General features: G+C 68.7%; 53 protein-coding genes (2 of these 53 only partly in view). 24 read left to right on the top strand and 29 right to left on the bottom strand.

Annotated elements, in window-relative coordinates:
* The 3 genes in view from ACFQS9_RS24885 to ACFQS9_RS24875 are tightly spaced (at most 25 nt apart) and all read right to left on the bottom strand, a layout consistent with a single transcriptional unit that may run on beyond the window.
* Positions 1–464, bottom strand: partial view of an alpha/beta fold hydrolase gene (locus ACFQS9_RS24885; protein WP_378409228.1) — the 5' portion only. The gene continues 382 nt to the left of window position 1, outside the view; 464 of the gene's 846 nt are visible here — the first part of the coding sequence; it begins with the start codon at positions 462–464; its stop codon lies off the left edge, out of view.
* Positions 465–489: 25 nt separating this feature from the next.
* The gene (locus tag ACFQS9_RS24880; protein ID WP_378409227.1) at positions 490–1,140 is read right to left on the bottom strand and encodes a pyroglutamyl-peptidase I; all 651 of its coding nucleotides are present in this window, start codon (positions 1,138–1,140) and stop codon (positions 490–492) included.
* The gene (locus tag ACFQS9_RS24875) at positions 1,137–1,898 is read right to left on the bottom strand and encodes an alpha/beta fold hydrolase (RefSeq protein ID WP_378409226.1); all 762 of its coding nucleotides are present in this window, start codon (positions 1,896–1,898) and stop codon (positions 1,137–1,139) included. Before ACFQS9_RS24875 ends, ACFQS9_RS24880 begins: the two co-directional genes overlap by 4 nt.
* A 220-nt stretch (positions 1,899–2,118) precedes the next feature.
* On the opposite strand from ACFQS9_RS24875, the gene ACFQS9_RS24870 reads away from it, so the two are divergent.
* From ACFQS9_RS24870 to ACFQS9_RS24845, 6 genes are all read left to right on the top strand, one after another.
* The gene (locus tag ACFQS9_RS24870; protein ID WP_378409225.1) at positions 2,119–2,934 is read left to right on the top strand and encodes a 2-keto-4-pentenoate hydratase; all 816 of its coding nucleotides are present in this window, start codon (positions 2,119–2,121) and stop codon (positions 2,932–2,934) included.
* 339 nt (positions 2,935–3,273) lie between these two features.
* Positions 3,274–4,134, top strand: coding sequence for an IclR family transcriptional regulator (locus ACFQS9_RS24865; protein ID WP_378409224.1), 861 nt, complete (start codon positions 3,274–3,276; stop codon positions 4,132–4,134).
* An 81-nt stretch (positions 4,135–4,215) separates the two neighbouring features.
* Positions 4,216–4,908, top strand: a complete 693-nt coding sequence (locus tag ACFQS9_RS24860) for a DUF2848 domain-containing protein (RefSeq protein ID WP_378409223.1) — start codon at positions 4,216–4,218, stop codon at positions 4,906–4,908.
* 54 nt (positions 4,909–4,962) lie between these two features.
* On the top strand, positions 4,963–6,120 hold the full coding sequence (locus ACFQS9_RS24855; RefSeq protein WP_378409222.1) for an oxidoreductase: 1,158 nt from the start codon (positions 4,963–4,965) through the stop codon (positions 6,118–6,120).
* Positions 6,121–6,122: 2 nt separating this feature from the next.
* Positions 6,123–6,935, top strand: coding sequence for a carbon-nitrogen hydrolase family protein (locus ACFQS9_RS24850; protein WP_378409221.1), 813 nt, complete (start codon positions 6,123–6,125; stop codon positions 6,933–6,935).
* Positions 6,936–7,023: 88 nt separating this feature from the next.
* Entirely contained in the window at positions 7,024–7,815 is a 792-nt protein-coding gene (locus tag ACFQS9_RS24845; RefSeq protein ID WP_378409220.1) for a 2-keto-4-pentenoate hydratase, read from the top strand.
* 26 nt (positions 7,816–7,841) lie between these two features.
* Here the strand turns inward: ACFQS9_RS24845 and ACFQS9_RS24840 are convergent, their stop codons facing one another.
* Positions 7,842–10,160 (bottom strand): LuxR C-terminal-related transcriptional regulator, encoded by a 2,319-nt coding sequence (locus tag ACFQS9_RS24840; RefSeq protein WP_378409219.1) that lies wholly within the window; start codon positions 10,158–10,160, stop codon positions 7,842–7,844.
* Between the two features lie 458 nt (positions 10,161–10,618).
* Complete coding sequence (locus ACFQS9_RS24835; RefSeq protein WP_378409218.1) at positions 10,619–10,819, bottom strand: hypothetical protein; 201 nt, start codon at positions 10,817–10,819, stop codon at positions 10,619–10,621.
* A gap of 183 nt (positions 10,820–11,002) precedes the next feature.
* On the opposite strand from ACFQS9_RS24835, the gene ACFQS9_RS24830 reads away from it, so the two are divergent.
* Together ACFQS9_RS24830 and ACFQS9_RS24825 are read left to right on the top strand one after the other, a co-directional pair.
* On the top strand, positions 11,003–12,454 hold the full coding sequence (locus ACFQS9_RS24830; protein WP_378409217.1) for an aldehyde dehydrogenase: 1,452 nt from the start codon (positions 11,003–11,005) through the stop codon (positions 12,452–12,454).
* Positions 12,455–12,838: 384 nt separating this feature from the next.
* On the top strand, positions 12,839–13,465 hold the full coding sequence (locus ACFQS9_RS24825) for a maleylpyruvate isomerase family mycothiol-dependent enzyme (RefSeq protein WP_378409216.1): 627 nt from the start codon (positions 12,839–12,841) through the stop codon (positions 13,463–13,465).
* A 23-nt stretch (positions 13,466–13,488) separates the two neighbouring features.
* On the opposite strand, the gene ACFQS9_RS24820 is transcribed toward ACFQS9_RS24825, so the two are convergent.
* The 4 genes from ACFQS9_RS24820 to ACFQS9_RS24805 all read right to left on the bottom strand — a co-directional run bounded on the left by ACFQS9_RS24820 (position 13,489) and on the right by ACFQS9_RS24805 (position 16,761).
* On the bottom strand, positions 13,489–14,268 hold the full coding sequence (locus ACFQS9_RS24820; RefSeq protein WP_378409215.1) for a VOC family protein: 780 nt from the start codon (positions 14,266–14,268) through the stop codon (positions 13,489–13,491).
* Between the two features lie 79 nt (positions 14,269–14,347).
* On the bottom strand, positions 14,348–15,778 hold the full coding sequence (locus tag ACFQS9_RS24815) for a lipase family protein (RefSeq protein ID WP_378409214.1): 1,431 nt from the start codon (positions 15,776–15,778) through the stop codon (positions 14,348–14,350).
* Positions 15,779–15,844: 66 nt separating this feature from the next.
* On the bottom strand, positions 15,845–16,453 hold the full coding sequence (gene recR / locus ACFQS9_RS24810) for a recombination mediator RecR (RefSeq protein ID WP_378409213.1): 609 nt from the start codon (positions 16,451–16,453) through the stop codon (positions 15,845–15,847).
* Positions 16,454–16,461: 8 nt separating this feature from the next.
* The gene (locus ACFQS9_RS24805; RefSeq protein ID WP_378409212.1) at positions 16,462–16,761 is read right to left on the bottom strand and encodes a YbaB/EbfC family nucleoid-associated protein; all 300 of its coding nucleotides are present in this window, start codon (positions 16,759–16,761) and stop codon (positions 16,462–16,464) included.
* 84 nt (positions 16,762–16,845) lie between these two features.
* Between ACFQS9_RS24805 and ACFQS9_RS24800 the strand changes: the two genes are divergently transcribed.
* Complete coding sequence (locus tag ACFQS9_RS24800) at positions 16,846–17,646, top strand: Rv3717 family N-acetylmuramoyl-L-alanine amidase (RefSeq protein WP_378409211.1); 801 nt, start codon at positions 16,846–16,848, stop codon at positions 17,644–17,646.
* 35 nt (positions 17,647–17,681) lie between these two features.
* Here ACFQS9_RS24800 and ACFQS9_RS24795 read toward each other — a convergent pair whose 3' ends face one another.
* Positions 17,682–18,116 carry an SRPBCC family protein gene (locus tag ACFQS9_RS24795; RefSeq protein WP_378409210.1) on the bottom strand — a complete coding sequence of 145 codons (435 nt, stop codon included), beginning with the start codon at positions 18,114–18,116 and terminating at the stop codon, positions 17,682–17,684.
* Positions 18,117–18,370: 254 nt separating this feature from the next.
* Here ACFQS9_RS24795 and ACFQS9_RS24790 point away from each other — a divergent pair, with 254 nt between their 5' ends.
* Entirely contained in the window at positions 18,371–19,783 is a 1,413-nt protein-coding gene (locus ACFQS9_RS24790) for an FAD-binding oxidoreductase (RefSeq protein ID WP_378409489.1), read from the top strand.
* A complete protein-coding gene (locus ACFQS9_RS24785; protein WP_378409209.1) occupies positions 19,780–21,096 on the top strand; it encodes a class I SAM-dependent methyltransferase in 1,317 nt (438 codons plus the stop codon). Before ACFQS9_RS24790 ends, ACFQS9_RS24785 begins: the two co-directional genes overlap by 4 nt.
* Positions 21,097–21,176: 80 nt before the next feature.
* Here the strand turns inward: ACFQS9_RS24785 and ACFQS9_RS24780 are convergent, their stop codons facing one another.
* Both ACFQS9_RS24780 and ACFQS9_RS24775 read right to left on the bottom strand, forming a co-directional pair.
* On the bottom strand, positions 21,177–21,941 hold the full coding sequence (locus ACFQS9_RS24780; protein ID WP_378409208.1) for an IclR family transcriptional regulator: 765 nt from the start codon (positions 21,939–21,941) through the stop codon (positions 21,177–21,179).
* Between the two features lie 29 nt (positions 21,942–21,970).
* Positions 21,971–22,744, bottom strand: coding sequence for an SDR family NAD(P)-dependent oxidoreductase (locus ACFQS9_RS24775; RefSeq protein WP_378409207.1), 774 nt, complete (start codon positions 22,742–22,744; stop codon positions 21,971–21,973).
* Between the two features lie 221 nt (positions 22,745–22,965).
* On the opposite strand from ACFQS9_RS24775, the gene ACFQS9_RS24770 reads away from it, so the two are divergent.
* Positions 22,966–24,324 (top strand): flavin-containing monooxygenase, encoded by a 1,359-nt coding sequence (locus ACFQS9_RS24770; protein WP_378409206.1) that lies wholly within the window; start codon positions 22,966–22,968, stop codon positions 24,322–24,324.
* Positions 24,325–24,378: 54 nt separating this feature from the next.
* On the opposite strand, the gene ACFQS9_RS24765 is transcribed toward ACFQS9_RS24770, so the two are convergent.
* The 8 genes from ACFQS9_RS24765 to ACFQS9_RS24730 all read right to left on the bottom strand — a co-directional run bounded on the left by ACFQS9_RS24765 (position 24,379) and on the right by ACFQS9_RS24730 (position 34,276).
* Positions 24,379–26,520 (bottom strand): 3-hydroxyacyl-CoA dehydrogenase NAD-binding domain-containing protein, encoded by a 2,142-nt coding sequence (locus ACFQS9_RS24765; RefSeq protein ID WP_378409205.1) that lies wholly within the window; start codon positions 26,518–26,520, stop codon positions 24,379–24,381.
* Between the two features lie 31 nt (positions 26,521–26,551).
* Positions 26,552–27,766 carry an acetyl-CoA C-acetyltransferase gene (locus ACFQS9_RS24760; protein WP_378409204.1) on the bottom strand — a complete coding sequence of 405 codons (1,215 nt, stop codon included), beginning with the start codon at positions 27,764–27,766 and terminating at the stop codon, positions 26,552–26,554.
* Between the two features lie 256 nt (positions 27,767–28,022).
* Positions 28,023–28,661, bottom strand: a complete 639-nt coding sequence (locus ACFQS9_RS24755) for a response regulator transcription factor (protein WP_378409203.1) — start codon at positions 28,659–28,661, stop codon at positions 28,023–28,025.
* The gene (locus ACFQS9_RS24750) at positions 28,658–30,631 is read right to left on the bottom strand and encodes a sensor histidine kinase (RefSeq protein WP_378409202.1); all 1,974 of its coding nucleotides are present in this window, start codon (positions 30,629–30,631) and stop codon (positions 28,658–28,660) included. Before ACFQS9_RS24750 ends, ACFQS9_RS24755 begins: the two co-directional genes overlap by 4 nt.
* Before the next feature lie 83 nt (positions 30,632–30,714).
* Positions 30,715–31,410: a hypothetical protein gene (locus ACFQS9_RS24745; RefSeq protein ID WP_378409201.1), complete on the bottom strand. Its 696-nt coding sequence runs from the start codon at positions 31,408–31,410 to the stop codon at positions 30,715–30,717.
* A gap of 117 nt (positions 31,411–31,527) precedes the next feature.
* On the bottom strand, positions 31,528–32,022 hold the full coding sequence (locus tag ACFQS9_RS24740; protein WP_378409200.1) for a dioxygenase family protein: 495 nt from the start codon (positions 32,020–32,022) through the stop codon (positions 31,528–31,530).
* 58 nt (positions 32,023–32,080) lie between these two features.
* Entirely contained in the window at positions 32,081–33,682 is a 1,602-nt protein-coding gene (locus tag ACFQS9_RS24735) for a 4-hydroxyphenylacetate 3-hydroxylase family protein (RefSeq protein WP_378409199.1), read from the bottom strand.
* 33 nt (positions 33,683–33,715) lie between these two features.
* Entirely contained in the window at positions 33,716–34,276 is a 561-nt protein-coding gene (locus tag ACFQS9_RS24730; RefSeq protein ID WP_378409198.1) for a flavin reductase family protein, read from the bottom strand.
* Between the two features lie 227 nt (positions 34,277–34,503).
* Here ACFQS9_RS24730 and ACFQS9_RS24725 point away from each other — a divergent pair, with 227 nt between their 5' ends.
* The 3 genes from ACFQS9_RS24725 (at position 34,504) to ACFQS9_RS24715 (ending at position 37,484) form a co-directional block, all read left to right on the top strand.
* Positions 34,504–35,445: an AraC family transcriptional regulator gene (locus ACFQS9_RS24725; protein WP_378409197.1), complete on the top strand. Its 942-nt coding sequence runs from the start codon at positions 34,504–34,506 to the stop codon at positions 35,443–35,445.
* 34 nt (positions 35,446–35,479) lie between these two features.
* Entirely contained in the window at positions 35,480–36,418 is a 939-nt protein-coding gene (locus ACFQS9_RS24720) for an acyl-ACP desaturase (protein WP_378409196.1), read from the top strand.
* Positions 36,419–36,518: 100 nt separating this feature from the next.
* Positions 36,519–37,484 (top strand): alpha/beta hydrolase, encoded by a 966-nt coding sequence (locus ACFQS9_RS24715; RefSeq protein WP_378409195.1) that lies wholly within the window; start codon positions 36,519–36,521, stop codon positions 37,482–37,484.
* An 86-nt stretch (positions 37,485–37,570) separates the two neighbouring features.
* On the opposite strand, the gene ACFQS9_RS24710 is transcribed toward ACFQS9_RS24715, so the two are convergent.
* Positions 37,571–38,251, bottom strand: a complete 681-nt coding sequence (locus ACFQS9_RS24710; RefSeq protein ID WP_378409194.1) for an alkylmercury lyase family protein — start codon at positions 38,249–38,251, stop codon at positions 37,571–37,573.
* Positions 38,252–38,289: 38 nt separating this feature from the next.
* Positions 38,290–40,605 (bottom strand): DNA polymerase III subunit gamma and tau, encoded by a 2,316-nt coding sequence (locus tag ACFQS9_RS24705; protein WP_378409193.1) that lies wholly within the window; start codon positions 40,603–40,605, stop codon positions 38,290–38,292.
* Between the two features lie 207 nt (positions 40,606–40,812).
* On the opposite strand from ACFQS9_RS24705, the gene ACFQS9_RS24700 reads away from it, so the two are divergent.
* The gene (locus ACFQS9_RS24700) at positions 40,813–42,150 is read left to right on the top strand and encodes an ammonium transporter (protein WP_378409192.1); all 1,338 of its coding nucleotides are present in this window, start codon (positions 40,813–40,815) and stop codon (positions 42,148–42,150) included.
* Positions 42,151–42,278: 128 nt separating this feature from the next.
* Positions 42,279–43,976, top strand: a complete 1,698-nt coding sequence (locus tag ACFQS9_RS24695; RefSeq protein WP_378409191.1) for an alpha/beta hydrolase — start codon at positions 42,279–42,281, stop codon at positions 43,974–43,976.
* A 19-nt stretch (positions 43,977–43,995) separates the two neighbouring features.
* On the opposite strand, the gene ACFQS9_RS24690 is transcribed toward ACFQS9_RS24695, so the two are convergent.
* The 4 genes from ACFQS9_RS24690 to ACFQS9_RS24675 form a co-directional block, all read right to left on the bottom strand.
* Complete coding sequence (locus tag ACFQS9_RS24690) at positions 43,996–44,337, bottom strand: YciI family protein (protein WP_378409190.1); 342 nt, start codon at positions 44,335–44,337, stop codon at positions 43,996–43,998.
* A gap of 78 nt (positions 44,338–44,415) precedes the next feature.
* Positions 44,416–44,901 (bottom strand): hypothetical protein, encoded by a 486-nt coding sequence (locus ACFQS9_RS24685; protein ID WP_378409189.1) that lies wholly within the window; start codon positions 44,899–44,901, stop codon positions 44,416–44,418.
* 171 nt (positions 44,902–45,072) lie between these two features.
* Entirely contained in the window at positions 45,073–46,014 is a 942-nt protein-coding gene (locus tag ACFQS9_RS24680; RefSeq protein ID WP_378409188.1) for a tyrosine-protein phosphatase, read from the bottom strand.
* Positions 46,015–46,190: 176 nt separating this feature from the next.
* A complete protein-coding gene (locus tag ACFQS9_RS24675; RefSeq protein ID WP_378409488.1) occupies positions 46,191–46,835 on the bottom strand; it encodes a TetR/AcrR family transcriptional regulator in 645 nt (214 codons plus the stop codon).
* Positions 46,836–47,022: 187 nt separating this feature from the next.
* Here ACFQS9_RS24675 and ACFQS9_RS24670 point away from each other — a divergent pair, with 187 nt between their 5' ends.
* The 6 genes from ACFQS9_RS24670 to ACFQS9_RS24645 are packed head-to-tail and all read left to right on the top strand — an operon-like array spanning position 47,023 to position 54,906.
* Positions 47,023–48,390, top strand: a complete 1,368-nt coding sequence (locus ACFQS9_RS24670; protein WP_378409187.1) for a flavin-containing monooxygenase — start codon at positions 47,023–47,025, stop codon at positions 48,388–48,390.
* A 14-nt stretch (positions 48,391–48,404) separates the two neighbouring features.
* The gene (locus tag ACFQS9_RS24665) at positions 48,405–49,568 is read left to right on the top strand and encodes a serine hydrolase domain-containing protein (protein WP_378409186.1); all 1,164 of its coding nucleotides are present in this window, start codon (positions 48,405–48,407) and stop codon (positions 49,566–49,568) included.
* A complete protein-coding gene (locus ACFQS9_RS24660; protein ID WP_378409185.1) occupies positions 49,565–50,605 on the top strand; it encodes an NAD(P)-dependent alcohol dehydrogenase in 1,041 nt (346 codons plus the stop codon). Before ACFQS9_RS24665 ends, ACFQS9_RS24660 begins: the two co-directional genes overlap by 4 nt.
* A 31-nt stretch (positions 50,606–50,636) precedes the next feature.
* Positions 50,637–52,298, top strand: a complete 1,662-nt coding sequence (casG, locus tag ACFQS9_RS24655; RefSeq protein WP_378409184.1) for a steroid-24-oyl-CoA synthetase — start codon at positions 50,637–50,639, stop codon at positions 52,296–52,298.
* A gap of 46 nt (positions 52,299–52,344) precedes the next feature.
* Positions 52,345–54,093 (top strand): N-acyl-D-amino-acid deacylase family protein, encoded by a 1,749-nt coding sequence (locus tag ACFQS9_RS24650; protein WP_378409183.1) that lies wholly within the window; start codon positions 52,345–52,347, stop codon positions 54,091–54,093.
* Positions 54,094–54,123: 30 nt separating this feature from the next.
* A complete protein-coding gene (locus ACFQS9_RS24645) occupies positions 54,124–54,906 on the top strand; it encodes an SDR family NAD(P)-dependent oxidoreductase (RefSeq protein WP_378409182.1) in 783 nt (260 codons plus the stop codon).
* 43 nt (positions 54,907–54,949) lie between these two features.
* On the opposite strand, the gene ACFQS9_RS24640 is transcribed toward ACFQS9_RS24645, so the two are convergent.
* Positions 54,950–55,525, bottom strand: a complete 576-nt coding sequence (locus ACFQS9_RS24640; protein ID WP_378409181.1) for a DUF732 domain-containing protein — start codon at positions 55,523–55,525, stop codon at positions 54,950–54,952.
* A gap of 205 nt (positions 55,526–55,730) precedes the next feature.
* On the opposite strand from ACFQS9_RS24640, the gene ACFQS9_RS24635 reads away from it, so the two are divergent.
* A complete protein-coding gene (locus tag ACFQS9_RS24635) occupies positions 55,731–56,567 on the top strand; it encodes a hypothetical protein (protein WP_378409180.1) in 837 nt (278 codons plus the stop codon).
* Positions 56,568–56,712: 145 nt separating this feature from the next.
* On the opposite strand, the gene ACFQS9_RS24630 is transcribed toward ACFQS9_RS24635, so the two are convergent.
* Both ACFQS9_RS24630 and ACFQS9_RS24625 read right to left on the bottom strand, forming a co-directional pair.
* On the bottom strand, positions 56,713–57,267 hold the full coding sequence (locus ACFQS9_RS24630; protein ID WP_378409179.1) for a hypothetical protein: 555 nt from the start codon (positions 57,265–57,267) through the stop codon (positions 56,713–56,715).
* Positions 57,268–57,429: 162 nt separating this feature from the next.
* A protein-coding gene (locus ACFQS9_RS24625; protein WP_378409178.1) for an HhH-GPD-type base excision DNA repair protein crosses the window boundary here: on the bottom strand, positions 57,430–57,447 show its end. The gene runs 567 nt beyond the window's last position; only the last 18 of its 585 coding nucleotides appear in the window; the start codon falls outside the window, past its right edge; its stop codon occupies positions 57,430–57,432.

The following is a 57,447-nucleotide window of genomic DNA, read 5'->3' as shown; positions in this document are numbered from 1 at the left end:
AACAGCCGCCCCACCTCGGTGGGTGCCGGCGTGAGCAGGTACGGGTCACCGCCGGTGGACGCGCTGCAGCCGCCCACGATGAGGCGGTCGACGCGTTCTGGAACGGTCATCGCCATGTCGAGCGCGACCGTGCCGCCGGTCGACACCCCGAGCACCGTCACGGTGTCGAGCCCGAGTTCATCGAGCACCGCCACGGTGTTCCGTACATACAGGTCGTGTACCGGCTCATGGAACTCGCGGGGACTGCTGCGCCCGAAATTGGGGTAGTCCACCACGATGCAGCGATGATCGGCGGCCAGGTCCGCGAGAATCCGGTGATAGGTCAACCATGCCGTCGTGCCGGGCAGCGGCCCGAATGCCTGTTGGATGACCAACGGTTCGCCCGAGCCGACGTCGTGGTAGTGAACCGCGGTCCCGTCGACCTCCAGGGTTCGACTACTCGATTGCTCCGACATCTCGATCATTGCAGCTCCTCTGAGCGGTCGCAGGTCAACTGATCGCTCCGCCACCGATGTGTAGGTCCGCTCCGTCGTGCTGGACCGCGATCGAAACGGCAAGCGACACAGCACGCTCGAGGACATCCAGCGACATCGACGGAGGTGGCGGAGTGCCGATTTCGAACGCGCGGGTGGGAATGACCGGTATGTGCACCATCCCAACGCGCGCTGACGTCTCATGCGACAGGTGCCGGGCGAGGTAGAACGTCTGGTTACACAAGTAGGTGCCGGCTGTGTTCGAGACGTAGCCCGGAATGCCCGCGCGACGCCAACCCGCCACGATCGCCTTGACCGGCAACGTGCTCAGGTAGGCGGCGGGTGCACCCGGCTCGACGAACTCGTCGATCGGCGTGCGTCCATCCGTGTCCGGAATCGGGAAGTCCCGCACATTGATTGCGACACGCTCCAACGCCGGCGCGGTGCGCCCTGGTGCCACCCCGGTGATGACGATGACGTCCGGGCGCGAGCACTCGATGGCGTCGGCCAGCGCGCCCCGCACCGTCTCGGTGTCCACCGGCAGAACGCGACCGAAGACGTCGCACCCGGCGATCCGCTGCCCGTCGATCCGGCGCGCGATCACCCCGCTGGGGTTGTCGGCCTCCTCGGCGTATGCCCCGAATCCCGTGACGAGTACCCGCTTCATGCCGCCGACGCCAGCGCACACCGCGCCTGAAACGAGGCGAACTCGACGACGAATTGCTCTGTGCGCTCGAGCATCACCGACGACTGGGTCAGACCCGGCGCGATGAAGAGTTGGGTGTTCGGTGCTTGCTTGTGCCAGATGAATGCGTCGTCCACCGGGTGGATCGGGTCGTCGAGATCGCCGCGGCACACCAGGGTGGGCACTGCGAGGTCGGCGAGATGCGGCCGCAGCGTGAAGTAGTCCTGGAAATCGGAGGTGCTGCGGGTCCTCGCATAGAATTCGACGGCGTCGCGCCAGTCGTCGCCGTGCAGGCTCTGCCATTCGCGGGCCTGCTCGCCGTCAGGATCGACTTTGGTGAAAACCGTGTTGAGCGAGGCGTTTCCGCTGTTGCTCAAGCCGATGATGGGTGCGTCGACCGTCAGCGTGCGCACCCGAGCGGCGTCGTCGAGCACCAGGCGGCCGGCGATCCGCGAGCCGAGCGACACCCCTGCCACATGGACCTGGTCGAGCCCGAGTTCGTCCAACAGCCGCCAGAGGTCCTCCACCCACACCTGCGGTCGGGTCAGTGGCGCGACCCGCTGGCTTCGCCCGAGCCCCCGAAGGTCGGGCACGATCACCCGGTACTCGCGGGCAAGCTGCGGAACGAGGTCACCGAACCACCGTCCGGATGCCGCTGCGCCGTGCACCAGCAGCAGCGGCTCCCCCTGCCCGTGATCCTCGTAGTAAACCTCGACACCGTCGACCGCCATTCTGGCCATGGGTGAATGTCCTTTCGCTCCAACTCGGAATGTCGAGGCACCAGGATCGTGACGGGCGCACCGTCCGGCAACACCCGCGTTCCACAGGACGGCAAGCGCATGCACCGAGGCGGCGGTTCCCCGGTGATGTTCCGGGGGGCGGACCGCGGAGATTCTCACGTTCGGCCGGTCAGGTCAGGGTGAGCGTTCACCATGCACGACAACGACGTGAGGATCAGGCATGAACGTAGAACCCGGCGGAACGGTCCAGACACTGGAGCCGCTGCGATCGGTCGACTCGATCGCGAGTCAGCTGTTGCGCGCCGAGGCGGATCGCACAGCGCGCGCGCCGCTCACCGACGCCTACCCCGAGCTGGATATCGCCCTGGCCTATCGCATCCAGGACGAGGCGTTGAGTCAACGGATCGAGCGCGGAGAGAACATCGTCGGTGTGAAGCTCGGGCTGACCTCGCCCGCCAAGCAGCGCCAGATGGGTGTGTCCGCACCGCTGACCGCCTGGCTCACCGACGCGATGACGCTGCCGGCCGGTGCCCCGCTTCCCCAGGATCTGCTCATCCATCCGCGAATCGAGCCCGAGATCACTTTCGTCATGGGGCGGCGATTGGCCGGGCCTGGCGTCACGGCCGCCACGGCGCTGGCCGCAGTCGACCGGGTGTACGCAAGCCTCGAGATCATCGACAGCCGCTACCTCGACTTCCGGTTCACGCTGCCGGACGTGATCGCCGACAACGCGTCGTCCGCCTACTACGTGACCGGGCCGGTCGGCGCGGATCCCGCGGTCCTGAACCTCCCGCTCGAGGCGTGCCTGCTCGAGGTCGACGGACAGCTCGCGGCGACCGGGGTCGGCGCGGCGGTGCAGGGGCATCCCGCAGAGGCCCTGGCCATGGCCGCCAACTCGCTGGCCGAGCGTGGCCACGCGATCGAGGCGGGTTGGATCGTGATGACCGGCGGAATGACCGACGCCGTCGCCGCGCCCCGTGGAACGACGATCACCGCACAGTTCACCCATCTCGGGTCGATCGGCGTGACGTGCTGAGCACCGAGCTGGTGCACCGCTCGGCTGCCCGGCATTCACCGAGCTGTAAATGGGTAGTCCCTCGGTAGTTCCCCCGATGTGACGGAGACCACTGCTGGCATAACGTCGAGGAACAGGTCAACCACCCAGCAACCCGCCCAGGTGACACACCCATTGCCAGAGCTGTCAGCCCACTTCAGCCCTGGTGACGGACACCCTGCGCACGCTCGGTGGACGTCCGTCGAGGGAGGTCTTGCCGCCCTCGACGAACCCGACCTGAATGCGACAGCCCGCGTCGCGACTTCGTGACAGCCCCAGCCCGCCGACCCCGCGGTCGGCCCTGGCGACCGAGAGGCAACCATGACGATTCCCAGCACCGCCACTTCGGCCCGGCCCACCGGCACCGCCCGCAGCGGCACGAGCATCCAGTTGATCACTGGCCGAGACCATCCCGACCCCGACTCGTCCACCTCAGTGGCCAAGGCGCTGGCGCTGCTGAGCAGCTTCACTCCGCATCACCCCAGCATGGGCGTTTCCGAGATCGCCCGCCGCGCGCAACTCCCGAAGTCGACCGCGCACCGGCTGCTCGCCGTCCTCGTCGACTGGGAGATGGTCACCAAGCGCGGCACGGAGTACTCGCCAGGCGCCCGGCTCAACGAGCTGGGCGCGCTCACCACGAACCCCGACACACAGGAGCTGCGGCGCGTCGCGCTGCCTCACCTACTCGACCTCTACGAAATGACCCACGAGACGGTGAACCTCTGTGTGCTCGCCGGAGAGGACGCGCTGTACGTGGACAAGATTCACGGTCACAACGGCGTCAACTCGCCTGCGTGTATCGGCGCCCGGCTACCGGCCGCCAACACGGCTGTCGGCAAGGCGTTGCTCGCATTCAGCAGCACCGACGTACTCGGGCGTGTCTCAAACAATCTGCGTCCGGCGACGTCGTCGAGCATCGCTTCGCCGACTCAGCTCGCTCGCGAACTCACCATGATCCAGCAGTCCGGCATCGCCTACGACCGGCAGGAGATCCAACCGGGCCTGACCTGTATCGCGGCACCGGTGCGGAGTTGGTCCGGCGCAGTGATCGCCGCGGTCTCGATCTCCGGTCCCGTGCACCGGTTCCGGCCGGCGAACGCGGTGCCTGCCATCCGCGCCGTGGCTGCCGGGATCGCCAAGCTCGCCCAGGAGATGAGCTGGCAGCAGCACATCTCCGTCTGACCCTTCATTCGAAAGCCCTGTGGCTCAGCCACGCAGACTCAACAACTCGTGGCGTCGCCACGCCGACAGTGAGGAAAACTGATGACCCGCCTGACCTTCGAGCTACCCGACAACGAGCAGGTCGCGGTTGAGGTCCACACCCTGCTCAACGCCGGATATGCCGGCCGAAGCCAGGCCGACGTCGCCGCGCACGTCGCCGAGCTTGCCGAGTTGGGGGTACCCGCACCCACCAGGATCCCCTGCATCTACCCGATCGCGCCGTACCTTGCCATGCAGGTCGACGAGGTGCCCGTCCAGCACGAACGCACCTCAGGTGAGGCAGAGTGGGCGCTGGTCGTCGCCGGCGACGATCCGAGCGAGCTGCTGCTGACCGCTGCCTGCGACCACACCGACCGGCGGCTCGAACAGCACGGCGTGGCATGGAGCAAGCAGGCCGCACCCGACGTGCTGGCGCGTCAGGCGTGGCGGCTGGCCGACGTCGCCGACCGCATCGACGAGCTCACCCTCATCGGGAGTGTGATGACCGAGGCCGGACCGCGGGTGATCCAGCACGGCACACTCGCCGAGTTGCTGACCCCGATGTACTGGGCTGAGGAGCTGCGCGCGCGCGGCATGCTGAACCCCGGCACCGTGCTCATGTCCGGAACGATCCCGATGCGCGCCGAGGTCGACCAGTTCAGCACGGGATGGAGCGTCGAGCTGGGCGATCCGCGCACGGGCCGGTCGATCGAATTGTCCTACGCGGTGCGCCAAACTCCGCCACCGGTCGACTGACCTCTGACTCCGTTGCTCGATTCCGTCTACGTTCCCTTCTCTTCAGGAGCTGCTGTGCACGACCCTTCCGATCCCTGGTCCCCACTACGCCTCAATTCGGGTGCGACGCTGAGAAATCGGTTCGTCCTCGCGCCAATGACGACCGACGCCTCCGATCCGAACGGGTCGGCGACCGAGGCCGAGTTGAACTATCTGGCTCGGCGTGGTGCCGCCGAGTTCGGCGCGGCCATCACCTCCTGCGCCTTTGTGCACCCCGACGGGCGGGCCTGGCAGGGCATCGGTGCGACCGACGACTCACATCTGGCTAGCCTGGGAGCGGTGGCCGGGGCGGTCCGAGGCGACGGCGGGCTCGGTGTTCTGCAGATCTACGACGGTGGCCGCATCGCGCTACCGGAACTGGTCGGGCCCAGTGGCATTCGCGGACCCTCGCCCATCCCCTCGGCACGTCCAGATGCCCGCATACCGCGAGAACTGACCGAACACGAGATCCAGGGACTGCTCACCGCGTTCGGACGGGCGGCCGCCCTCGGCGTGCAGGCGGGATTCGACGGGATCGAGATCCATGGCGCAAACCACTACCTGATCCACCAGTTCTTCTCCCCACGGGCCAACCAGCGCACGGACCGATGGGGCGGTGACGTCGCCGAACGAATGCGCTTCCCGCTCGCGGTCGCCCAGGTCGTACGCGAGGCGGTTGGACCGGAGGTCACCGTGGGATTTCGGGTCACGCCGTTCGAGTCGGAGGCAGGCGGCTACACCCTCGACGATTCGGCACGCCTGGCCGACCGCCTGGCCGCCGACGGCGTCGACTACGTGCACATCTCGATGGACAACTTCCGCCGGAACTCCCCCCAACCGGAGGACCGAGACTGGACCAAGACCCGAGCACGCGTGGAGTCGCGCAATCCGATCGAGGCGATCGCCGCGGCTGTGGCCGGGCGCAGCGCGGTCGTCGCGAGCGGCGGCATCCGCACGCTGAACGACGCCCGCGATGCCCTGGGCGCGGGCGCGGATCTGGTTGCGGTCGGACGTGCGGCGCTCATCGACCCCGAGTGGATCGACAAGCTGAAGGCCGGCGCGCACACCCAGGTTCGGACTCAGCTGCCGGAGGAGGCCGCCGACATCGAGTCGGTGCTGACCATCCCGCCGCGCATGGTGCGCTACCTGCTGAGCCGGCCCGGATGGATTCCGCGCGCGGGACAGGACGCCTAGAGATGGCGGGCGCCAGCGTGCGAATCGGGCTCTGCCAGCTGACCTCCACCGCCGATCCAAGCCACAACCTGTCGCTCGTACGCAGCTGGGTCGAGCGCGCCGCCGAGGCCGGCGCGCGGGTCGTGGTGTTCCCGGAGGCCATGATGGCCCATTTCGGCGTCCCACTTGCCGCGGTCGCCGAACCGATCGACGGTCCGTGGGCATCCGCGGTCAGCGAGATCGCCGACGACCATGGTGTGCTGATCGCTGCTGGAATGTTCACCCCAGACGGTGACCGGGTGCGCAACACCGTGCTGCTGACCGGGCTTGGCCAGCACCTCGAATATCACAAGATCCACCTCTACGACGCCTTCGGGTATCGCGAATCCGACACCGTGACGCCCGGCACTGACTGTGTCACGGTCACGGTCGACGGCCTCATGATCGGCGTCGCGACCTGCTATGACGTCCGGTTCCCGGCACTGTTCCAGCGTCTCGCCGAGGCCGGGGCGAGCGCGGTGCTGCTGCCGACCTCGTGGGGTGCTGGGGAAGGCAAGGCGCAGCAGTGGGAGGTGCTCGTCCGCGCCCGGGCGCTGGACTCCGGCTCGTGGGTACTCGGCTGCGACCAGGCGGACCCGAGGACCACAGGTGTCCAGGTGAATCCGGACGCGCCGACGGGGATTGGCCGGTCCCTGGTCGCCGACCCGTTCGGCGCAGTCGCGGGCCGGCTAGGCGCCGAGCCGGGCCTGCTGATCGTCGACGTCGAGACAGCCCCGGCGATCCGCTCTCGAGAGCGGACGGGTGCGCTTGCCAACCGTGCGCCCGCGACGTTCTGAGCTTCGGACCCTCGACGTTGACGGACCGAAAAACCTGAACATACCGTCGAATCGGTGGTCAATCACCCCGAGAACAGGTAGCAACCGAATGATCAGAGACATCCAGCAACGCGCAACCGAGGCGCTCCTGACCGCATACAAGGGCTGGTCGATCGAGCCACTCACGCAACAGTTTCCGGGACTCACCGTGACCGATGCCTACGCGATCCAGCTGGCGCAGGTGAAACACTGGACCGACAACGGTGCGACGGTGAAGGGCCACAAGGTCGGGCTCACCTCCTCGGTGATGCAACGCCAGCTCGGCGTCGATCAGCCCGACTACGGCCACCTCCTCGACAGCATGTTCCACCTCGAGGACCAGCCTGTCGACGTGTCGACGTTCAAGCAGCCAAAGATCGAACCGGAGATCGCGTTCGTGCTCGGCGCACCGCTGCGCGGGCCCGGCGTCACCGCGGCCGAGGCCGCCGCCGCCGTCCGGTACGTCGTCCCGGCACTGGAGATCATCGATTCCCGGATCAGCGACTGGAAGATCACGCTTGCCGACACCGTGGCCGACAACGCGTCCTCCGGCGGCGTGGTGCTCGGTAGCCACTTCTGTGCGCCGTTCGCCACCGACTTGCGGCTCACCGGCTGCGTACTGCGTCACAACGGGAACATCGTCGACACCGGCGCGGGCGCCGCCGTCTCCGGTTCTCCCTTGAACTCGCTTGTGTGGCTTGCCAACACGGTCGGGCCCCTGGGGGTGACCCTCGAGGCCGGGCACGTCGTGCTGCCCGGTTCCCTGACCGCGGCCCACCCGGTGGCCGACGGCGACACGTTCAGCGCGGAATTCAGCGGAATCGGAACGGTCACCGCGACCTTCCGGAAGGAGAGTTCCTAAGCAAGGCTACGGCCACGATCGTCGGCTCATCGACCCTGTCCGGCGAGGAGCGCCGCGACCTGGGTCCGGGAGTTCACCTCGAGCTTGGTGAAGATGTGCTCGACGTGACTCTCCACGGTGCGCGGCGCTATGACCAACACCTGGGCGATTTGTTTGTTTGTCAGGCCCTCGGCAAGCATCCGCGCCACCTGTGATTCCCGGGGCGTGAGGCTGGTGATGAGTGCGTCGTCGGGCGAGGATTTCTCCTCGACCGGCGGCGCCTCCCCCAGCGCGTAGGCGATCGCCTGCTCGGTGTCGAGCCCTCGCCCGTCAGCGAAGGCGGATTCGAAAACACTGTCCCCCAAGAGTGTTCGATTCTCGTGCGCAGTCCGTTCGCTCCAGGTCCGCAGTTCGAACCCACTGGGGTAGTGCCCCAGCGGTTCCCACACCCGTCGAACCGCCCCCGACAACCGCGCCGACCGGAGCGCGTCGCCCTCCGCCACGGCGACCCAGGACAGCAGTTCCACCACCACCGCGATGCCGAGCGCGTCCTGAAAGGGTCGCTTGATCGCCAGCGCCTCCCGCAGCTGCTCACCGGCCGTGGCGATGTCGCCGCGCATCCAGTTCGCCAGGCCGAGAAACGTGAGGATCCAGGACAACAACCAGCGTTCGCCGTGCACCGTGCACGCATCGCGACACCGCTCGAGCACTTCGAGTGCCCGCTCCGGCTCCTGCCGAAGACAGTAGGCCCAGCCCACATGTTCGAGGGCGAGAACGTGGAGCATGCTGGGACCGCCCGCCTCCTCCATTGCCGATCCCTCCTCGATCAGCGCCATGCCCAGCACCGTATTGCCGAGGTTGTGTTCGGCGACTCCGCGAAGGTGTGTCGCGTGTGCGAGGTTCACGGTATCGCCCAGTTCGCGCGCGAGGTCCTCGCTGCTCCGCAACAAATCCAGGGCGACAACGGCTTTACCCTCCGCCACCGCAAGATAGCCGTTCGACCACAGCGCACCCGCGCGCTCGGGGCTCGGGGCGCTGTCCGACGCCAGGGACCGATCCAGCCAATGTCGACCCTCCCGCTGCTGCCCGCACCCCAACCAGTACCAGAACAGTGCCGATGCCATCCCGAGGGCGGCCCGTCCACCGTGGGGATCCGAGAGCAGCGAATCGAGAACCGCGCGCAGGTTGGCGTGCTCCCCGCGCATCCGTTCAACCATCTGCTCCTGGCCCGGACCGAACCAGTTCTCGTCGAACTCCCGCGCCAAACGCTGGTAGTAGGCCCGATAGCGCTCGACGATCGCCGCTTCGGCAGGGTTCTCGCGCAGTTTCCGCAGTCCGTACTCGCGCACCGTCTCGAGCATGCGGTAGGTCGGCCCTCCATCGGTGACGTGCCGGACGAGAATCGACTTGTCCACCAGCGCCGAGATGCAGTCCACGACCGCGTCCCTGGGTAGATCGTCGCCGCTGCAAACACACTCGGCGGCCTGCAGGTGCACGGATCCCGTGAACACCGACAGCCGATCCCACAGCAGGCGTTCCCGGTCCGAACAGAGTTCGTAGCTCCAATCCAGCGTCGCCCACAACGACTGGTGCCGCGGGGCCGCGGAGCGGTCTCCGACGCTGAGCAGCCGGTAGTGGTCGTCGAGGCGATCGAGGAGCTCGCTGGGCGACAACGCGCGCATCCGCCCGGCCGCGAGCTCGATCGCCAGTGGCAACCCGTCGAGCCGACGACACAGTTCCTCGACCGTCTCGGCGTTGTCCGGGGTGATCCGAAATCCGGGCGCAGCGGCCGCCGCCCGCTCGGCGAACAGCGTCACGGCCGCGGGCAGCGTCCCCTCGGCGCGCGCCTGATCATTCGCCGTGCGCTGGACCGAGAGCGGCTCCACCTCGAACACATACTCACCGGCGACGCGCAGTGGTTCACGGCTGGTCACCAGGATTCGCAGACCGGAGCAGGCGGACAACAGGTTCCGGACCAGGACTGCGCTCTGGTCGAGCAGGTGCTCGCAGTTGTCGAGCACCAGCAGCAGCTCACGCCCACGCAGATAGTCGATCAAGGTCGCCACCACGTCCGCCTGGTGGGTGGGAGCGCCCACCACCTGCGCCACCGTCAACGCCACCAGGGCGGGATCGGCGACCTCGGCCAATTCGACCAGTACCGCACCGTCAGAGAACCCGCGTCGGGCCTTACGAGCCACGTGGACCGCGAGCCGGGTCTTGCCCACGCCACCGATCCCGGTCAGCGTCACCAGCCGCGAGAGAGCCACCAGCCGGCGAATCTCCGCTGATTCCGTGCTGCGTCCGACCAGGCTCGTCATATCCGCCGGCAGGCCCTGCGCGGCGGAGAGCGGCGGGGCATCGGCCATACATCACCTCGCGTGCAATGGGGGGTACTTCAGCTTTCAACGATAGTCGCCGTCACGATGCGAGGCCCAGAGATCGCGGCGTCCGATGACGTTCCGGCAGTCGGACCGGCTCCGTTGGCACCGCCGCGTGCGGCTCGTAGTTTACCGAGAACTCGCACCGCACACCACGAGGAGATTCACGTGTTCGATCAACAGATCGCAACAAACTCCGGTCGGCGAATCCAGACCTCGCAGCAAACCGAGGAGTTCTTCCGAACGGTTCCCAGGTCTCATTCGAACTCGCTCCACACATCCGGGTGACCGCTGTAGCGCCGGGCGGGACGGTCACGCAGCTGCGCGGCATGGAGGCGATGGGCTGCAGAGCCGCGGGCTGGTTCCGCTCGGCGGCGAGCTGACCTCGCAGCCGGGGGCGCCTTCGCCACCGAGTGGTGTGTCTCAGGTTCATCTGAGACACACCGCTAGCGCCTTTGCGGAGCGGACCGTGTGCCGCCGGCCCGACGGCGAGCCAGCTCGGCATGGACGTCGCAGAGCGTCGGGAAGCGCCCGCCGACGGCGGGGCGGATCACCATGCCACGATCGACCTCGGCGACGAAATGCTCGAGCGCCTCGGTCGCCCACCTCTGCACGGGACCCATCGGCGACAACCGCGAGTTCAGCATCGCATTCTCCTTCTAACTGACTGTGGCACAACGGTACTCAGACATCCTGACTTGAATGTCCGTGAATGCGATCACGCTATGGAACTCAGGCGGGATCGTCTACGGCACCGTTCAGCCGTACGAAACAGCTCTCCCGACCCGGGCGTCCGACGGGTTCCGATTCCACCGACCTGAGAGGTGAACATGCACAGCTACGACACGATCTTCATCGACGGCCATTGGGTTTCGTCGACCGGAGGCGACACGATCTCGATCGTCTCGCCACACGACGAACAGGTAATCGCATCGGTTCCGAACGGCACGCCCGCCGACATCGACGCGGCCGTCGGTGCGGCCCGCCGCGCGTTCGACACAGGCCCCTGGCCACGGATGACCGTTTCTGAGCGCCTCGACTTCCTGACCCGGCTGGCCGATCTGTACGAGGCGCGACTCGAAGACTTCGCCCAGATCATCAGCGCCGAGATGGGTGCGCCGATCACACTGTCCCGAGCCCGTCAGGCCACCGGCGGCCTGTACTGCCTGCGCTCGACCATCTCCATTGCCGCGCAATATGAATGGGAACAACCCCGTCCCACCGCCGAGAGCGGGCCTGCCATCGTGCGCAAACTTCCGGTCGGCGTCGTCGGCGCGATCGCTCCGTTCAACTTTCCGCAGATGCTGATCATGGCCAAGCTGGCACCGGCACTGGCCGCAGGATGCACTGTGGTGGTCAAGCCCGCTCCCGAGTGCCCACTGGACGCAATGCTGCTGGCCGAGCTCGTCGAGCAGGCGGGCCTACCGGCGGGCGTGGTCAACGTGGTGCCCGCGGACAAGGCCGCATCGGAACATCTGGTGGCACACCCAATGGTGGACAAGATCGCCTTCACCGGCTCGACGCCAGCCGGCCGACAGATCGCCTCCGTGTGCGGACGTGACATGCGACGCTGCACCGTCGAACTGGGCGGCAAGTCCGCGGCGATCATCCTCGACGACGCCGATCCGGCGGCCACCGCGGCCGCGATGGAGTTCGCCTCGTTCGCCAACAGCGGGCAGGGGTGCGTGAGCCAGACCCGGATTCTCGTGCCGCGCGCACGCAAGAACGCCTACATCAATGCCCTCGCGGACATGGTCGAGTCGCTGCACGTCGGCGACCCGTCCGACCCCACCGTCGACGTCGGGCCGATGGTGACCCGCACCCAGCAGCAGCGGGTGGCCGGTTACATCGAGCTCGGCGCCGACGAGGGCGCGACCACCGTCGTCGGCGGCCCGGGCATGCCGGAGGGATTGACGCACGGGTGGTACGTGCGCCCCACGCTCTTCGTGGATGTGCACAACGGAATGCGGATCGCGCAGGAGGAGATCTTCGGCCCCGTGGTGTGTGTCATCGAGTACGAGGACATCGACGACGCCGTGCGGATCGCACAGGACTCCCCGTACGGTCTGGGTGGCTCGGTGTGGACGAACGACCGCGCGACAGGGATGGCGGTCGCGGATCGCATGCGGACCGGCATGTTCGGAGTGAACACCTTCACCCTCGACTTCGGGAGCCCTTTCGGCGGGTTCAAGGCCAGCGGGATCGGTCGTGAGTTCGGGCCGGAGAGCCTCGATGCGTACACCGAGTCGCAGACGCTCTACGTGGACGCCGCGCTCGCGTGACCCCTCCCTCGGAGACACCCGGTCGCCGAGTTCGGGGAGAGTTTGATGGAAGTCCTGGCCGCGCTCGCGAGAGGCCAGAAAACGAACGTGCCCCAGACAGGGGTTCGGCCGGGGATGTAGCGATTGATCGCATCCTCGGCCGGATCTCTGCTTCTCAAGCTTCCGACCGTTACCGGTCTCTCTTCTTGATCCGCACCATTGAGAGTACGCCCGGCTCCGCATCGTCTGCAATAGTTCTGACCTGCGAATTAGGGGTGAATTTCGGGTCTGTGCGTGCCGAACCCGATTGCGGAAACGGGCCCAGAGGACGATCGTCAGAAGTACCGATACGGCAGCGGCACGTCCAGTGCGTGGCCGGTCGGCAGCCGTTCCGGGAGGCGCACCATGGCAGCACCCAGCCCGTGGCCCACGATTCACGCCGAGCGGTCGGCCCTCGCCGCCGACCTCGCCTCGCTCACCGACGAGCAATGGTCGACCCCGTCGCTGTGCGAGCAGTGGTCGGTGTGGGAAACGCTCGGTCACATGACCGCGACCGCGAAGATGACGCCCGCGCGGTTCCTCCGCAAGATGGCGGGGACCGGGTTCCGATTCGAACCGATGTTCGCGAAGGAGATCGCGAGGGAGACCGCGGGCACGCCCGCCGACACCCTCGCCCAGTTCCGGTCCGCCGCGAACAGGTCCTCCGCTCCACCCGGCCCGGTCGACACCTGGCTGGGCGAGACGATCGTGCATGCGGAGGACATCCGGCGTCCCCTGGGCATCACCCACGAGTACCCGCCGGACGCGCTGGCGCGCATCGCGGACTTCTTCAAGGGTTCGAACCTGCTCATCGGCACCAAGACCCGCATTGCCGGGCTCACCCTCCGCGCCGACGACGCCGACTGGTCAACGGGGTCCGGGCCCGAGGTGACGGGACCGATACTGTCCCTCGTCCTCGCGATGACGGGACGGCCCGCCGGACTGACGGACCTGTCCGGCGACGGCCTGGCCGAGCTGACCGACCGGATCTGACCCGGCGCACCGTCCCGACGCCGCTACGGCTGCTGCTGAATCGAGGCGATCTGGAAGTTCGCGCCCAGCGGATCGGCCACCGCAGCCAACCGCCCGAACGGCGTGTCCTCGGCGGGCCGGATCACGGCTCCCCCGAGCTCGACGACCCGCTCCAGGGCCTGGTCCGTGTCCTGCACACCGACGTAGAACTGCCAGAACGACGGGACACCCTCGGGAAGGAAACCGGCCGCGTCCATCGCGCCCGCCACCATCTCGTCGCCGATCTTGGCCTGCGAATACCGGAACTCGTCGCTGTCGCCGATCGAGTCGTACCGCCAGCCGAACACGCTCTCGTAGAACGGCAACGCCGCAGCGTAGTCACGCGACATCGTCTCGAACCAGACCGGAGCGCCCGCCTCGTCCACCAAGCCGAACCCGCGGTGCTGATCCGCCTGCCAGACCCCGACCACGGCTCCGGCCGGATCGCTGAGGATCGCCATCGTGCCCTGGTCGCCGACCACCATGGCGGGCATCATCACCTGCCCGCCCGCGGCCGCGGCCTTGTCCGCGGTCGCCGCCGCGTCCTCGGTGGCCAGGTAGACGGTCCAGACGTTGCCGTAGGGATTGCCCTCCTGCTGCGGCCCCAGGCCCGCGATGGGCTTGCCGTCCTTGCTGAAGATCGAGTAGCCGCCGTACTGCGGGTCCTCGTTGGTGTCGGCCGCCCATCCGAAGAGCCCGGAGTAGAAGGGGATGACGCGGTGCGGATCGGAACTGGTCAGGTCCACCCAACAGGGTGCGCCGACGATGGATGTGGGTTCAGGCACTGCAGTCTCCTATGGCCGAGGTGTGGCTGTTGACGGTGTGCGATGCCGAACCTACGCTCCCGCAGCGACATCCGCGCGATCACGAGGGCGGGCACTCGTCCGGCGCGGGCAGCCCGCGCAACCGCTCGTCGAGCCACTGCAGCGCCCCCGGATAGCCGGTGACCGCGGCGATGACATGCTCGCCGAACACCTCCCGGTACACCGCGGCGACGTTGAGCCCGCACTGCTCCACATAGAGCTCCCGCGCCCCCGCGGCCGGGATCCAGAACTCCTGCGCGCCGTTGTAGATGTACAACGGGGTGCCCGACGCGATGCCGGCCATCTTCATCGCGCGATAGAGCTCGCGCGCCTGCGGCGAGTCGAGCGGGTCGTCGATGGTGGCCATCGCCTCGATCGGCAGGAACGTCGCGCCCGCCGCGCCGAGCGTGTAGACGCACTGGTCCTTGAGCGGGGAGGTCGCCAGCTGCCGGGCCAGGTTGTTGGCGAGGCCGAGGATCTCGGTCCGTTCGCGGGCGATGCCCATCGTCGCGCCGTGGAACAGTCCGGTCGCCAGGTTGCCGTTCATGCTCCGGGTGAGCATCTCGAAGTCCGCGGGGACCCCGCCGAGCGCGGCGCCGACGATGTCGTCGGCGAGATCCGGTGCGTAGGAGTCGATCAGCTTGACCGCGCCGTTGGTGGCGATCGCGCCGCCGGAGTAGCCGGTCATCGCGATCTTCCCCGCGCCGAACTCGCCGGGCATCGCGCGGCGCACCCCGCGGATGGTGTCCAGGACCGCGTGCCCCGCGACGTGCGGCTCGGCGTAGGCCATCCGCGGCCCCTCGTGATCGGGGATCAGGACGGCGTAGCCGTGCGACGCGGCCAGCGCGGTCGTCGGCGGGATGAAGTCGGCGACATTCGTGGACGTACTCAGGCCGTGCGAGAGCGTGTAGCCGGGCGTGCAGGCACGCCCGAGCGCGTCGATGGGCAGGTTGTTGACCACGACGGGGCGGCCGCCCGGCCCCGTCCACGGCGCGGCCGGGACGACCAGCGTCGCGGTCGCGAACGAGGGCGCACCGGCGGAATCCGTCGTCCGCACCTTGAGCTGCCGGACCTCGCGCACCGGGGCCCCGACGTAAGGCGCCGCCGCCGCCGTAACGTCCCGCATCTCGAGCACGTCACCGTTCGCCATGGACCCCAACGAATCCGGCCACGCGTCGAAGAACGGGTCTCCGACGTCCGCGGGCATCACCGCGATCCGCAACGCCTGGATTCCGGCGGGCGCACCCGGAGCGGCCGCGATCGACGGCACCTCCGCCGGCGGCGGGCCGAGAGCAGGGGGAGGCACGATCGAGTCGACGAGCCCCGGCAACCCGGGGACCGGCGGAGCGAGGCCCGGCGGCTGCGCGCCCGCCACGGACGGCGGCGCGGACACGGCACAGGTGATCGCCATCGTGAACGCGAACATCCCGGCCCGGGTGCGCCTCGCGAAGGCACCCGCGGTCGTTCGCGCCCCTGGCCCACGGACCGGCATACAGCCACGCTAACACCGCAATCCGCTGCCGCGGCGCAGGCAGACGCGCAGGGCTCGCGGGTGGTGTCAGAGGGTCCGGCGGCCCGAGAGCGCCCGCCCGAGAGTGAGCTCGTCGGCGAATTCCAGGTCTCCGCCCATCGGCAGACCCGAGGCCAGCCGCGACACCGTCAGGCCGGGGAAGTCGCGCAACATGCGGACCAGATAGGTCGCGGTGGCCTCGCCCTCGGTGTTCGGATCGGTCGCGATGATCACCTCGGACACGTCGACACCGTCCTCCTGATTACCGATGCGTGCCAACAGTTCCCGGATGCGGAGCTGGTCCGGCCCGATTCCGCTCAGCGGGTCGAGCGCGCCGCCGAGCACGTGATAGCGGCCCCGGAACTCCCGCGTCCGCTCGACCGCCTGGACGTCCTTGGGTTCCTCGACGACACAGATGACGGTGCGGTCGCGGCGGGCGTCCGCGCAGATCCGACACTTCTCCTTGTCGGACACCGTCCCGCACACGACGCAGAACTGCACCCCGTCACGGACCCGCTGCAGCGCGTTCTGCAGCCGGTCGATGTCGGGCGGCTCCACGCTGAGCAGGTGGAAGGCGATGCGCTGCGCGCTCTTGGGCCCGATGCCCGGCAGCTTGCCGAGCTCGTCGATCAGATCCTGTACCGGCCCCTCGTACACCGGGGCCTCTAGAAGGGGAGCCCGGGCAGGCCGCCCGCGAGCGGGCCGAGCTTGCCCGCCGCGATCTCCTGCGCCTTGCCCGCGGCGTCCGCGATCGCGCCGATGACGAGGTCCTGCAGGGTCTCGACGTCCTCGGGATCGACCACCTTGGGGTCGATCGTCAACGCGACGACCTCGCCGGTCCCCTTGACGGTTGCCGTCACGAGTCCACCTCCGGCCTGGCCGGTGACCTCCGCCTCGGCGATCTCTGCCTGCGCGGCCATCAGGTGCTGCTGCATCTGCTGGGCCTGCGCGAGGAGCTGCTGCATATCGGGTTGTCCACCGGGCTGCACGTCGATGTCCTTTCTGCGTGTTGCCCCGTCAGCGTAGCCGCATCCGGATAGCGTGGGCCCGTGCGCGCGAAGTCGGCCGGGTATCGGAGCGTCCTGCTCGTGGCCGCCGCTGCCGCGACCCTCGCGCTGCCGGGCTGCACCATCCCCACCGAGACCGCTGCGGGCGTGACCGCCGCGCCCACCACCACCGCGGCCGAGCTGGTGCAGTCGGCGGTGCTGCAGGGCAAGACGGTGTTCCTCGATCCCGGCCACAACGGGGCCAACGATGCGGGCATGACCGCGCAGGTGCCGACCGGACGCGGCGGCACCAAGGAGTGTCAGACCACCGGCACCGCCGCCGACGGCGGCTACCCCGAGCACACCCTCAACTGGGAGGTCGCGTCCCAGATGCGGACCGAGCTCGAGAACCTCGGCGCCAGGGTCCTGCTGAGCCGCGCCGACGACTCCTCGGTGGCGGCGTGCGTGGACAAACGGGCCGCCGACGCCAACGCATCCGGGGCGGACGTGGTGGTCGCCATCCATGCCGACAGCGCCGCGCCGGACCAGCGCGGATTCCACGTCTGTTTCTCGGCGCCGCCGCTGAACACGGTCCAGGCCGGAGCCTCGGTCGCGTTCGCCACGTCGATGCGCGACGCCCTCCAGACGTCCGGATTCACTCCCGCCACCTACGTCGGGGTCGCCGGACTGCTGCCGCGCGAGGACCTGAGCGGGCTGAACCTGTCCGAGCGGCCGTCGATCCTGGTCGAGCTGGGCAACATGCGCAACGCCGACGAGGCGGCCGCGATGACCAGCGACGCGGGCCGGGCCCGGTACGCGCAGGCCGTGGTGTTCGGCATCGTCCGCTATCTCGACGGCCGCTGACCGAACGCATCGGTCAGCGGCCGCGGCGGTCTGTGTCAGGCCAGTTCGCGGGCCAGGTTCGCCAGCACGGCGGCCTGGATCTTCCGCAGCCCGCCCGGCGCGAAGGTGCGCTCGAAGAAGCCGCCGATGCCGCCCGCACCCTTCCACTCGGTGGTCGTGGTGACCGTGGACCCGGCACCGGACGGCGCGACGGTCCAGGTGGTGACGAGGGTGGAGTTGGCGTCCTTCTCGGTGACGGTGTTGCCGTCGACGGCCACGGTGGCCTTGATGTCGCGCGAACGCTTCTCGGTCGCCTTGAGCGTCCACTGCGCGACCGTGCCTGAGCCCTGACCGCCCTCGAGAACGCGGTAGTCGAGGTACTGCTCGGTGAGGATGCGGGGCCGCACCGTCTCGTAGTCGGTGAGCGCCGCGAGCGCCCGCTCCGGAGCCGCCGCGACCTCGACCGAACTGCTGGCGCTGACCTGTCCCACTGTGGATCTCCTTAGCATCTTCGGGCCGGACCCTGACGTGGCCGACCCCGCCATCGTGCCCGTCACGGGACCTGCCCGGCCAGTCCCCACCACCGGCGTGTGCGTCGGATCACAGCGGTGCCACGAACCCGGATCGCGACCGCTTCGCAACATTTGCGTGACGTTTCGCCGGAGGGACTTCCACTTGGGTGGCCGGTGTCGCACCCAGGCGATAGCGTCGGGGTGTGGCTGCCTCTCAGAGTGCGTTGCAACGACTGGGTCGAACCTCCACGCCGGGTGAAACCGGCGCGGCGGTCCACCGTGCGGGTGTCGAGCGCCTGCTCGCCAGCTATCGCGCGATCCCACCGTCCTCGACGGTGCGCCTGGCGAAAAAGACCTCAAACCTGTTCCGGGCCCGCACCAAGACGGACACGCCGGGCCTGGACGTGTCGGGGCTCGGCGGGGTGATCTCGGTCGACCCCGTGGCCCGCACCGCCGATGTCGCGGGCATGTGCACCTACGAGAACCTGGTCGCCGCGACGCTGCCGTACGGCCTGGCGCCGCTGGTGGTCCCGCAGCTGAAGACCATCACCCTCGGGGGTGCCGTCACCGGTCTCGGCATCGAATCGACGTCGTTCCGGAACGGGCTGCCGCACGAGTCGGTGCTCGAGATCGATGTGCTGACCGGGAGCGGGGAGATCATCACCGCCACCCCCGACGGGGAGCACTCGGACCTGTTCTGGGGTTTCCCGAACTCATACGGCACCCTCGGCTATTCCACCCGGCTCCGCATCGAACTGGAACCGGTGAAGCCGTTTGTTGCGCTGAGGCACCTGCGATTCCACGATCTCACCGAACTGCAGAACGCGATGGACCGGATCTGTGCCGATCGCAGTCACGAGGGCGTCGCGGTGGACTACCTCGACGGAGTGGTGTTCTCGGCGACCGAGTCGTATCTGACGCTCGGCACCCAGACCGACGAGCGCGGCCCCGTCAGCGATTACACGGGCCAGCAGATCTACTACCGTTCGCTGCAGCAGCGTTCCACCGACCGGCTCACCATCTCGGACTACCTGTGGCGCTGGGACACCGACTGGTTCTGGTGCTCACGGGCATTCGGCGCACAGAACCCGCGGATCCGCCGGCTGTGGCCGAAGCGCTACCGCCGCAGCAGTTTCTACTGGAAGCTGATCGCGCTCGACCAGAAGTACGACATCGGTGACCGGCTCGAGCGACGCAAGGGCAACCCACCCCGGGAACGGGTCGTGCAGGACGTCGAGGTGCCGATCGAGCGCACCGCCGACTTCGTGTCCTGGTTCCTGCGTGAGATCCCCATCGAGCCGCTGTGGCTGTGCCCGTTGCGCTTGCGTGAGCCCGGGCCCACGGGCGCGTCCTCGGTTCGGCCGTGGCCGCTGTATCCGCTCGAACCGAAGCGCACCTACGTCAACGTCGGCTTCTGGTCCTCGGTGCCGATCGTTCCCGGCGAGCGCGAGGGCGCCGCAAATCGCTTGATCGAGGACACCGTCAACGAGTTCGATGGGCACAAGTCCCTCTACTCCGATTCCTACTACTCCGAGGACGACTTCGCCCGCCTGTACGGCGGCGAGAACTACTCGGCACTCAAGAACAAGTACGACCCCGATTCTCGACTACTGGACCTGTATTCGAAGGCGGTGCAACGTAAGTGACCACATTCAAGGACTCTCATACCTCCACCGGAAACGGCCATCACAAGCTGTCGATCGCCGAGATCCTCGAGACAGTCGCCGACGGCGACATCCCGCTCCGGTTCACCGCATACGACGGCAGCGCCGCCGGCCCGGAGAACGCCGAGTACGGCCTGACGCTCAAGTCTCCGCGCGGCACCACCTACCTGGCCACCGCACCCGGCGATCTCGGCATGGCCCGCGCGTATGTCTCCGGCGACCTCGAGGCCACCGGTGTGCACCCGGGCGACCCGTACGAGATCCTCCGGGTGATGGGTGACGACCTGCACTTCCGCAGGCCGTCCGCGCTGACCCTCGCCAGCATCACCCGCTCGCTCGGCTGGGACCTGCTGCGGCCCATCGCCCCACCACCGCAGGAGGCGCTGCCCCGCTGGCGCCGGCTCGCGGAGGGACTGCGCCACTCCAAGTCCCGTGACGCCGAGGTCATCCACCATCACTACGATGTCTCGAACACCTTCTACGAGCACGTGCTGGGCCCCTCGATGACCTATACCTGTGCGGCCTACGAGGCCGAGGATCAGAGTCTCGAGGACGCACAGGAGAACAAGTACCGGCTGGTGTTCGATAAGCTCGGACTCAAGCCCGGCGACCGGCTGCTCGACATCGGCTGCGGCTGGGGCTCGATGGTCCGTTTCGCCGCCCGGCGCGGCGTCAAGGTGATCGGGGTGACACTGTCCGCCGAGCAGGCCGCATGGGCACAGAAAGCCATTGCCGACGAGGGCCTTTCGGACCTCGCCGAGGTTCGGCACTCCGACTACCGGGACATCGCCGAGACGGGCTTCGACGCCGTCTCCTCGATCGGGCTGACCGAGCACATCGGCGTCCACAACTACCCCGCGTACTTCGGCTTCATCCAGTCCAAGCTCCGTGACGGCGGGCGGTTGCTCAACCACTGCATCACCCGGCCGGACAACCGGCACCAGGCCCGCGCAGGCGGCTTCATCGATCGCTACGTGTTCCCGGACGGCGAGCTGACCGGGTCCGGCCGGATCATCACCGAGATCCAGAACATCGGCCTCGAGGTACGGCACGAGGAGAATCTGCGCGAGCACTACGCGCTGACCCTCAAGGCCTGGTGCCAGAACCTGGTCGACAACTGGGACGCCTGCGTCGCGGAGGTCGGTGAGGGCACCGCACGGGTCTGGGGGCTCTACATGGCCGGCTCGCGGCTCGGTTTCGAACGCAATGTGGTGCAGCTGCACCAGGTGCTGGCCGTCAAGCTCGGCCCGAAGGGCCAGGCGGAGGTACCGCTGCGTCCGTGGTGGAAGGGCTGACCCGCATCGATGTTCCGGGGTGATGTGCCCTTCGCCCGGTCCGACCTGGTGAAGGGCACATCACCGCGACGAGGGGCGGCTCACCCTGCCGGGGCGTACTGCCGGACACTCCTGGCGATCTCGGCGGCGGCACTCTGGACCGCCGCGCTCATCCTGCGATCCGTGGTGATGCGGCTGAGCGGCCCGCAGATCGAGAGGGCCGCGGGAATCGGATGCCCGTACGCGATCGGCGCGGCCACACATCCGAGGCCGGCCAGTGCCTCACCCCGGTCGTAGGCGACACCCTCGACGGCGACCCGGTCGAGCTCGAGTTCCAGCTCGCGCCTGCCACCGGACCGTTGCGCGTCACTCCGGTTCAGGCGATCGAAGATCGGCTGGTCGAGCGCCTCGCGTGGGAGCGAACTCAGCAGGGCCTTGCCCACCGCAGACCGGTGCGCCGGATACCGGCCGCCGATACGTGAGGGGATCTTCGCCCCGAACGCGCCGGAGATCTTCTCCCAGTAAATGCCGTCCGCACCGTCGAGGAAGGCGAGGTGGACCACGGCCCCCGTGGACCGGTGCAGCTCCTGCATGGTCGGCAGAGCCGTCCGGTGGAACCAGTGGTTACGCACCGCCCTCGATCCCAGCTCGAACAATCGGACACCGATCTCGTAGCGGGTTCCGACGCGGGTGAGCCACCGCCCCTGCACCATCTTCTCGAGCAGACGGTGTGCCGACGAGGTCGGAATCCCCGTCAGCCGCGCGATCTCGCTGAGGCTGAGATGCCCGCAGTCGTCGAGCGCCTGCAGCACCAGCTCGATCCGGTCGAACATCAACATGGGTTGGGCCTGCTGACCGTCGCTCACCACCGCACTCCTCTCCTACGCCGGTCCCGCTAGACGCCGAAACCGCCCGACACCGAGATCTGTTGCCCGGTGATGTAGTTGGCCTCGTTCGAGGCCAGGAACACGCAGGCGGCGCCGATGTCGGCCGGCTTGCCCCAGCGCTTGAGCGGCACCAGCTTGTGGACCTCGCGTTCCCACTCCTCGTCGAAGACCCCCTGCGCCTTGAGCTCGAGGAACATGCCGGCCTCGATCACGCCGACCAGCACCGAGTTGGCTCGGATGTTGTGCGCGCCTTCTTCCTTCGCGATACCGCGGATGAGCGATTCGTTCGCCGCCTTCGGGATCACCGACAGCCCGTCGAGGGTCGGGAACCAGTGGTCGCCGGCCGATCCGAGGTGGACGAACGAGCCCCCGCCGTGCTCGCGGAAGTGCGGCAGCACGGCATGCGCGGCGGTGAACATGCCGAGGGTCTCGATCTCGATCGACCGCCGGTACTGCTCGGGGGTCGTCTCGGCCACGGTGATCTGGTCGACAACGGGCCCCGCACCCCACACCACGGTGTGGATGCGCGTGTGCTCTCCGACGACTTCCCCGAGCACCCGGAAGACCTCGGCCTCGGCACGGACGTCGACCTGGTGTGCGCTCGCCTTCACCCCGAGCGCGCGCAGCTCGGCCACCGTCTCCTCGGCGACCTCACGCTTGGAGTTGTAGCAGACCGCGACGGCGCTGCCGGCCCGAGCGAACTCTCGGGCGACGCCACGCCCGATGCCGCCGCTGCCACCGAAGACCAGGGCGGCGCCCTCCGGGAAGCTCAAAGTCAGCATGCACGTGCTCCGTTCGTGTCCGATCCGAATCCCGCGCCGCCCACGGAGGACGCGCGCTGTGTGCGACCGAGATGTGCTCCAGGCCACACCGGCTGAACGTAGTGTCCGCACTCACCGCCGAACATACGGTTTCCCTCGTCGCGGGAAACAGCTGGTCACCGGGTCGATCTGCGCCGTCGAATCCTCGTGGGAGGGCGATTCCCGCGGCTACTGTTGACCCCATGGGCACCCGAACGCCGTCCACCTGTGTCATCGGCGCCGGCCTCAGCGGGCTGGTCGCGACCAAGGCGCTGCGCGAGCGGGGTCTGCCGGTCGAGACGTTCGAGATGAGCGATCGGATCGGCGGCAACTGGGCGTTCAAGAATCCCAACCGGCGCTCGTCGGCCTACCGCTCGCTGCACATCGACACGTCGAAGGAGCGGCTCGGTTTCTCCGACTTCCCGATGCCCGCGCACTACCCGGACTTCCCCTCGCACGAGCAGGTGCACGCGTACTTCGAGTCCTACGTGGACCGGTTCCGCCTCGCGGAGAGCATCCGATTCGAGACCGAGGTCCGTCACGCCACGCGGCTGGAGGGTGGCGGCTGGGAGCTGGAACTGACCGGCGGCGGCCGCCGCCGCTGCGACGCGCTGATCGTTGCGAACGGCCACCACTGGGACGCCCGCTGGCCCGAGCCCGCCTTCCCCGGCGAGTTCGCCGGCCGTCAGATCCACTCGCACGAGTACATCGACCCGACCGAGCCGATCGACATGCGGGGCAAACGGATCCTGGTGGTGGGCATCGGGAACAGCGCCGTCGACATCGCGTCCGAACTCAGCCGCCGGGACCTCGCCGAGGCGGCGTTCATCTCCACGAGGCGGGGCGCGTACGTGATCCCGAAGTACGTGTTCGGCAGGCCGATCGACACCGTCATGCGCACGATGCCGCACGTGCCCCTCGGCCTGCAGAAGTCCCTGGCCCGCGGCCTCATGCGGATCACCGTCGGGCGGATGGAGAACTACGGCCTCCCGACCCCGGACCACAAGCTGCTCGAGGCGCACCCGACCGTGTCGAGCGAGCTGCTCGTCCGGCTCGGCTCCGGAGACCTGGCCGCGAAACCGGACATCCGGCGGCTCGACGGCGCCGAGGTCGAGTTCGCCGACGGCAGCCGCGAGCGCATCGACGTCATCATCTACGCGACCGGGTACAAGATCACCTTCCCGTTCTTCGACGAGGAGTTCATCTCGGCGCCCGACAACCGGCTGCCGCTGTTCAAGCGGATGATCAAGCCCGGGGTGGACGACCTGATCATGATCGGGTTCGCGCAGGCGATCCCGACGCTGTTCCCGTTCTGCGAGCGGCAGGCCAGGTGGGCCGCGGCGTACCTGGCCGGCGACTACGCGTTGCCGGACATCGCGGCGATGCAGGCCACCATCCGCGCGGACGAGAAACGGGACCTCAAGCACTTCGTCAAGAGCAAGCGGCACACCATGCAGGTCGATACCGCCGTGTACGAATGGGGCCTCGACGCCGAGGAGTCCGCCGGTCGCGCCCGTGCCGCCGCCGGAAGCGGGCGGCGGTTCACCCCCGGAAACGACTGAAGGTGCCCCCCACCCGGTCGAACCGGGCGAGGGGCACCTTCAGGCGATTGGTGCCTAGGCCTTCAGCGAGGCGGGCGGGGTGAACCGCTCGCCGTACTTCGCGGCGAGCTCCTCCGCGCGCTTGACGAAGCCGGCCTTGCCGCCCTTGTAGCCGACGACGTACTGGTGCACGCCACCGGTCCACGCCGGGAAGCCGATGCCCATGATCGAGCCGATGTTGGCGTCGGCGCTGGTCATCAGCACACCCTCGTCGAAGCACTTCTGCGTCTCGATGGCCTCGATGAACAGCATCCGCTCGATGAGGTCCTGGATCGGGGCCTGGTTCGAGCCGGAGTTGAACTGCTCACGCAGTCCCGACCACAGGCCGGTGCGCTTGCCGTCGACGTAGTCGTAGAAGCCCGCGCCGCCGAGCCGGCCCTTGCGGTCGTTGCCCTCGACGAGGAAGTTGATGACATCGCCCGCCGGGTCGGCGGGCAGTTCCTTGCCCTCGGCCAGGGCCGCGGCCTTGGACTCGGCGCGGATCTTCTGCATCAGCGTCAGGTTCAGCTCGTCCGAGAGCTGCAGGGGTGCCGCCGGGTAGCCGGCCTGCATGCCGGCCTGCTCGATGGTGGCCGGCTCGATGCCCTCGGCGACCATGCCGATGGCCTCGTTGATGAAGGTGCCGATGACGCGCGAGGTGAAGAAGCCACGCGAGTCGTTGACCACGATCGGGGTCTTGCGGATGGCCTGCACGTAGTCGAACACCCGGGCCAGCGCCTCGTCGGAGGTCTTCTCACCGCGGATGATCTCCACCAGCGGCATCTTGTCGACGGGCGAAAAGAAGTGGATGCCGATGAAGTCTTCCTGGCGCTTGACGCCGGTCGCGAGACCGGTGATCGGCAGGGTCGAGGTGTTCGAGCCCAGCAGCGCGTTCGGCTCAACGATGTCCTCGATCTCCTGGAAGACCTTGGCCTTGAGCTCGGGGCTCTCGAAGACGGCCTCGACCACGAAATCGACGCCCGCGAAGTCGGCCGCGTCCGCGGTCGGGGTGATGCGCGCCAGCAGGGCGTCCGACTTCTCCTGCGTGGTCTTGCCGCGCGAGAGGGCCTTGGCCTCGATCTTCTCGGAGTACGCCTTGCCCTTGGTCGCCGCCTCGATGCTGACGTCCTTGAGCACGACCTCGAAGCCGGCCTTCGCGGAGACGTACGCGATGCCCGCGCCCATCATGCCTGCGCCGAGGACGCCGATCTTCTTGATTTCGCTCTTGGGGATGTCCTTCGGGCGCGAGGCACCGGAGCCGATCGACTGCATGTCGAAGAAGAACGCCTGGATCATGTTCTTCGCGACCTGCCCGGTGACGAGCTTGGTGAAGTAGCGGGACTCGATGGTCAGCGCGTTGTCGATGTCGACCTGGCTGCCCTCGACCGCCGCGGCCATGATCGCGCGCGGGGCCTCCATCGGCGCACCCTTGAGCGTCTTGCGCAGGTTCGCCGGGAAGGCGGGAAGGTTCGCGGCGAACGCCGGGGTCGCGGGGGTGCCGCCGGGGATCTTGTAGCCCTTGACATCCCACGGCTGCACGCCGGACTCCGGGTTGGCCTTGATCCACGCCTTGGCGGCGGGCACGAGCTCCTCGACCGAACCGACGACCTCGTCGACCAGGCCGACCTCCTTGGCCTGCACCGGTCCCCGCTGCTGGCCCTGCAGCAGCATCTGGGTCAGCGCGGTCATCAGGCCGAACATGCGAACGGTGCGGACCACGCCGCCGCCGCCGGGGAGCAGGCCGAGGGTGACCTCGGGCAGGCCGATCTTGACGCCCTTGACGTCCGCGGCGATCCGGTGGTGGGTGGCCAGCGCGATCTCGAGGCCGCCACCGAGCGCGGCACCGTTGATGCAGGTGACGACGGGCTTGCCGAGGGTCTCGAGGCGACGCAGGTCGGCCTTGAGGGTGACGCTGTGGTTGAAGATCTGCTCGGCGTCCTCGGGTCCGACCTTGATCATGTTCTTCAGGTCGCCGCCGGCGAAGAAGGTCTTCTTGCCGGAGGTCAGCACGACGCCGGTGATGGCGTCCTTCTCGGCGTACAGCCGGTCGACGGTGGCCTTCATGGACTCGATGTAGGCCGCGTTCATGGTGTTCGCGCCCTGGTTGGGGTCGTCGATGGTGAGCACGACGATTCCGTCGGCGTCCTGCTCCCAGTTGATGATGTTCTGCTCGCTCACTGCTTCGTCTCTCCTGGTAGTCCGGGCCGCGTCAGACGCGCTCGATGATGGTGGCCACACCCATGCCGCCGCCGATGCACAGCGTGATCAGGGCGTAGCGGGCGTTACGGCGCTCGAGCTCGTCGACCATGGTGCCGGTGATCATCGCGCCGGTGGCGCCGAGCGGGTGGCCCATCGCGATGGCGCCGCCGTTGACGTTGAGCTTCTCGTCCGGGACGTTCATGTCCTTCTGGAACTTGAGCACCACGGAGGCGAACGCCTCGTTGATCTCGACGAGGTCCATGTCCTCGATCGTCAGACCCGCGGACGCGAGGACCTTCTTCGCGGCGGGCGTCGGCCCGGTCAGCATGATGGTCGAGTCCGCACCGGAGGTGGCGGTGGCCACCACGCGGGCGCGCGGGGTCAGGCCCATAGCCTGCCCTGCGCCTTCACTGCCCACGAGCAGCAGCGCGGCGCCGTCGACGATGCCGGAGCTGTTGCCGCCGTGGTGGACGTGGTTGATCTTCTCGACGAAGTGGTACTTCTGCAGCGACACGGCGTCGAAGCCGCCCATCTCGCCGACCGTCGCGAACGCGGGCGCCAGGCCGGCGAGCGACTCGGCGGTGGTGCCGGGACGCATGTGCTCATCGTTGTCGAGGATGGTGATGCCGTTGATGTCCTTGACCGGCACAACGGACTTGGCGAAGTATCCGCCCGCCCACGCCTTGGCGGCGAGGTCCTGCGAGCGCACCGCGTAGGCATCGACGATGTCGCGGGTGAAGCCCTCGATCGTGGCGATCAGGTCCGCGCCGACGCCCTGCGGGACGAAGTAGTTGTCGTAGTTGGTGGCCGGGTCCAGGGCCCAGGCGCCGCCGTCGGAGCCCATCGGCACGCGGGACATCGACTCGACGCCGCCGGCGATGACGAGCTCGTCCCAGCCGGAACGCACCTTCTGCGCGGCGATGTTGACGGCCTCGAGCCCGGACGCACAGAAACGGTTGAGCTGCACGCCGCCGACGGTGTCGGGCAGGCCCGCGTCGTTGACCGCGATGCGCGCGATGTCCATGCCCTGGTCGCCGACCGGGGTGACGACGCCGAGGATCAGATCGGAGATGCGGTCCTCGTCGAGGTCGGGGAAGCGCACACGCAGCTCGTCGATCAGGCCGGTGACCAGCGAGATCGGCTTGACCGAATGCAGCGAACCGGTCTTCTTGCCACGGCCACGTGGGGTTCGGATGGCTTCATAAATGAATGCCTCTGTGGTCACTGTGAGGTGTTCCTTCCTGTGCACGGCTCCGCCGCGTGCGTGGTGTTCGCAATGGCAGTTCAATCGTCAACGCCGGGCGCCGATTCGAGCGGCTCCTGGCCCGAGGCATACACCTCGACGCAAGTCATACTAGAACGCGTTTCAAATTTGGGTCTAGGACCGAAGCGAGCGAGCTCTGTGACCGTTGCGATCGTCGCCGCGGGCCGGGGTCGGGGTCGGTTCTACCCACGAGGCGCTGCCCAACCCGCCGGCGGGCTCAGCCCAGCCCCGCCTCTCGCGCCCGCACGATGGCCGCCGCCCGGTCCGGCACGCCGAGTTTGGCCAGGATGTTGGAGATGTGGTTTCGGACCGTCTTGGGGCTCAGGATCAGCCGCCGGGAGATCGTCGCGGTGTCGTGTCCGCCCGCCACCAGGTCGAGCACCTCACGCTCCCGGTCGGTCAGCTCGGGGAACACGGTCGGCGCGAGGCTCCTGGAGGCCGCCATGAATCCCAGCGCGCGCTCGGCCACCGCCGCGCCGAGGAGCAGCTCGCCGTTCGCGACCGCCCGGATCGCGCGCTCGACCTCGTCCGGGACGGCCCCCTTGACCAGGTAGCCCCTGGCCCCCGCCCGCATCGACGCGACGATCGATTCGTCGTCCTCGTGCATCGTCACCATCAGCACACGCAGCGCCGGGAACCTCGAGACCAGGTCCCGCGTCGTCTCGACACCGGACCGATCGCCGAGTTCGAGGTCCATCAGCACCACGTCGACATCGGCCGTCACCTGCGCCGTCGCCTCCGCCGACGAACTGGCCTCGGCGACCACCTCGATGCCGTCGAGCGTCGAGAGCAACGCCACCATCCCGAGCCGGAAGACGGGGTGGTCGTCGACGACGGCGACGCGGATGGCGGTCATGATGTGGTCAACGGTAGCCGCGCGGTCACCCGGGTGCCGTGTGGCTCCAGCGAGTCGATGACCAGGGTGCCCCCCAGCTCCCCCGCCCGCTCCCGCATCGAACGTGTCCCGACCCCCGTTTCCCTGCCCGGGTCGAAGCCGGTGCCACCGTCCCGGATCGTGACGGTGAGCTGACGTCCACCGGATTCCGTTGGGACACAGACCGCCTCGACCCGGCATCCGTCGGCACCGCTGTGCCGTCGCGCGTTCGAGACGGCCTCCACCACGATTCCGTAGGCGGCCGCTCCCGCATACGGGTCCACCCGCGCGGGCAGCTGCGCGCGCACGTCGAGCGCGAACCCGCCGCGCGCGTGCTGGGCGGCCAGCTCCTCCAGCGCGGCGGCCAGGCCCAGCTCGTCCAGGATCGGGGGGAAGAGGTTGCGGGACAACGACCGGACACCGTCGACCTGGTGGTCGAGCTGCACCTGCAGCGAGTCGAGCAGCCGCACCGCCGCGTCCGAGTCGGTGCGCATCAGGTTCCGGACCCCCTGCAACCCGAGCCGGATGCCGGCGAGGGACGGCCCGAGGCCGTCGTGCAGCTCACGCCGGATCACCCGGCGCTCCTCCAGCCGCACCGTGGACAGCCGTTCCCGCGCGGCGTCCAGGTCCCGCGTCGCCCGCACCAGGGCCAGGCCCGTGGCGACGACCGAGGCCAACTCGTCCAAGGACTTCCGGCTCCGTGCCCCGAGGGTCTCCCCCGGCGGGGCGGTCACCGTCAACCGGCCGACCGGCGCGCCGCGGTGGATGAGCTCGACCGTGGTCGGGTGGCCCGTCGGGTCGCCGCAGCGCGCGACGGGGTCGGAGCAGCCGGACCGCCAGACCGTCACCGATTCCAGGCGCAGCGCCACCGCCACGCCGGCGGCGAGTTCGGATACCAGGTCCTCGGGCGTCTCCGCCTCCGCGAACCGGGCGCCGAGGCGGCGCACGACCCTGGCGGGGTCACCGCCCTCCCCGTACACGAGGTCGTGCACGCGGCGCTGCAGCCACAGCCGGGACGGCTGCACCGCGACGGCCACTGCACCGGCAGCCACCGCCTGCACGAACACCGAATCCGCGGCGGGCAGCAGCCGGGCCAGCGCGGTGGCGACCACCACGTACAGCGCGATCAGGCCGACGGTCAGGGTGCCCGCGAGCACCGCCCGACTGACCGCGAGGTCCAGGCCCCACATCCGTTGGCGCAGCACCGAGACCAGGATCGCCGCCGGATAGAACGCCTGCACCGCGAGGTGGATGAGCGGGGTGAGCATCCACAGGCTCGGCCACGCCGAGGGCAGCGCCAGCGGCACGAACGACAGCGCCATCAGCGTGGTGCCCAGGCACAGCCAGCCGAGACCGACCCGCTCGTCGACCGGGCCCCGCCGCCACCGCCACGCGGCGTCGCCCGCGGCCACCAGACCCACCATCACCACCGGCGCGATCAACCAGATCTGCGCGATGTCGGTGTAGGTGCGGGCCACGAAGAACCAGACGATCGTCGCGGTGCCCACGACCAGGCCCGCGCGTGCCACCGGCTCCAGCCGGTGGTCGCGGATCAGCCAGGGGACGACCAGGAACAGCGCCAGCGTGCCGGGAATCCAGGCGGTGTTCTGCAGCGGCTCGATCAGTGCGACCGCAGGCAGGCCGGGCCGGATCACCGCCAGCTGGGTGTAGCTATAGCTGAACGCGGCGAGGCCCACCCCGATCGCGGTGAGCCCGAGGATGATCGGCACCGGATGCACCCGCCGGGCGAGCACCACCCCGGCGACCGTGCCGTAGACGCCCGCACCGAGCAGGTCGACGAGGAAGAACAATTGGTTGGCGTCGAGGGTCGGCTCGGCGGCGACGAACGCCACCAGCGCCAGCACCCCCAGCAGCCAGGAGGCAACCGCGAGCACGGCGGCGGGCACCGGCCATCCGCCGGCGCCCGCCGACCCCCCACTTCGCTCGCTCAACCGTTCCTCCTCGTATGCGCCTCCGGCGCCCGTGCGCGCGTTGCACCCCGGTCGGGGTGCACAGTCCGGAGGCCCATTCTGGGTCACGCTCGCACGGAACGCCCCGAGAACCACAGTCCGACGGCGCACACGAGCACCCAGACCGGCCCGGTGAAGCCCGCCATGTACTGCAGCGGCGAGATCCCGAAGAGCGCGGTGATCCCGCCGAGAACGGCGCTGGTCCAGCCGATCCACCTCGGCAGCGCGCCGTGCCGCAGCGAGGCCGCCGCGACCGCGAGCGCACTGACGCCCGCGCCTGCCCACAGCCACGGGATGGTACCCATCCAGTGCGCGCCGAAGGCCGCGAACTCCGGCAGCAACTGGTCACCCGCGCTCAGCCCGAACACGAGCTCGGTGGTCAGGCCGGTGCCGATCAGGCAGGCGGCCGAGGTGAGGATCAATCCACCCGCCGCGACCTGCGGCAGCAGGCTGTGTGGCTCGAGACCGCCCGCGAGCCGGCGACACAACCCGGCGGCGAAGACCAACAGCAGTAGCGCCGCGACGTTCATGGCCACGTGCTCGACCAGGATGACGGTCCGCTCCTCGGCCATCCTGTTCATCATGGCGACGGCGTCGCCCACGACGCCCTCGTCGATCGTGGCGGAGAGGCTGGTGCTCGCCTGCATGCCGACGATCCCTGCGAGACCGGCGATCGCACCGGTCACCGCCCACAATGACGACTGCGCACGCCGACCGGCCGTGTCGACCGGGCTTTCCCCTGCAGGAATGGTGGTACTCATCTACACGCTCCTCGCGTTCCCGTCCCGACCCGCAGATGAGGATGCGACATGCGGTGTCCCGACCACCAGGGACAACCGACCCGACCCGCCGGGAAATCGCGCGTGTACCGTGCCGGCTCACGCCTGGGAGGGCAGGACGAATTCACACCAGCATTCGAGCCCGGTCCGGCCGGGACGCACCGCCAGGGGCACGCGGCCACGATGCCGGTCCACCGCGCCCGCACCGATCGGCGCCCCGATGCCGGGCAGACCGGGCAACGGCACCAGCCTGGTGGCCAGCTCCCGATGGCCTCTGGCCCGAACGATCACGTTGAGGTGCGCGGGATCACCCGGACTTCCCACGAACTCGCACGTCCCGGGCATCACCGTCGTGACGTCGAATCGTCCACCGGCGCAGGTGATCACCGCGCCGCGCAGGTTCCCCGCCGGGATCTCATGCGAGTAACCGGAGTAGCAGCCGGCGCGGTCCGGCTGCCACAGATCGAGCTCGGCTCCGGACAGCGGCTCTCCACCGCTCCCCCGGACCACCCCCACCAGGCGCAGGGGCGTCCCGGGCTCGCGATAGCGGGTGGACAGCGTCGACCGCCAGGGCAGCACCGGCCGGGGCTGCACATAGAACTCGCTGTCGACAAGCTCCTCACCAGTGAAACCGGTATCCGCCGAGAGGGTTTCAGCGATTGCCGAAGTAGGAGACATCGTCGTTGCCGATCAGGTCGGGCACGGTCCAGCCGTCGAGGTCGTATTCGTCCAGGCACTGTTCGGCGAGGCCCTTCATGGAGCTCGCGACGCCCCGGTTCTCGGCGGCGAAGAGCAGCTCGGCCTTGACGTTCTCGTGGTTGCCCGAATAGTTGCGTTCGTACAGTTCGTGCCGGCCGCCGAACTCGGTCCCGATCGAATCCCACAGCGCCTTCATGACCTTGACGCGGTCCACCGCGGTGATGCCGTCGGAGCCGCGGACGTACTTGTCCAGGTACGGCCGCACGTCGGGGCTCTTGAAGTCCAGCGAGCTCGACGGGAGGTAGATCAGCCCCGAGGCGACGTCCTGCTCGATGATCTCCTTGATCCGCGGGTAGCCCTGGATCATGAACATCCGGTACGTGAGGCCGTATTCGAGCTTCGGGATGACTGCGTCGCCGACCCACGGCTCGGGGTCGCGCGCCATCGACTCGGTCAACGACCAGAACAGGTTGCGCCAGCCGATCACCTCACCGACCCGCGTCTGCACGCCACGGAACCCGCCCGCGCCCGTCGCCTCCAGCGCCTTCATCAGCAGGCCCGCGATGAAGTCGAGTTTGACCGCCAGACGCGTGCAACCCTGAAAGGTGAAGCGCGGCAAGAATCCCGACTGCGGAAAGAACGAGTTGATCCGGTCCACATCGCCGTACATGAAGACGTTCTCCCACGGCACCAGCACCTTGTCGAAGACGAAGATGGTGTCGTTCTCGTCCATCCGGCTCGAAAGCGGGTAGTCGAACGGGCTGCCCATGACGGCCGCGTGCTCGGTGTACGAAGAGCGGCAGATCAGCTTCACGCCCGGCGCGTCCATCGGGACCGTGCAGATGAGTGCGAACTGCTTCTTCTTGATGGGCAGGCCGTAGTGGGCGATGAAGTTGTAGTTGGTGATCGCCGAGCCGGTCGCGACCACCTTCGCGCCGCTGACGATCAGGCCGGCGTCGGTCTCCTTCTCTACCTTCATGAACACGTCACCGACCTCGTCGGGCGGCAGCTGGCGGTCGACCGGCGGGTTGATGATCGCGTGGTTCCAGTACAGGACCTTCTCCTGCGACTCGCGGTACCAGCGTTCCGCGTTGTCCTGGAACGGGGCGTACAGCTCCTTGTTGGCGTGCAGGGTGCCGAGGAAGCTGGCCTTGTAGTCGGGCGAGCGGCCCATCCAGCCGTAGGTCATCCGGGCCCAGGTGGCGATGGCGTCACGCTCCCTGAGCAGGTCCGCCGACGACGTCGGGGTCTTGAAGAACGGCATGGTCACCCCGCCGTTGCCGGTGTCGGTGGGCACGGTGAGCTTGTCGACGTGCTCGCCGGTGTGCATCGCGTCGTAGAGGCGGGCGGTCATCCGGATCGGGTTCCGGAACGCCGGGTGCGTGGTGACGTCCTTGACCCGATCGCCGTGCAACCAGATCTCGCGGTCGTCCCGCAGGCTCTCGATGTACTCGTCGCCGGTCATCGGACGGGTGGCGAAGTTCTTCGTCGCATTGGCATCGGAACCGGCGGCGGGATTGACCTGGGTGGGGTCCGGCAACTCGGTGGTGGTCATGGAAGTTCCTTTCCTCGAGGGATGAGTGGGATGTCAGCCGACCGGCTGTGGGTGCAGGGGCGTGAAGGAGGCCTTGGCGTCGAACCAACCGCTGTGCGGGTCGTCCTGGCTGCAGCTCCACGCGATGGCCGCGGATGGACTGCCGAGGTCATGGAAGGTGCTGCGGTAGAACAGGAGTGGGTCCTTCCCGTTCGACTCGGCGGCCACGATCTCGCCGATGAAGATGAGGTGGTCGCCGCCGTCGTACTCGCGCCACGGGGTGCAGGAGATGGTGGCGGCGGCGCCCACCAGGACCGGTGCCGTCGCGCCCTCCACCCACCGCGGTTCGGTACGTTGCGGTCGACCTGCGAAATGCATGGCGGTGTCGACCTGGTCGGCCGCGAGGATGTTCACCGCGAACGGTGCGCCCGAGAGGTATCCGCAGGCCTTGGACTTGCGGGTGAGCGTGATCTGACACAGCCTCGGTTCGAGCGAGACCGCGGTGAACGCGGTGACCGTCGCGCCGTGCGGCTGCCCGTCGGCGTTCCGGCAGGTGATCACCGTGACGCCGCTGGCGAACTGGCCGAAAATATTGCGGAGCTGATGCTGCTCCATGGATGGGACCTCCGTTTCCTGTGCGCCCCGGGCGAGCCGGTGCTACTGAGGTGAGGACGAAGGTAGGGAAGCCGGCAGCGGGCGTCGATCCGCTGAGCGCGGAGGCGATCCACATCGCGCACCGGATGAGACCTGGATCTCAATTTCGCCTGGCAGTGTCGCGGGACACGGTGTTCAATTGGCTGGTACCACCACGGCCGGGGGCGGGTTGGAGGTTTAACGAACAAATGTCCACGCCATCGCAGGTCATCCGACCGGAGGACTGGGATGAGGCCTCACACGCGGTCTCGGACGCATACTTTCCGCACACGCTCACGCCGCTGTCGCAGGACAGCGCGGCGGACATGCGCGTGCAGGGCGCCTGCCTCGGCCCGGTCCGCATCACCCGCATCACGTGGGGCGCCGACGTCTCGGTCCAGTCCGATCACCCCGGCGCCTACGGCGTGAACATCCCCCTCTCGGGCCGCCTGGAGTCCGTCACAGGGCGCAACGAGGTCGTCTCGACGAGCGGGCTGGCCACGATCTGCCCACCCGACACCTCGACGCGGATCACGAGGTGGAGCAGGACCTGCGAGATCATCGGGGTCCGGATCGACCGTGACCACCTCCAGCGGGAGATGGGCCGGATCCTCGCCCGGCCCGGTCACCGGCTGCCGCCGCAGGTCGACCTCACCACACCGGCCGGGGCGAGCTGGCTGCGATTCGTCGAATCCCTCTCCGATCAGCTGGCGGACGCCCGGGCCCTCCTCCACAACGACCTCGTCGCGCGACAGCTGTCGGGCGCCGTCACCACCGCCTTCGTGCTCGCCGCCGTGCCCGATGACCCGGCGGACGTCCGGGTCGCCCGGCCCCGGATCGTCAAACGGGTGCTCGACGAGCTGCACGGCGACCCCGCGCGGGCCTGGACGGCGGGCGACATGGCCGAGGTCGCCGGGGTCAGCGTCCGCAGGCTGCAGGAGGGTTTCCGGCAGTACGTCGGCGCCAGCCCCTCCGAGGTGCTGCTCGGCATCCGACTCGAGCGGGTGCACGACGCCCTGCTCGCCGCCACACCACACGACACCGTGACCGACATCGCCCTGCGGTGGGGCTTCACCCACACCGGCCGGTTCGCGGCGGCCTATCGGCGCCGGTACGGCGTCGCCCCATCCGAGTCACTGCGAGGTACCTGACACCGCTCGAGCGCCCTCAAGCAAAGGAGACCGCATGACCACCACCTTCACCCAGCTCGACCTGCTCAGGGAACTCGAACCGACGGTCGAGGCCAATCTCAACCGGCACCTGTCGATGACCAAGGAGTGGCATCCGCACGACTACGTGCCCTGGGACGAGGGCCGGAACTTCGCGGAGATGGGCGGCGTGGACTGGGACCCCGACCAGTCGCGGCTCTCCGAGCTGGCCAAGGCCGCCATGATCACGAACCTGCTGACCGAGGACAACCTGCCCTCGTACCACCGCGAGATCGCCGCCAGCTTCTCCCTCGACGGGGCGTGGGGCACCTGGGTGAACCGGTGGACCGCCGAGGAGAACCGGCACGGGATCGTCATGCGCGACTACCTGGTGGTCACCCGCGCCGTCGACCCGGTGCAGCTCGAGCGGTACCGGATGGAGCACCTGACGAACGGCCTCGACTCACCGTTGAACGCCGCCTTCCTGCCCTCGGCGGCATACGTGACCTTCCAGGAGCTCGCGACCCGGCTCTCGCACCGCAACACCGGCCACGCCTGCGCGGACGACGTCGCGGAGCGGATGCTCGACCGGATCGCGGCGGACGAGAACCTGCACATGGTCTTCTACCGATCCCTCGCGGGCGCCGCCCTCGACCTCGTCCCCGATGATGCCCTCGAGGCGATCACCGAGGTGCTGATCAACTTCCAGATGCCCGGCCTGTCCATGCCGGGCTTCCGTAGGAACGCGGTGCTCCTCGCCAAACACGGCATCTACGATCTGCGACAGCACCTCGACGAGGTCGTCATGCCCGTGCTCCGCATCTGGAACGTGTTCGAGCGCAACGACTTCACCGATGCGGGTGAGCGCGCACGAGATCGCCTCGCCGCCTACCTCGAGGACCTCCGGCGATCGGCCGAACGGTTCGAGGAGTCGCGGGACCGGATGCTCGCGCGCGAGGCTGCCCGCGCCGAATAGCGGGGACGCCCCGCTCCGCCGCGTCGAACCTGGTCAGCGAGCACGTCCGGCCCTATCGTGGTGGAACCGAAACCGGCGCAAATGAGGGGGCAGCAGGCGGATGCAGGGATCCACGGTGTGGCATTGGAACGTCAGCCTGCGGGCACGGCTGGTGTTCTGGTTCGCGAGAATCTTCATCAAACCGCTGTTCACGGTGTGGCCGACGTCCGACCGCGGCATCCGCGCACTCGCGAAGCTCGATGAATGGTCCGACCGCACGCCCGCCCCCAAGGGAGTGGACATCGAACCGATGACCCTCGGCGGGGTGCGGTGCGAGAAGGTCACCCATCCGCGGCGCGCCACCGACGCGTTGCAGGGCGCGACCATCCTGTATTTCCACGGCGGCGGCTTCGTCTTCTGCGGGCTGGCCACCCATCGCGGCGCATGCGGGGCGCTCGCGGCCCGCTCGGGCGTACCGGTGGTCTCGGTGGAGTACCGGCAGCTGCCTCACGGCGGCATCGGCACCTCCCTGTTCGACGCGATGGCGGCGTACACCGCGCTGCTGGAGACCTGTGAGGACCCGACGCGGATCATCGTCGCCGGCGATTCCGCGGGCGGCTACCTAGCGATGAAAGTCGCCGAGATCTGCGCGTTGCAGGACATCACGCCACCGGCCGCGGTCATCGGGTACTCGCCGCTGCTCAATCTCGACCTCGAGTCGCACGACCCCGCCTATATGAAGCGCGACGCCTACCTGCCGATGCGTCAGGTCCGAAAGCTCAAGGACCGCTGGCTCGCGGGGCCGGACCTCATCGTCGGGGCGCAGTCGCCGGTGCAGGCCGACCCGGCCCTGTTCCCGCCGATCTTCCTCGCCGCCGCCGAGTACGAGCTGATGCGTCCGGACGTCGAGATCATGACCGACCGGCTCGAGCGCGCGGGCCGGCCGGTGGAGACGCACCTGTGGAGCGGGCAGATCCACGCCTTCCCGGTGCTCGGCGTCGTGCTGGAGGAGAGCAAGACGCTGATCGCGCTCAGCATCGACTTCGCCCGGCGGAACGTGGCCTCGCGCGAGCGCCGTTCGGCCTAGTCCTGCTCGACGATCGTCTGAAAGGACGGCTGTTCCAACTACTTCAAAGGTCTCCGCTTGGTGCAGGTGCCGGTGCGTTCTGGTTCCTACGGCAGCTGCCAGAACGGCCCGGTGAGCCCGCACTCGTCGAGCAGTTGCTGGTTGTGCTCGCGGCTGTGCGGCTGAAAGTCCGGGTGCAGGCGGTCGCCGTACCACGGGCCGGCAAGTCGCCATACGGCCGTCGCGTCGGCGATGAAGCCACTGCCGGGAGCGTTGTCGACGGTCCACTGTTCGGCGTGGTCACGGTTGCAGAAAGTGCGGATCATCGTGCAGGTGCCGACGACGTCGTCCCACCACAGCGCGGCCGGCCGGGGGAACCGGACCACGAGCTCGGCCGGCGGTGCGGTCGCTGGGCCTGATACGAAACTGATCGCGGCACCACATTGTGGGCAGGCGGTGTCGATGCGGACCTCGAGGTTCAGGGCAGCGCTGATGCCGAAGGAGTCCCACGCGCATCCACCCCACCAGCGGCGATCGTCGTGCCCATCGGCCGGGGTTACCACGAACGCCATCGGCGCAGCGGTGAACGGGTGCGCCATGCGTACCGCATCCCGGTCGGGCGCCAGGACCAGCGCATGAGCCTCGGCCAGGTCGTCGAGGTTGTCCTGAACCGATTCGATGGTGCTCTGTGTCAGCCGAGCCAGCTCGGCGACCGACGGCGCGCGGCCTTGGGTCGCGAACGTCTCGTAGACGAGATCGCAAACTCTGCGCGACTGAGGCGTGTTCACTGCGATCCTCCGGCCCTGTGTCGTGGTGCGGACGGACGCTAGCCGTCGATGCGCTTGGCCCCGAGGTGGGTCTCCAGCAACTGGAGCGCCATCTCCTCCGGGTCGCGCCGGACCGACGGGTCGGCCGGCTCGGCGGCCTGCGCCATCATCTCTTCCTCGTCCTCCGGGGTGACCGACTCCGGCGTGGCGTACGTCGGGCCCGGATCGTCCGGGTAGTCGGGTTCCTCGGGCGGGGGGATGTCGTCGGCGGACGGGCCGGGCGCGGACTCGGTCCGCCGCGCCGGCGCGGGCGCGGCCTGCTCCTGGCTCGGACGCGAGAACCGCGGCGCGCCTGCCGGTTTCGCCGGCTGCTGACGGGCGGGCTGGGCTCGCGGGGGAGCATCGGACGGGGCGGCGGTGCCGACCTCGCAGTCGATCGCCCAGTCCACGCCGAACACCTCCCGCAGCGCGTCCCGGATCACCTCCGCGTTGCGCGGCTCCACCAGGCGCTTGGCCAGCGGCGCCGAGGCGTGGATGAGGATCAGGCGGTCGTTCTCCACCGCCCGGACCGTGGCACCGGAGAGCATCACCTCGACGGTGCGGCTGCGGTCGCGCACCTTCGCCCGGACCTCCGACCACACGGCGCGGACCGCGGCGGCATCGGGCTGACCGGCCGCGGCGGGCGCGGACGCCTGAGCGACCGGCTCGGGCTCGGCGGGCGCGGGCTCCACGACGGCCTGCGGTTCCGGTTCGCGCACCGGCACGGGCTCGTCCACGGGGGCCGCGACGGGTTCGGGCACAACCGGTTCCGGGACCGCCGCTTCCGAAGCGACCGGGTCCTCGACCACGGGGGCCGCGGCGACGACGGGCTCCGGTTCCCGGGCGGCGGGCACCGGTTCCGGGGCGACGACGGGCTCCGGCTCCCGGGCGGCGGGCACCGGTTCCGGGGCTGGGACAGGGGTCGGGTCGGCCACCGCGGCGGCGGGCTCGACGGGTTCCGGCGCAGCCTGCACCGGCGCACTGTGTTCTGCCGCAACAGCAGCGACGACCTCGGGCGCGACCGGCTCGGGCCGTACCGGCTCCGGGTGCCGCGCCTGCGCCGCCGCACGCTGCGACGGGCGCTGGTAGATCGGTTCGGGCTCCGGGGCACTCGGCCTCACCGTCTGCTCCGTCGGCGCGACCGCTCGCGCCGCGGCGGCCGGCTCCCCGGCGGGCGGACCCGCCGCCACGCGCCGCTCGAGCTGCTCCAACCGTTGCAGCACAGCCGATTCCGCATCCGACGCCGCCGGCAGCAGCATCCGGGCGCACATCACCTCGAGCAACAATCTGGGCGCGGTCGCCCCCCGCATCTCGCCCAACCCGGCATGCAGGACCTCGGCGTAACGGGCCAGGGTCGCGGGTCCGATGCGCGCGGCCTCCTCGCGCATCCGCTCGAGCACGTCTCCGGGGGCGTCGACCAGGCCCCGCTCCCCCGCGTCGGGCACCGCACGCATCAGGATCAGGTCGCGGATCCGCTCGAGGAGGTCGACCGCGAACCGCCGCGGATCGTGGCCCGCGTCCATCACCTTGTCCACGGTGCCGAAGAGCGCGGCGCCGTCACCGGCGGCGAGGGCATCGACCGCGTCGTCGATGAGCGCCACGTCGGTGACACCGAGCAGGGACAGCGCGCGCTGATAGGTGACGCCCTCGTCACCCGCGCCCGCCAGCAGCTGGTCGAGCACGCTGAGCGAATCGCGCGGCGACCCACCGCCCGCGCGGATCACCAGCGGATAGACGGGGGCCTCGACGGCGACGTCCTCCTGCGCGCAGATCTTCTCCAGCAGCCCACGCATCGTCGACGGCGCCAGCAGTCGGAACGGGTAGTGGTGGGTCCGCGACCGGATTGTCGGCAGCACCTTCTCCGGCTCGGTGGTCGCGAAGACGAAGATCAGGTGCTCCGGCGGCTCCTCGACGATCTTGAGCAGCGCGTTGAAGCCCGCGGTGGTGACCATGTGCGCCTCGTCCACGATGAAGATGCGGTATCGGGACTCCGCGGGCGCGTAGAACGCCCGATCGCGCAGCTCGCGGGTGTCGTCGACGCCACCGTGGCTGGCCGCGTCCAGCTCGATCACGTCGAGGTTGCCGGGGCCGCCGGGGGCGAGCGCCACGCACGACGGGCACACGCCGCACGGGGTGGAGGTCGGGCCCTCCACACAGTTCAGGGACCGGGCCAGAATCCGGGCGGATGACGTCTTACCGCAGCCGCGCGGGCCCGAGAACAGGTACGCATGGTTGATGCGTCCGGCGTCGAGGGCGGTGCTGAGGGGGTCGGTGACGTGCTCCTGCCCCACCACCTCGGCGAAGGTTGCCGGTCGGTATTTCCGGTAGAGGGCCACGCGGAGAGGGTACCGGCGAGGGGCGACACCGCGTCGACGGACCGCCGTCCCCGCGCAACCCGAGCCCCGATCCGCACCGGCGTGGCCGCACCGGCGAGCGGATTCCGAAACACAGCCGCAACACATTGGCAGCGCCGGCGAAACCGGAACCGACCATCGTCACCTCTCGCGTGCGGCCGAGGCCCGCGCGCGTGAGGAGAAACCGACGTGCCCGAGACAATCGACGCCGGAGCCACCGCATGGCTGCTGGTGAGCACCGCCCTGGTCCTACTGATGACGCCGGGGCTGGCCCTGTTCTACGGCGGCATGGTCCGCTCCAAGGGCGTGCTCAACATGATCATGATGAGTTTCGTCTCGATTGCCCTGGTCACCGTGGTCTGGCTGGTCGTCGGCTACAGCCTCGCCTTCGGTGACGACATCGGCGGCGGCCTGCTCGGCGGACTCGAGCACCTGGGCATGGCGGACATCACCCCGGACACCGTGCGCAGCGGCGTCCCCGAGTTCCTGTTCGCCACCTTCCAGCTGACGTTCGCGATCCTCACAGCCGCGTTGATCAGCGGTGCGATCGCGGACCGCACCAAGTTCTCGGCGTGGACGGTGTTCGTCCCGGTGTGGGCGCTGGCCGTGTACGCCCCGGTGGCCCACTGGGTGTGGGGCCCGGACGGCTGGATCGCGCAGCTGGGCGCCCTCGACTACGCGGGCGGCCTGGTCGTCGAGATCGTCTCCGGCGCGTCCGGACTGGCGTTGGCCCTGGTCCTCGGCCCGCGGATCGGCTTCCGCTCCGAGCCCATGCGCCCGCACAACCTGCCGCTGGTGCTGCTCGGCGTCGGCCTGCTGTGGTTCGGTTGGTTCGGGTTCAACGCCGGGTCCGCACTGGCCGCGAACGGCACCGCCGCGGCCGTCTTCCTCAACACCCTGGTCGCGGGCTGCGCAGGCATGCTCGGCTGGCTGCTGGTCGAGCAGAAGCGCGACGGGCATCCCACCACCTTCGGCGCGGCCTCTGGCGTGGTGGCCGGCCTGGTCGCGATCACCCCGTCCTGCGGCTGGGTGACGGTCCTCGGGGCCGCGGTGGTCGGCACCCTCGCGGGCGTCGTGTGCTCGTTCGCGGTGGGCCTGAAGTTCCGGTTCGGCTACGACGACTCGCTCGATGTGGTCGGCGTGCACCTGATCGGCGGCATCGTCGGCACGATCCTGATCGGCCTGCTCGCCGCCGAGGTGATGACCGGCGGGGCCGAGGGACTGCTGTACGGCGGCGGCCTCGCCCAGCTGGGCAAGCAGACGCTGGCGATCGTCGTGGTCGGGCTCTACGCCTTCGGCGTCACGTACGCGCTCGGCAAAGCCATCGACCGCTGGATGGGCTTCCGAGTCAGCAGCGAGGACGAGATCGCGGGCGTCGACCTCGCGTTGCACGCCGAGTCCGCCTACGAGCACGCGGTCCTCGCCCACGGCGGTCCGGCAGGCCCGCCGCACGGGTTGTTCGCCCGCGACCACGACGAGCAGCGTCCGCGGCCCGCCGAACGCGACCCGGACGACGTCGCGGACTGACGCCGACCAGGGGTCGGGTTCGGATACGATCCCGGGCAGTCCGGGCGGTCCGGATCGCAAGTCCCCCCACCGACGCCGACTACTCCCCCCTCGGGACAGGGTCGTCGCGCCCGGACCAGGAAACGGCGATGACCACCACCCTCACCCCGGCCGAACCCATCCCCGCGGAAGCCCCACACACCACGGGCTTCGCCGACCGCGTGCGACGCTACGGCCGGTCCCTCGATCCCGTCGGCCTCGCCGTCGCGTTGCTCTTCTTCTGCTGGTCACTGACGCCCTCCCTGCTGCCGCGCGTGTGGTACCTGCAGGGGGTGGCCACCGGCATCAGCATCGCGACGGGCTACGGGATCGGCGCTCTCGCGGCCTGGCTGGTGCGCAAATGCGGTATCTCGCCGCGATACTCCGAGCGAACCAAACGGATCGGCCGATGGATCCTGCTCGGGTTCGCGGCGGTCCTCGTCCCCACCTTCGCGATCCTCGGCGCGCAATCACAGCAGGTGGTGCGCGGTCTCGTCGGCGTCGAGGAGGAGCACGAGGCGAACTACCTTCTGGTGCTGTTGATCTCACTCGGCATCGCGGCGCTGCTCCTCTGGATCGCCCGCGCCTCCAGGAGCGCGACCAACCGGATGGCGGCAATCGGCCGCCGCTACGTGCCGGCGCCGGTGGCCAGGGTCGCGAGCCTGGTGGTCGTGATCACTCTCGGCCTGATGATCGTCAACGGCATTGTGTACCAGGGGCTCATCGGCCTCGCGAACCGGTCGGCGGCCGCATCCGATCACGGCACCGCCGACAACGTGATCCGACCCGAGATGCCCGAACGCTCGGGTTCTCCGGCGTCCGCCGAGCCGTGGGAGAGCCTCGGGCGCGAGGGCCGCACCTTTGTCGCGGGCGGTCCGAGCGCAGATCAGATCACCGCGGCCACCGGTCGGCCGGCGCTGACGCCGATCAGGGTGTACGTGGGACGCGAGTCCGCGGAGTCGATCTCGGACGCGGCGGATCAGGTGGTCGCGGAACTGGTGCGGACCGGCGCATTCGACCGCGCGGTGCTGGCCGTCGCCACCGGCACCGGCCGCGGCTGGGTCAATGCCTCGGTGGCAGGCGCGCTCGAGTACACGGCAAACGGCGACTCCGCGATCGCGTCCATGCAGTACTCCTTCCTGCCCAGTGCGTTGTCGTTCATCGCGGACCGGGAGTCACCCAAGGAGGCGGGCAGGGCGCTGTTCGAGGCCGTCTACGCGGAGTGGGAGACGCGCCCGGCCGAGAGCCGCCCGAGGTTGCTGGTGTTCGGCGAGAGCCTGGGGTCGTTCGGCGGCCAGTCCGCCTTCGCGGGCGCCCAGGACATGCTCGCCCGGACCGACGGCGCGCTCTGGGTGGGCACGCCGAACTTCTCTCCGCAGTGGTCGGGCATCACGCAGGGTCGCGATCCCGGTTCACCCGAACGACTTCCGGTGATCGATGACGGAGCGAACGTCCGGTTCGCCTCGGCCGCGCAGGATCTCGAGCTCGACGGTCAGTGGGGCACGCCCCGGATCGTCTACTGGCAGCACGCGAGCGATCCGATCACCTGGTGGTCGTTCGACCTGCTGCTGAACCGGCCGGACTGGCTGCGCGAGCCGCTGGGCCCGGACGTCGATCCCGATATGCGCTGGATCCCGTTCGTCACGTTCTGGCAGGTGACCATGGACATGGTCTTCTCTGCGGACGTGCCGGATGGGCACGGGCACACCTTCCAAGCCGACGCAGCGGACATCTGGGCGGCCATTCTTCAGCCCGAGGGCTGGACGGCCGCGGACACCGAGCAGGTGCGCGCCGCCCTCGCCGGGTGAGCGTGCCGGTCTTTCCCCATCAGCTGGCGGGATCGTAGTGGAACGCGCGCACCTCCTGCGCGCACCGGCAGGCAACTGCGAGCTTCGCGGCCCATTCCAGTGCCGCCTCCCGGGAGGGCAACTCCAGTACCGCGTACCCGCCTTCGAGCTGCTTCGTCTGCGGGTACGTGCCCTCGGTCACCGTGCCATCCCCATCGACCAGGACAGGCGGAACGCTCTCGTCGATGCCACCGCCGAACACCCAGACGCCGGCGGCCTTCGCCTCCTCCACCACCGCGTGCGACGCATCCGACGCTGCCTGCAGATCCTCGTCGGGAAAGTCCATGGCGCCACTCGGGAACGAGATCAGGTACTTCGTCATCGCGTCGACTCCTTCTTCCGGCTTCAGGGATCGGACCCATCCTCGCCGACGCGGGCATCAAGCACTTGGGAACATGCCCTAGGGGTGCATGGTGATGGTGTAGCCGGCGTTCAGGTTCGGGAAGCCGGTGTCCATGGTGCTCGCGATTCCGTAGTACACGCCGTCGCGACCGGTCATCCGGGTCCCGTCGAGGCTCGCGTCACCCTGGTAGTTGTTCGCCATGAACACGGCCTGGGCGTCGCCCGGCAACCCGTACGTGACGTCGACACCGATCCCCCGCGGATCGTTGTTCGTCGCGGTGACGATCTCCGAGCTCCACGGCGCGAGAACCGCCCGGGGCCCCTGGATCCACTCACCGTACGGATTGTCCGAGCCCCGCAGCACCATCGGCTGACCGGTGTTGTTGGTGATCGTCATCGCGATCGTCGGACCGGTCGTGGGCAGCGTCCCGGCGGACGCCGCCGCGCCGGTGAAGCCGAGCGTCGTGCCGGCCAGGGTCAGCGCGAGGGCGGGCAGGGCGACGATGCGGGCGAGGCGACGGCGGCGGATTGTGGCGATGCTCATGATGAATGATCCTGTCCGGGTGGTAGTTCGACGTTGCGAGCCGGTGATTCCGACGTCTGTGACAACTATCGCCCCATTCCGGGACACGGTCTGTCCCCCGACCAGGCCACCCTCGGGCTGATTCTCGTGTCCCCCAACCGGGGGACACGAGAACGGCCCCGGACCAACGGGTCAGGCGCCCAGCTTGGACTTCAGCCTGGCGATGATGTCGGCATCGAGGCCGAGTCCCTCGGTCAGATAGTTGTCCACGGTCCCGTACTCGGCGTCGAGCGCGGCGAAACCTGCCTCGAGGTAGCTCTTCTCGACACCCATCATGGGCGCGTACCACGCGGCGCGTTCCGCGCCCACCGCCGCGAGGAGCTTCTCGTTCTTCTTCTTGATCGTCTCCGCGGAGTACTCGTTGGTGAGCATGTAATCCTGCATGATTGTTGCGCGGTCGGCGCCGGCGATGCCCTGCAGGATGGCCGCCGCCCAGCCGGTGCGATCCTTTCCGGAATTGCAGTGGAACAGCACCGGGCCCGGCGTGTTGGCCAGTTCGGTGAACAGCTGCGCGAACGCGCCACGCTCGTGCTCGTTGCCGACGAAGCCGCGGTTCATCGACTCCATGAAGGCCCTGGCGTCCGCGGCGGAACGGATGGACTGGGCGCCCTCGGTCTCGAGGTCGCGGCCGAAAATGTCGATATTCGTGTAGCGGGCGCCTGCCGGCAGGATGTCCGGGTCCTCGGCGACTGCGTCCGGTGTGCGCAGGTCGTAGACCGCGCTCAGACCCAGGGCGGCCAGGGTCGCGAGGTCGGCCTCGTTTGGGCGCAGCACGTTCGACCGGTAGACCACGCCCTTGTTCATGTGCTTGCCACCTGACAGCGAGTATCCGCTCCCGACGCCCGCCACGTCGCGGAAGTTGTCGACGGAGGCCAAGCGAGGCGCGTCGGCCACCACCTCGTCCGAGCTACCGAAGCCGCTCGACCCGAATGCCGATGATCCGAGATCAGGGAGCGCAAATGGAACGGCCTGCGCCGGGCCGAAGCCGGCCAGGACGACACCACTGGTGACCGCGATCGCGGCGGCGAAGCGGACACAGGACCGCTTAGAGTTTCGAATTACCGTCGACTGCAAGGGATTACCTTCCGTAGGCGTGTAGGTGCTCGCGCACTGTCGCAAAGCTAGCGAGCCGCCGATCCCCTACTGTCCAACTTCTCCCGCTGACCGGGAGGCTTCCCGAAACCGCTGTCGCCAAAGCCAGATCAACTCGGGTCAGGCGAAAATCGTTGCAGAATATATCGATTCGCGCGCTAACGGTCAGAAGGCACGGACAGCGCAGGGAACCAGATGTCGGTGAGCACCTCGGCGGCCTGCTCACGGGACACGTCGATCGTTCCCTGCAGGGCCCACCGGGTGAAGAACCGTTCGAGCTGCGCCACCAGGAGCTCGACGCGCAGTCGCGCCTCGTCGTGCCGCCCCTCGGGCCAGCGCGCCAGGTACTTGGTCATCGCGTTGGGCAGCGCGAGGATTCCGTCCCGCGAGGTGTCCCGGAACTCGGGCTCGAGCGCGACCGCCTCGTCCCACGCGGGCAGCATCTCCTTGTATTCGTCGAACCAGGCAATGGCGCGGTTGATCCAGGCCGTGAACTCGGCGCGCGAGCGGGTGTCGAGCACCCGGTCCAGGTCCTGATAGAACGCCAGCGCGCTCGGCGCCATCTTGTCGGAGCTGATCGCCCGCAGGATCTCGACCTTGCTGGGGAAGTGCAGGTAGAAGGTCGCCCGGCTGCAGCCGACCGAGGAAGCGATGTCGTCGACGGTGACCGCCGCATAGCCCTGCGAGGCGAAGAGTTCGCGGGCCGACTCCAGCAGCTTGGCACGGGTCGCCCGCTTCTGCTCGTCACGCAGCGTGCCACGCCTGCCCTTGACCTCACCCGTTTCCGTAGCCACGTCCCCCACCATCGTGCACATCCCCCTTTCCGGGCAAATCATCCTGTTACTGAGCATACCTTCCGTCATTCACTTGACAGAGTGTCAGTCAAGTTGGAGTATGGCGCAGGTCACTTCAGCGAGCGTCGATGGTGTCGATCACGCCGCCGTCCGCCGACGACTGATCGACCCACACACCGCACAGAAAGCGAGCGTCATGAGCTCCACGAACCTGCCGAATGTCTGCATCATCGGCGCCGGCCCGTCCGGGATCACCACCGCCAAACGCCTGAAGGACTACGGCATCCCGTACGACTGCTTCGAGGCTTCCGACGAGGTCGGCGGCAACTGGTACTACAAGAACCCCAACGGGATGTCGGCCTGCTACCAGAGCCTGCACATCGACACCTCGAAGTGGCGGCTGGCCTTCGAGGACTTCCCGGTTCCCGCCGAGTGGCCCGACTTCCCGCACCACTCGCAGTTGTTCCAGTACTTCAAGGACTACGTCGACCATTTCGGTCTGCGGGAGACGATCACGTTCAACACCTCCGTCGAACACGCGGAGCGCGACGCCGACGGGCTGTGGACCGTCACGCTGTCCAACGGCGAGGCGCGCACCTACGACGCGCTGATCGTGTGCAACGGCCACCACTGGGATCCGCGGACCCCTGACTACCCCGGCGAGTTCGACGGCACGCTCATCCACAGCCACGCATACAACGACCCGTTCGACCCGATCGACATGCGCGGCAAGAATGTCGTGGTGGTCGGGATGGGCAACTCCGGCCTCGACATCGCCTCCGAGCTCTCGCAGCGCTTCCTGGCCAAGACACTGACCGTCTCCGCCCGTCGCGGGGTCTGGGTGCTGCCGAAGTACCTCAGGGGCACGGCAGGCGACAAGATGTCGATGCCCGCCTGGATACCGCGCCCGATCTCCCTGGCGCTCAAGCGGCGCTTCCTGAACAAGAACCTCGGCTCCATGGAGGGCTACGGCCTGCCCAAGCCCGACCACCTGCCCTTCGAGGCGCACCCGTCCGCGAGCGGCGAGTTCCTCGGCAAGGCGGGCTCGGGAGACATCGCGTTCAAGCCGGCCATCGCTGCGCTGGAGGGCAAGCAGGTGCGCTTCACCGACGGCAGCACCCTTGACGTCGACGTGATCGTCTGCGCCACCGGCTACCACATCAGCTTCCCTTTCTTCTCGGATCCGAACCTGTTGCCCGACAGCGAGAACCGCTTCCCGCTGTTCAAGCGAATGATGAAGCCCGACATCGACAACCTGTTCTTCATGGGCCTCGCGCAGCCGATGCCGACCCTGGTCAACTTCGCCGAGCAGCAGAGCAAGCTCGTCGCCGCTTACCTCGCGGGCAAGTACCTGCCGCCTGCCCCCAGCGAGATGGGCGCCGTCCTCGCCGCCGACGAGGAGTACTACCTCAAGCCGTACTACAAGTCGCCGAGGCACACCATCCAGTGCGAGTTCGATCCCTACGTACGCAACCTGAAGAAGGAAATCGTCAACGGCGGCAAGCGCGCCCAGGCCACGGGCAACGCGTTGCCCGTGCCGGCCCTCGCCATGCAGAACGCGTGAGGGAGGAGATCGACATGGCACTGACACAGGGATTCTGCGCGGAGGGCTTCGAGCCGGTCCGCGATGCACTCGAACAGCAGCTCGCGTCGGGCGAGGAACTCGGCGCATCCATCTGCGTGACCGTCGACGGTGCACCCGTCGTCGACGTCTGGGGCGGCTACGCCGACCAGGAGCGGACCACGCCGTGGGCCGAGGACACCATCGTCAACGTCTTCTCGATCACCAAGACGATGACGGCGCTCAGCGCGCTGCTGCTCGTCGATCGCGGCGAACTAGACGTGTACCAGAAGGTCTCGCACTACTGGCCCGAGTTCGCGGCAAACGGCAAGGAGGACATCGAGGTTCGGCATCTGCTCTCACACACCTCCGGGGTGTCCGGCTGGGAGCGGCCGATCGAACTCGAAGACATCTACGACACCGAGGCCGCCAGCGCCCGGCTGGCCACGCAGGCGCCCTGGTGGGAGCCGGGCACCGCGTCGGGTTACCAGGCACTGAACTACGGACACCTCGTCGGCGAGGTGATCCGGCGAGTGGACGGCCGCAGCCTGGGCCGCTTCTTCGCCGAGGAGCTGGCGGGACCGCTGGGTGCCGACTTCCACATCGGTACCGGCCCCGAGCATTTCGGCCGAATCGCTCCGATGGTCCCCGCGCCGGACCTCAACTTCGACATGTCCACGCTCGATCAGGACAGCATCCTGGTCAAGACGGTGACCTGCCCGTGGCTCGACATGGAGAAGGTCAACACCGCCGACTGGCGGCAGGCGGAGCTCGGCGCCATGAACGGTCACGGCAACGCGCGCTCGGTCGCCCGCCTGCAGTCGCTGGTCTCCTGCGGCGGCGAACTGGACGGCACGCGCCTGCTCTCCCAGGCCACCATCGACCTGATCTTCGAGCAGCAGGCCGACGGCATCGACCTGGGCATCCTCACCCCGCTGCGGTTCGGCATCGGTTACGGCCTCCCCCACCCGGACACCGCCCCGCTGGTGCGCGACGGCCGGGTGTGCTGGTGGGCCGGGTTCGGCGGCTCCATGCTCGTCAACGACCTGGACAACCGGGTCACCTTCGCCTACACCATGAACAAGATGGCGCCCGGACTGATCGGCTCCGACCGCTCCGACGCCTACCTGCACGCCACCAACGAGGCCGTTCGATCGGCGCGAAGCGAGGTCTCCCTGTGAAGGCTCTACAGCTCACCGATCCGGGTGTCATCGAGATCCGGGAGGTCCCCGTGCCGGAGATCGGCCCGTCCGACCTGTTGATCCGCGTCGGCGCGGCCGGCATCTGCCACTCCGACCTGCACCTGCTGCACTTCCCGGTGAAGATGCGGGAGGAACCGCTCACCCTCGGGCACGAGATCGCGGGCACCATCGAGGCCGTCGGCAGCGACGTCGACGTCCGACAGGTCGGCGAGCGCGGGATCGTCTACCTGTGCTGGTCGTGCGGCGTCTGCCGGGAGTGCATCAGCGGCAACGAGAACGTCTGCCTGGCGGCGGGCCGGACCGCCATGCCGCCGTGCCCCGGGCTCGGCCCGGACGGCGGCATGGCCGAGTACGTCCGGATCCCGGCCCGGTCGTTCGTCCCCATCGGCGACCTGGACTTCCTCCAGGCGGCTCCGATGGCCGACGCCGCACTGACCAGCTACCACGCCATCCGGGGCGCCAGGGAGCACCTGCGTCCCGGCTCGACCGCCGTGGTGATCGGCGTCGGCGGCCTCGGGCACGTCGCCGTGCAGGTCCTGCGCGCGCTCAGCGCGACCCGGATCGTCGCGGTGGACCTCGGCCAGGACCAGCTGGACCTGGCGAAGCGCTGCGGTGCCGACATCACCCTCGAATCCGGTCCCGACACCGCACGCCAGATCCTCGAGCTGACCGGCGGCCGAGGCGCGGAAGCGGTGTTCGACTTCGTCGGTGTCGGCCCCACCGCCCAGATGGCGGTCGAGTCCGTGGCACCCAACGGCGCGTACCGGATGGTCGGGCTCGGCGGCGGTGTCCCCGGCGTGACGGCCGACCCGGCAGGTGGCCCCGGCTGGCCGTGGGGCGCATCGGTACGGAAGTCCTACGGCGGCACCAGAAGTGACCTCGTCGACTCGATCGCACTCGCCCAGGCCGGGCGACTGACCGTCGAGGTGGACCGGTTCGACCTCGCCGACGCCCGCGAGGCGTTCGACCGTCTCGAAGCGGGCAAGATCCGCGGACGAGCGGTGCTGGTTCCGTGACCGGGTACGACACGATCCGAAAGGAAATGCAGTGACGAAGTCTGTTGACCCCCAGGCGTACATCGCCTCCGTGATGGCCGGACTGACGGGCCCGGGCGGGCGCTTCGAACTCGGCGTCGAGGACGTGCTCGGGGCCGAGATGCCGGTCATGAAGAACCGCGACCGGGCGCTCGGTGACGTCCTGAGGGCCTCGCTCTCCTACGGCGACCGGGACTACCTGATCACCGAGGATCGCCGGATGAGCTACGCGGAGCACGGGGCCGCCGTGGCCGCGTTCGCGACCGCGCTGCGCGAGCGGTACGGCGTCAGCAAGGGCGACCGGGTCGGCATCCTGGCCGCCAACACCCCCGAATGGCTCGTCACCTTCTGGGCGGCGCAGTCGCTCGGCGCGATCGCGGTCGGCTTCAACGCCTGGTGGGCGCCGCGTGAGGTCGAGTACGGCATCGACCACACCAAGCCCACCGTCGTGGTCGCCGACGCCAAGCGCGCCGCGCTGCTCGGCGAGCTCGGCGCCGACGTCCCCGTGCTGACCATGGAGGAGGACGTCCCGCGTCTGGTCGCCGAGTTCGCCGGCTCCGACCTGCCGCACACCGAGGTGGACGAGGACGATCCGGCGCTGATCCTCTACACCAGCGGGACCAGCGGCCGACCCAAGGGTGCCGTGCACTCGCACCGAAACGTGCTCGCGACCATCGACTACCACCGGTTCAGCGATGCGCTCGCCGCCGCGTTCACCGGCGGCGACCCCAACTCGGATGCCCCGAGCGACCGGCGGTACCTGCTCACCTCGCCGCTGTTCCACATCGCCAGCCTGCACAACCTGGCCGTCCCCCGGCTGGCCACGGGCGGCGCGGTGGTGATCTACCAGGGCTCGTTCGACGTGGACCGCATGCTCCGGCTGGTCGAACGCGAGCGCGTGACCAACTGGGCCGCCGTTCCCACCATGGCGAATCGTCTGCTCGAGCACGAGGATCTGTCGCGATACGACCTCTCCTCGGTCACCGCGTTCGCGCTGTCGGCGGCGCCGTCGTCCGCGGCGTTCCAGGACCGCCTGCGCGAGAAGGTGCCGTTCGCGCGCAACTCCCTCGTCGACAGCTACGGCCAAACCGAGAGTGCCACCGCGATCTCCGTCGCCACTCCCCTCGATCTCGCGACCTTCCCCGGCACGCTCGGCCGGCCCATCATCGGGGTCGCCGTCGAGGTCCGGGATCCGTTCGGGGAGAAGGTCCCCGACGGGGTGGAGGGCGAGATCTGCGCGCGCAGCCCCTATGTGATGCTCGGCTACTGGGACAACCCCGAGGCCACCGCCGCGGCGATCACCGAGGACCGGTGGCTGCGCACCGGCGATTTCGGTGTGATCGAGAACGGCATGATCCGGCTGACCGGGCGACGGTCGGACCTGATCCTGCGCGGCGGCGAGAACGTGTACCCGATGGAGATCGAGCAGTGCCTGGACGAGCACCCCGAGATCCTCGAGTGCGCGGTGATCGGCGTCGACCACCCCGACCTCGGCCAGGAGGTCGCCGCGGTGGTCGTCGCGCGGTCGGAGGGCGCCGTCACGGAAGAGGAGCTGCGGGCCTTCGCAGCCGAGCGCCTCGCCTATTTCAAGGTCCCGGCTCGGTGGCGGATCACCACGTCGCCGTTGCCGCGCAACGCGACCGGCAAGACGATGCGTACCCAGGTGGTCGTCTGATGGCCCGCCGGTCGGCAACAGCGGTTCGAGATTGGAGTGATCTGCGATGAGCTACGACGTCATCATCAAGAACGGCCGGTGGTTCGACGGCACCGGCGCACGGTCCGAGACCAGGAATCTCGGCATCCGCGACGGGCGAGTGGCCGCCGTGTCGGTCGATGCGCTCGACGAGTCGGACTGCCCGCAGGTGGTCGACGCCGCCGGGAAGTGGGTCATCCCGGGCATGGTCGACATCCACACCCACTACGACGTCGAGGTCATCCTGAGTCCGGGGCTCAAGGAGTCGGTGCGGCACGGCGTCACCTCGATCTTCCTGGGGTCGTGCTCGCTGTCGGCGGTCCATGCAAGCCCCTCCGACGCGGGCGACCTGTTCGGCCGGGTCGAGGCCATCCCGCGCAAACACGTGGTCGACACGCTCACCGAGTCCAAGAGCTGGACCTCCGCGCACGAGTACGTCGATGCGATCGAGGCGTTGCCGTTGGGCCCGAACGTGGCCTCGTTCATCGGTCATTCGGACATCCGTGCCGCGCAGATGGGTCTGGACCGGGCGACCCGCAAGGACGTCAAGCCCACCCCGGCCGAACTCGACGCGATGGCAGCCAAACTCGAGGAGGCGCTCGACGCGGGCTTCATCGGCATGTCCTCACAGGAGCTGCTGTTCGACAAGCTCGACGGCGAGGTCTGCCGGTCCCGGACCCTGCCCTCGACGTACTCGACGCGGCAGGAACGTCGCCGGCTCAGTGGGATCCTGCGCCGCCGGGGCCGGGCATTGCAGGCCGGCCCGGACGTCGGCCGCCCGCAGTCCATGGTCGCGTTGGCGCTGAGCAGCGTCGGGCTCCTCCGCCGCCCGTTGAAGGTGAGCCTGCTCTCGGCCGCCGACGTCAAGGCGATACCGGCTGTGGCGCACGTATTCCCGGCGATGGCGCGGGCCGTCAACGGGATGCGCGGCGACTTCCGGTGGCAGCACCTGCCGGTGCCGTTCGAGGTGTACTCCGACGGCATCGACCTACCGGTCTTCGAGGAGTTCGGATCCGGTGCCGCGGCACTGGACCTGTCCAACCAGCTCGAGGCGCGGAGCGCACTGCTGGCCGACGAGTCCTACCGCCGCCGGTTCCGCAAGGACTACGACAAGAAGTACGGTCCGCGGGTCTGGCACCGCGACTTCTTCGACGCCGAGATCGTCGAGTGTCCGGACGCTTCCGTGATCGGCAAGACCTTCGGACAGGTCGGAGTCGACCGGGGTGGAGTGCACCCGGTGGACGCCTTCCTCGACCTGGTGGTCGAGTACGGAACCAAGGTGCGTTGGCGCACCACGATCTCGAACCACCGCCCCGAGGTGCTCAACAAGTTCGCTTCCGATCCCGGTGTGCAGCTGGGCTTCTCCGATGCCGGCGCTCACCTGCGCAACATGGCCTTCTACAACTTCGGGCTCCGCCTCCTGCGCCGCGTGCGCGACGCCGAGCGAGCGGGGAATCCGTTCATGTCGGTCGAGCAGGCCGTGCACCGGCTCACCGGCGAGCTCGCCGATTGGTACCAACTCGACGCCGGGCACCTGAGAGAGGGTGACCGGGCCGATGTGGTGGTGATCGACCCGGCGCATCTCGACGCCTCGCTCGACGCCTATGCCGAATGCCCGGTCCCGGAGTACGACGGCCTCTCCAGGATGGTCAACCGGAACGACGATGCGGTGTCCGCGGTGTTCGTCGGCGGCGAATGCGTCGTCCGAGACGGGGAACCGACGTCCGTCCTCGGGACCCGTCGCACCGGGCGCTTCTTGCGGGCGGGCGAAAAGTGATCCACACATCGATGAACGGAAGTAGCACGGATGAGTGAGAACAGATTTGCCGGGAAGACGGCGGCCGTGACCGGCGCCGCGTCCGGCATCGGCGAGGCCATCGCGATCCGCCTGATGGCCGAGGGCGCGAACGTCGTCGGGATCGACCTGGCCGGTGAGGCGCTCGGCGCCATGGCCACCGAGTTCGGCAAGTCGTTTCTGCCCGTCACCGCCGACGTGACCAAGGAGGACGAGATCGCGGCGGCCCTGGACGCCGCGGTAACGCGGTTCGGGGCACTGGATCTGGCCTTCAACGTCGCGGGCGCGTCCCGCGTCGGCGCGATCGTCGACCTCGACGAAGCCGACTGGGACTTCACCGTCGACCTCGTGCAGAAGGGCGTCTTCCTCTGCACCAAGCACGAGGCCCGGCGCATGAATGCCGGTGGGCGCGGCGGCGCCATCGTCAACGTCTCCTCGCTGAACGCCCGCGTGCCGATGCCCGGGGGAAGCCCGTACGCGACCGGCAAGGCCGGCGTCGAGATGTTCAGCAAGAATGCCGCTCTCGAGCTGGCATCGTCGGGCATCCGGGTCAACTCGGTGCTGCCGGGACTCGTCGACACCCCATTGGTCGCGCCGGTACTGGCCTACGAGCCCGCGCAGGCGATGTTCCTCGATCGCATCCCGATGGCGCGAGCCGCGACACCCGACGAGGTCGCCGGGCCGTGCCTGTACCTGGCCAGCGACGACGCGAGCTACATCACCGGCGCGAGCCTGATCGTCGACGGCGGCTGGGAACTGTCCAACTTCCCGAACTTCAGCAAGCTCGCGGGGTGATGCTCGGCCGCCGGGCGGCATCGAGCGGTCCTTCTTCGGACTCTCAGCAGTAGACCCGCTCGGCGGTCGAGACGTAGGTCTCGGCCACCTGATCCGATGACATCGGGATGAACCTCGAGTACGCCTGGCCCACTCCGGCGAACTCCCGCAACACTTCCGGCCGCGGCATGCCGTCCGCCAGCGCCTCGCAGGCACCCTGCGCGTAGAGGATCTCCGCCGCGTCCATCCCAGACGGCGGCAGGCCTGCGGCCCGGAGCGCACCGAGATAGCGCTGCCCCTTCTCCCCCGACTGCGCGACGACCTGATCCGGGGTGCGCGAATCGATCGAGGCCGCACGGAGTTCGGGGGTCGGCGGCGGTTCGGTGGTCGGCGGGGGTACGGGCACTCCGGGATCTGGCGCGGCGATCGGCGGAACGACCGCGGGCGCCGCCGCTTGCTCGATCGCGGGTACCGGTGCGAGGGCCGAGGGCTCCGCCGACGCCGTTGCGGTCGGCGCGGTGGCGCTCGCGACCGGGCTCCGCTCGGCGCCGACGGCCTCGTCCCGTGGTCCGCCACAGGCGGCGACGAGACTGCAACCCACGATGAGCGCGGCGATTCCGGCGGTTCGCACAATCCTCATGGCCGCAGAGTCTGACACAGATGGTTTGCGAGGTTTGCGGCTTTTCACCAGCGCGAATGTCTTTCCTTAGAAAAGGACACGAATGACTTGGCGCGTGCTATAACTCTGTCTTGTCTTTCGAATGTGATTGCAAACACAGCTCATCCGGGATGACACACACATGCACACATCCCGCCACAGCCCGTCCGACTGGTGAAGGAAACGCATGAAGAGATCTGAGCATCGACATCGATACGCCCGGCGCGTGGTCGCCGGGCTCGCCGCGGGTGGCGCGCTGGTCCTCGCCGCACCGACAGCCTCGGCCGCACCCGGCACCACCCCGGTCCCCGGCGGTGCGGTCTGCGACCCCGCGGTGGCCGAGGGCTGCCTCAGCGTCGTCGTGAACAGCGGCACCTTCGACAACAACGGCTTCACGCTGCCGATGAAGGACGGCGACATGGTCATCGCCGCGACGCTCCCGCCGGAGGGCGACATGATCCCCAGGGACGACGGACATTTCGGCGTTTACAGCAAGCCGATGACCGTCCCCGGCGGCGTCCTCGGGGTCGACCTGCCGCTGGACAACCTCTTCGGCCTCGCGGGCGTCACCTCCGAGGTGCAGGCGGTCTCGGTACCCAAGCTCAACGGCATCATCACCGATTTCGACCTCACACTGCCGGTCCGCCTGAAGATCAGCAACGCCTTCCTCGGCGACAACTGCTACATCGGCTCGCCTGAGAACCCCGTGATCTTCGAGCTCGACAACGTCAACACCCCCGAGAACCCCGTCCAGTCCCACGTCGAGGACCCCTACCCGGCCGGCACCGTGTGGATGTCGAACGTCAAGAACGAGTCCAGTGGCTTCGCGCTGCCCGGCGCGACCGGGTGCGGACCGTTCGGCGCCCTCAACCCGATCGTCAACTGGCGCGCCAAGGTCCCCAACAACGAAAACACCACTCTCAGCACCGTTTCCACGGGCTACCTGTTCCCATCCGCCAACGGCGGAACCGATCCGCTCACGGATACGGGCACCGGCGGTAGTTCGGGGTCGAGCGGCAGCTGATCGGACGCGCACCGTTCCCGCTCCCCCTCCATGGCCGGGAACGGTGCACACTCCTGAGCCTTCGCCGGCTTCGCCGCCGGCGCGACCCTCACCCGAGCGGGCTCAAAACCCGGATCGAAGACGTTTCTCTTCATGCCACCCAGGTTCATACAGGGCGTGAAGTGGTGCCAGAATCCTCTGGTGGCGCCGTTTCGCGGCCGCACGCTTCTGCCGACGAGGCTTCAAGTCGCTCCCCGTGGAGTTCGTACTTCGCTTTCCTCAGCGCGAACACAGCGGTAAGCGCACCGACGACTGAAGTGCAGAGGCCGGCAACCGCAGTCGTGGTGGCCGCCGCGTCAGGTTTCGACGAGCCACTGGTGTTCCCCAATCGATACACCTGAGCGGCCTGCAGCTCGGAAGCGATCTGGTTTGCGCTTGCGAGCGTGTCGAGATCACCAGTTTGTTTCGCTCGCGCGATCAGGGCATTGAGGCTTTCGGACGCGTCGCGCAGGTGATCGAACTCCTCAGCGCTCTGCCCTGGATATGGATCCGGCGTGAAGACACCAACTACTGGCGCTTGCGCTGATGGCGGTGGTCCATCTGAGCCGTTTGGTTCAATCTGTGACGTTGCCGGTGGTGGCACGATCGTTGGCTCGGAATCGTCACCGCCAAGGCCGACGAAGGTAGCGACAACGAAAGCAACAGCCCCGAGAATGGCCATACCGACGCCAACCCCGAACAGCCAGCGAACTCCAGACCTCGCGCTACTTAGCCGAGAATGCGCCATCTAGTCAGCCTGGTCCACCGCGGGTTGGAAGGCAAGGGAGTTGAGGCAGGATCAGGCCGGGCAGAACGCCGCACACTCAGGGCCCGCTTTGGGTAACTACCCGCCCTTCGCAGC

This window comes from Rhodococcus daqingensis (genome assembly GCF_042665615.1).
GTDB classification, from domain to species: domain Bacteria; phylum Actinomycetota; class Actinomycetes; order Mycobacteriales; family Mycobacteriaceae; genus Rhodococcus_G; species Rhodococcus_G daqingensis.
Note: the sequence above shows the minus strand (reverse complement) of the source record. Positions and strands in the feature narration are given on the sequence as shown.

Bases quoted from the DNA above. Each gene is read 5' to 3' on its own strand.
- ACFQS9_RS24880 (WP_378409227.1), bottom strand. From the start codon at position 1,140: ATGAAGCGGGTACTCGTCACGGGATTCGGGGCATACGCCGAGGAGGCC.
- ACFQS9_RS24875 (WP_378409226.1), bottom strand. From the start codon at position 1,898: ATGGCCAGAATGGCGGTCGACGGTGTCGAGGTTTACTACGAGGATCAC.
- ACFQS9_RS24870 (WP_378409225.1), top strand. From the start codon at position 2,119: ATGAACGTAGAACCCGGCGGAACGGTCCAGACACTGGAGCCGCTGCGA.
- ACFQS9_RS24865 (WP_378409224.1), top strand. From the start codon at position 3,274: ATGACGATTCCCAGCACCGCCACTTCGGCCCGGCCCACCGGCACCGCC.
- ACFQS9_RS24860 (WP_378409223.1), top strand. From the start codon at position 4,216: ATGACCCGCCTGACCTTCGAGCTACCCGACAACGAGCAGGTCGCGGTT.
- ACFQS9_RS24850 (WP_378409221.1), top strand. From the start codon at position 6,123: ATGGCGGGCGCCAGCGTGCGAATCGGGCTCTGCCAGCTGACCTCCACC.
- ACFQS9_RS24845 (WP_378409220.1), top strand. From the start codon at position 7,024: ATGATCAGAGACATCCAGCAACGCGCAACCGAGGCGCTCCTGACCGCA.
- ACFQS9_RS24840 (WP_378409219.1), bottom strand. From the start codon at position 10,160: ATGGCCGATGCCCCGCCGCTCTCCGCCGCGCAGGGCCTGCCGGCGGAT.
- ACFQS9_RS24835 (WP_378409218.1), bottom strand. From the start codon at position 10,819: ATGCTGAACTCGCGGTTGTCGCCGATGGGTCCCGTGCAGAGGTGGGCG.
- ACFQS9_RS24830 (WP_378409217.1), top strand. From the start codon at position 11,003: ATGCACAGCTACGACACGATCTTCATCGACGGCCATTGGGTTTCGTCG.
- ACFQS9_RS24825 (WP_378409216.1), top strand. From the start codon at position 12,839: ATGGCAGCACCCAGCCCGTGGCCCACGATTCACGCCGAGCGGTCGGCC.
- ACFQS9_RS24815 (WP_378409214.1), bottom strand. From the start codon at position 15,778: ATGCCGGTCCGTGGGCCAGGGGCGCGAACGACCGCGGGTGCCTTCGCG.
- ACFQS9_RS24805 (WP_378409212.1), bottom strand. From the start codon at position 16,761: ATGCAGCAGCTCCTCGCGCAGGCCCAGCAGATGCAGCAGCACCTGATG.
- ACFQS9_RS24775 (WP_378409207.1), bottom strand. From the start codon at position 22,744: ATGCTGACTTTGAGCTTCCCGGAGGGCGCCGCCCTGGTCTTCGGTGGC.
- ACFQS9_RS24770 (WP_378409206.1), top strand. From the start codon at position 22,966: ATGGGCACCCGAACGCCGTCCACCTGTGTCATCGGCGCCGGCCTCAGC.
- ACFQS9_RS24755 (WP_378409203.1), bottom strand. From the start codon at position 28,661: ATGACCGCCATCCGCGTCGCCGTCGTCGACGACCACCCCGTCTTCCGG.
- ACFQS9_RS24745 (WP_378409201.1), bottom strand. From the start codon at position 31,410: ATGAGTACCACCATTCCTGCAGGGGAAAGCCCGGTCGACACGGCCGGT.
- ACFQS9_RS24735 (WP_378409199.1), bottom strand. From the start codon at position 33,682: ATGACCACCACCGAGTTGCCGGACCCCACCCAGGTCAATCCCGCCGCC.
- ACFQS9_RS24730 (WP_378409198.1), bottom strand. From the start codon at position 34,276: ATGGAGCAGCATCAGCTCCGCAATATTTTCGGCCAGTTCGCCAGCGGC.
- ACFQS9_RS24725 (WP_378409197.1), top strand. From the start codon at position 34,504: ATGTCCACGCCATCGCAGGTCATCCGACCGGAGGACTGGGATGAGGCC.
- ACFQS9_RS24720 (WP_378409196.1), top strand. From the start codon at position 35,480: ATGACCACCACCTTCACCCAGCTCGACCTGCTCAGGGAACTCGAACCG.
- ACFQS9_RS24715 (WP_378409195.1), top strand. From the start codon at position 36,519: ATGCAGGGATCCACGGTGTGGCATTGGAACGTCAGCCTGCGGGCACGG.
- ACFQS9_RS24695 (WP_378409191.1), top strand. From the start codon at position 42,279: ATGACCACCACCCTCACCCCGGCCGAACCCATCCCCGCGGAAGCCCCA.
- ACFQS9_RS24690 (WP_378409190.1), bottom strand. From the start codon at position 44,337: ATGACGAAGTACCTGATCTCGTTCCCGAGTGGCGCCATGGACTTTCCC.
- ACFQS9_RS24685 (WP_378409189.1), bottom strand. From the start codon at position 44,901: ATGAGCATCGCCACAATCCGCCGCCGTCGCCTCGCCCGCATCGTCGCC.
- ACFQS9_RS24670 (WP_378409187.1), top strand. From the start codon at position 47,023: ATGAGCTCCACGAACCTGCCGAATGTCTGCATCATCGGCGCCGGCCCG.
- ACFQS9_RS24665 (WP_378409186.1), top strand. From the start codon at position 48,405: ATGGCACTGACACAGGGATTCTGCGCGGAGGGCTTCGAGCCGGTCCGC.
- ACFQS9_RS24650 (WP_378409183.1), top strand. From the start codon at position 52,345: ATGAGCTACGACGTCATCATCAAGAACGGCCGGTGGTTCGACGGCACC.
- ACFQS9_RS24645 (WP_378409182.1), top strand. From the start codon at position 54,124: ATGAGTGAGAACAGATTTGCCGGGAAGACGGCGGCCGTGACCGGCGCC.
- ACFQS9_RS24640 (WP_378409181.1), bottom strand. From the start codon at position 55,525: ATGAGGATTGTGCGAACCGCCGGAATCGCCGCGCTCATCGTGGGTTGC.
- ACFQS9_RS24635 (WP_378409180.1), top strand. From the start codon at position 55,731: ATGAAGAGATCTGAGCATCGACATCGATACGCCCGGCGCGTGGTCGCC.
- ACFQS9_RS24630 (WP_378409179.1), bottom strand. From the start codon at position 57,267: ATGGCCATTCTCGGGGCTGTTGCTTTCGTTGTCGCTACCTTCGTCGGC.